The organism is Rhizobium rosettiformans W3 (genome assembly GCF_004912135.1).
Taxonomy (GTDB): Bacteria; Pseudomonadota; Alphaproteobacteria; order Rhizobiales; family Rhizobiaceae; genus Allorhizobium; species Allorhizobium rosettiformans.
Map to the genome: position 1 here is coordinate 437,547 of NZ_STGU01000002.1, position 55,741 is coordinate 493,287.

The following is a 55,741-nucleotide window of genomic DNA, read 5'->3' on the forward strand; positions in this document are numbered from 1 at the left end:
GTCGCTTTCGGGGAAGTCGTCGGTGGAGATGTTCTGGCGGCCGTGCACGACGCGCAGCACTGTGATCGCCTCATCAGAGATCGTGAAATAGATGCATCGGTTCTTGAAAGGAAAGGCTCTTAGTCCGGGGATGAATGAGCGAGGAGCACCAGTTATGCCCAGCTCGGCTATCCACTCCATCTTTCTGTTGATTTCGTGCAGGAGACGTTTTGCGGCGACGGGGTCGAGTTCGTAAATATAATCATAATGCGCGCGAAGATCGCGGAGTGCCCTTCTGGTTAGCACCAGACGACGTGGTTCCATCCTCCCGTTCCTCCGCCATCCCCATGATGTAGGCTGTCAGTTCCTCTGCGCTATCGAAGCTCATGACGCGCCCTGCCTCAACGTCATCGATCCCCTCCTGAATAAGCTCGCGAAGGGTGGCGTCGTCCTGCTCGCGTAACAGCGCAAGGCCAGCCGTAACGACAGCGTCCGCGCTTTCATAAAGCCCGGAATTGACCTGCTCCGCGACAAATTCGGCATCTTGCTTGCTCAACTGAATGTTCCGCACGATGAACTCCCATTCGGTGAGAAGAATTTGAACTTTCTGGAACAATAGCAGAACAAAGCCGCTGGCGCCAGACCTCAGTCGTCCCCTTCCAGATACATCCGCTCGTAGCGCAGTCCGAGGCCCGTCAGCATCTCGTAGCCGATCGTGCCGGCGGCGCGAGCGACCTCGTCGAGCGGCATGGAGGGGCCAAGGAGCTCGATATAGTCGCCGGCGCGCACAGCATGATCGGGCAGATCTGTGACGTCGAAGATGGTCAGGTCCATCGTGACCCGGCCGACGACCGGCACGCGCTTGCCACCGATGACGCCCTCTGCGCCTGGAAGTCCGGTGTCGCGCAGCGGGATGCCCGCGCCGGAGAGATTGCGCAGATAGCCATCCGCATAACCGACACTCACCACGGCGAGCCTGCTGTCCCGCGTGAGCACCTGGGTCGCGCCATAGCTCACGCTCTCGCCGGCCTTGGCATTGCGAACCTGCAGGATACGCGCCTCGGCCTTGACCACCGGCTGCATCGGGTTCTTCGCCCCGCTGACCGCCTCGCCACCGTAAAGCGCGATGCCGGGCCGGGTGAGGTCGAAGTGGTAATCGGCGCCGAGGAAGATGCCGGCTGAGGCGGAGAGACTGGAATCAACACCTTCGAAAGCGGCGCTAACCCTCTGGAATTTCTCGAGTTGCTGGCGGTTCATCGGTGATGAGGAATCGTCGCCGCAGGCGAGGTGGCTCATGACCAGCACCGGATCGAGGCTTGCCGGCCGCGAGACATCGTCGACCAGCGCGATCGCCTCCTCCATGGGCAGACCGAGCCGATTGAAGCCGGTATCGACATGCAGCGCGCAAGGATAGGGGCCGCGTTCTGTCAACACCGCCATCCAGAAGGCGAGCTGCTCTTCCGAGGCAATGACCGGCACGAGATCGTTCTCGAAGAAGATCTCCTCCTGGCCGGGCCAGATGCCCGAGAGCACGAAGATCCGGGCCTCCGGCGCGTAGGGACGAAGCGTCGCCCCCTCCGCCGGCACGGCGACGAAGAAGTCACGGGCGCCGGCGCGGTAGAGCGTCTGTCCGACGTCTTCGATCCCCAGACCATAGGCATCCGCCTTGACGACCGCGGCGGCCCGGGCCTTGCCGGATCTGCGCGCCATCTCTCGCCAGTTGTCGGCAATCGCCGAGAGATCCACGGTCAGGCGCAGCGGTGCCGACTGAAATTCTTCCGGCGCATCGATGAGGGTAAAACGGTCTGTCATGAAGGCTTCGGGTCTATTGATCGGTCCGGGGACCCTAGCACTTTTCTTCAAGACGAAAATGCGGCGGCCGGATATTATGCTGCTATGCACAGTGTTTCGCAGCAAGAGGCCGCCGAAGCCAATCCGGTGTCGCGGCAGGAGCAGACCCGCTTCTGGCGGGACGGGCGCTTCCGCGACATGGAATGCCTGTCCGCCTCCTTCATCACCCATGAATTCTCGCCGCATTCGCACGACACCTTCTCGATCGGCGCGATCGAAGTCGGCTGCCAGGTCGCAAGCATCCGCGGCATGCGCGAACACACCGGACCCGGCACGCTCTACCTCATCAATCCCGGCGAAATCCACGACGGCCAGCCCGGTACGCCGGGAGGCTATCGCTACCGGATGATCTACCCGGACGTGGCGCTTCTGACCGATATCATCGAGGATGTGACCGGCCGCGCCTTCAACGGCACGCCGAGCTTCGGCCAGCAACTGTTGACGGATCCGGATCTCGCCCGCGCCTTCAATCTCGCCCATCGCCGGATCGAAACCGGGGAGGTGGCGGGACTTGAGGGGGAGGAGAGCATGTATTGCGTGCTCGCCACCATGTTTGCCCGCCACGGCAGCGACATCATCCGCGCTCCCGATCACCGGGAGCCGCTCGCCATGCGCCGCGTGCGTGATTACATCACCACCCATTTCGATGAAGAGATCGGGCTGGAGGTATTGGCAAAGGTGGCGGGCCTCAGCCGCGCCCATATGATCCGCGCCTTCCGCAAGCAGTATTTCATCACGCCCCATGCCTTCCAGACGGACATGCGCATCCGCCATGCCCGTCATCTTCTGAGATCGGGTGCCACGCCCTCCGACACGGCCTTGGCCTGTGGCTTTGCCGATCAGGCCCACATGACCCGGCAGTTCAAGGCCCGGACGGGCCTGACGCCCGCGGTCTTCCGGGCCGGCTGATCACTTTTGTTCAAGACCGCTGACAAAAGCACGCTTATTCCGGCCTGGCAACGCGCAAGGGAATACGCATGCCATCCAATACGACCCTCGAAATCCGACAGGGTTTCAGATCCATTCTTCCGTTGACCGTGGCCGTGGTGCCCATCGGTCTCGTCTTCGGCGCTGTTGCCGCCACGAAAGGTCTCTCAGCGCTGGAGGCCGCGCTGATGAGCGCCCTGGTCTTTGCCGGCGGCTCGCAATTCGTCGCCATGGATCTGTGGAGCCATCCCGCCAGCATCGCAGCGCTCGGTATGGCGGCCCTGCTCGTCAATGTCAGGCATGTGCTGATGGGCGCGTCGATCTCGCGCCACATGGCCGCCTTTTCGGGCCGGCAGAAGATCTTATCGATGTTCTTCCTGGCAGACGAGATCTGGGCCGTTGCCGAGTTTCGCGCCCGCAATCACCGCCTAACGCCGGCCTGGTTCTTCGGTGCCGCCTTGCCCTTCTACGCGGCTTGGGTTCTCTCGGGCCTTGCCGGGGCCTTGCTCGGCAGCCTCGTCGGCGATCCCTCGGTGATCGCCATGGACTTCGTGTTTCCGGCGGTCTTCGTCATCCTCATCGCCGGCTTCTGGCGCGGTGCGCGCACCGGGCTGATCCTCGTTGGCAGCGGGGCGAGCGCGCTGCTTGTACATCACCTGATGCCGGGCGTCTGGTATATTCTCGCCGGAGCCTTGGGTGGTGTCTCGGTCGCCGCCGCACTCTCGATCCAGAAGCAGGAGGCCGGCGCATGACGATCGACCTCAACACCATGCTGGCGATCCTCGCCATGGCAGTCGCAACGATTGCTACCCGCCAGGCCGGTCTGCTGGTCGGTCGTCTGCTCCGACTGTCGCCGCAGGCTGAGGACATTCTGGCAGCCATCCCGCCGTCCGTGCTGATGGCTGTCGTTGCGCCAACGGCTTTTGCCACCGGCTGGGCCGAAACGGCGGGCTGTGCGGTTGTGGCGCTGGCAGCGACACGGCTGCCGCTTCTCCCGGCTGCTGCAGCCGGCGTGCTCGCGGTCGCGCTGCTGAGGGCTTACGGGCTCTGAGCTGCAAAAAGGGAAGGGCGCCACTCGGGCGCCGTTCGATCTCAGGGTTCTTCGTATTGGATGAAGCTCGGCTCGGCCAGATCCGCAAAGCGGGTGAACTCCGACTGGAAGGCGAGCTTGACGGTGCCGGTCGGTCCGTGACGCTGCTTGGCGATGATGACGTCGGCCGTGCCCTTGACCTTCTCCATATGCGCTTCCCATTCCGGATACTTCGGATCGGCGGGATCGCGCGGCTCCAGGTTCTTCACATAGTATTCCTCACGGAACACGAAGAGCACGACGTCGGCGTCCTGCTCGATCGAGCCCGATTCACGAAGGTCGGAAAGCTGCGGGCGCTTGTCGTCGCGGTTTTCCACCTGACGCGAGAGCTGCGACAGCGCCACGATTGGCACATTCAGCTCCTTGCCGAGCGACTTCAGGCCCGTGGTGATCTGGGTAATTTCCTGCACGCGGTTTTCGCCCGACTTGCCGGAGCCGGTCATCAGCTGAATATAGTCGATGACCAGGAAGTCGAGGCCGCGCTGGCGCTTGAGACGGCGGGCGCGGGCCGCGAGCTGCGCAATCGAGATGCCACCGGTCTGGTCGATGAACAGCGGCACCTTCTGCATGGTTTGGCTGAAACCGACGAGCTTCTCGAATTCGTGCTCGGTGATGTCACCGCGGCGGATCTTCGAGGACGAGACTTCCGTCTGCTCGGACATGATACGGGTGGCGAGCTGTTCGGCCGACATTTCGAGCGAGTAGAAGCCGACGACGCCGCCGTTCTTTGCCTTGAAGGAGCCGTCCGGCAGAACTTCAGGCTCGTAGGCTGCTGCAATGTTCCAGGCAATGTTGGTGGCAAGCGAGGTCTTACCCATACCCGGACGACCGGCCAGCACGATCAAGTCGGAGCGCTGCAGACCGCCCATCTTTGCATCGAGCGACATGATGCCGGTCGAGATACCCGAAAGATTGCCGTCGCGTTCGAAGGCCGCACCCGCCATGTCGACGGCCTGGGCGACCGCGTCCGAGAAGGACTGAAAGCCGCCGTCATAGCGGCCGTTCTCGGCCAGCGCGAAGAGGCGGCGCTCGGTGTCTTCGATCTGCGCCTGGGGCGGCATGTCGAGCGGCGCGTCGTAGGCGATGTTGACGACGTCCTCGCCGATCTGGATCAGCGAGCGGCGCAGCGCGAGGTCATAGATAGCGCGACCATAGTCCTCAGCATTGATGATGGTGACGGCTTCGGAAGCCAAACGCGCGAGATACTGCGCGACCGTCAGATCGCCGACCTTCTGGTCCGCCGGGAGGAAGGTCTTGATCGTGACGGGGTTTGCCGTCTTGCCCATGCGGATGATCTCGGAGGCGACCTCAAAGATCTTCCGGTGCAGCGGCTCATAGAGATGCTCGGGCTTCAGAAAGTCCGACACGCGATAGAAGGCATCGTTGTTGACCAGGATCGCGCCGAGCAGCGCCTGTTCGGCTTCGATGTTGTTCGGAGCTTCCCGGTAAAGGGGCTCGGCCGGCTGGACCGGGCTCAATTTGCGCGCAGCATCATTCATTCGTTCGAATCCGTTCAGTGTGTCGGCGGTGGCTGCACCATAGCGAGAACGTGGGGCAGCGAAATGGCTCGCTCGCCAACCCACATTGATTCACAGGCGCCTCTTTGCGACTTCAGAAAAAGCCGAGGATTCCGATCTTTTCGGTTGACTGTGACATTCAACGAATCGGCCTCAGGAGCCTCAACTCTAGCAGAGGCGAGGCGCGGATGGCGTCGAAAAAGCGAAGCAGCATCCATGAGTGAAAACACCCCGCCCATGCCGAACGCGCATGGCTGCCATCGCAGGATCACGCTTGATTTGTGCGGTCCAGCAATTAATTAGGAGCAATATAGATAGCAACCTAATTAATAGGAGGCGCGTCAGTGTCCCGCCAAACGCAGAACGAGCAGCTCTTCGACGAGATGTCGGCTTTCAACCGGAAGCTTCGCGCCTTCTTCGACGCCGCAGTGCGTGAGGAGGGGCTGACGCTGGCACGTGCCCGGGCCCTCTTCGCGATCTCGCGCCGCGGACCGCTCACCCAGAAGGAACTGGCCGAAGAACTGGAAATCGAGACGCCGACACTTGTGCGCGTCCTGGACGGCATGGCGCGCCAGAACCTGATCGTCAGGACCGAGGACGAGAATGATCGCCGTGCCAAACGCATCGCCATGACGGAAGCGGGCAGGGCCGCCTATGACAGGATGCATGTGCTCGCCACTGACCTGCGCGCACAGATCGCGGCGGAAATCTCGTCCGATGATATCGAGATCGCGCTGTCGGTCGTCCGGCGCCTCACCCGCAACCTCCAGAGCCTCGACCAGCCAAAGGTGCGGTCATGAGCGCCGTCAGCGAAACAGCAGCAACGGCTGTGTCAGATCCTGCCAAGGTGACGACGCCAGCACAGGATGCGCCGCCCGCCGCACCTGTTGCGCCGCCGGCAAAGCCCCTCTGGCTGGCTGCGATCTATGTCGTGTCGGGCCTGATGCTGTTCATCACCCAGGGCCTGGGCATGAACATCGTCAATGCCAACCTCTACCAGCTACAGGGTGAGTTTTCTGCGACGGTGGTCGAGGCAGCCTGGCTTTCGGCCGCCTATATGGCCCCCTATGCGACGCTCTCGATCGCGCTCTTCAAGATCCGCACGCAATACGGCCTGCGCCCCTTTGCCCAGTGGAGCATTTTGATCTTCGTGCTCGCGTCCTCGCTGAACCTCCTGGTCGACGATCTGCACTCCGCGCTCGTCGTCCGCTTCATCAGCGGCTGTGCAGCGGCCCCCATTTCGTCGCTGGGCTTTCTCTATGTGCTCGAGGCCTTCCCGCTGCAGCGCAAGCTGAACCAAGGGCTGAACGTCGCGCTGCTCGGGACGCTGCTGGCGGCCCCCATCGCCCGCATGATCTCGCCGTCCCTCCTGCAGATCGACGGCTGGCACGCGCTCTACACGCTGGAAGTCGGCCTGGCCCTCATCTCGATGGTCGTCATCTTTGCGCTTCCCGTGACACCGCCGCCGCGCGCCAAGGTGATCGAGCGGCTGGATATCCTGTCCTATCTGCTGATGGCGATCGGCATCGGCTGCCTCGCCGTGTTCCTCACGCTCGGACGTCTCTACTGGTGGTTCGAGACCTGGTGGCTCGGTGCGCTGCTGGCTGCGGCAATCGCCTTCATCGCCATGACCGCGCTGATCGAATCCCATCGGCAAAATCCGATGCTCGACTTCCGCTGGATCTTTTCCCGCAGCAATCTGCACATGGCGGCCGTCCTCCTGGTCTTCCGTGCGGTCTCCTCCGAACAGTCTTCGACCGCCGTCAGCTTCTTCCAGCAGATCGGTCTCCTGAACGACCAGCAATTCACCCTCTGGGCGCTGGTTCTCGTCGCCTCCGTCGGTGGCGCCCTCTTGTGCATGGCCCTGATGTCCTCGCGCTATGTCGAGACGGCGCATGTGATCGCGCTCGCGCTGATTGCTGTGGGCGCCTATCTCGACAGCCAGGCAAGCAACCTGACGCGCCCCGAACAGATGTATCTGAGCCAGGGCATGATCGCCTTCGGTGCCGCCATGTTCCTGCCGCCGGTGATGGCGAAGGGGTTCGCAGGCGCCCTGCAGAAGGGACCGGCCTATATCGTCAACTTCATCGTGATCTTCCTCTTCACGCAGATCACAGGTGCCCTTTTGACGACGGCCTTCCTCGGAAGCTTCGTCACCATCCGGGAGAAGTTTCATTCGAGCATTCTGGTCGAAAACATTCTCTTGACGCGTCCTGAAGTCGCTCAGCGTGTCGGCCAGCTCTCTGCCGCCTATCGCAAGGTCATCACCGATCCGAGCATTCTCAACGCGGAAGGCCTGACGCTGCTGGCACAGCAGGTCACGCGTGAGGCCTATGTGCTCGCCTACAACGACACCTTCCTGCTGATCTCCGCCGTCGCGACCATCGCGCTCGGTACACTCCTCCTGCATCTCGCCTGGAACTGGCTCCGGACCCTTCGAGCCGCACCGGTCGATGAAGCCACCCAATCCTGATGTTTTGAAAAGAGTCCGCCGCCATGTTGAAGAAACTGTTCACCCCCGTCACCATCCTGATCATCCTCGGTGCCCTGATCGGCACGTCGCTGGTCCTCTACGCCTGGCGCCTGCCGCCCTTCACCAGCTCGGTCGAGATGACCGACAATGCCTATGTCCGGGGCTATGTCACCACGCTCAGCCCCCAGGTCAGCGGCTATGTGGTCGAGGTCCCGGTTCAGGATTACCAATCGGTAGACAAGGGTGAGCTCCTCGCCCGCATCGACGATCGCATCTATCGCCAGAAGCTCGCCCAGGCCGAGGCAGCGCTTGCCACGCAGAAGGCGGCACTCGACAATTCGCACCAGCAGGAGGTGGCCGCCCAGGCGCGGATCGCATCCAGCGAAGCCGCCGTCGATTCGGCAGCAGCCGATCTGCAGCAGGCCGAGAGCCAGTCGGAGCGGCAGAACAGCCTGACGCGCAGCGGTGTCGTCGCCACGAGCGCGCAGGAGCAGGCCCAGGCAGCGCTCGACCGTGCGCGTGCCGGCATGGCCCAGGCCAAGGCGGCCGTCGAAGTATCCCGCCAGGACCTGCAGACCATCATCGTCAACCGGGGATCGCTCGAGGCCGCTGTCGCCAATGCCGAGGCCCAGGTGGAGCTCGCCAAGATCGATTTGTCCAACACCGAGATCCGCGCCCCGCGCGACGGCAAGCTCGGCGAAGTGGGTGCCCGTGTCGGCCAGTATGTGGCCGCAGGCACGCAGCTGATGGCCGTGGTGCCGGACGATGTCTGGATCATCGCCAACTTCAAGGAAACGCAGCTTGCCGGCATGGAAGTCGGTCAGCCGGTCGAAATCACGGTCGACGCTCTGAACCGGAGCGTTCTGAAAGGAAAAGTCGAGCGCTTCTCGCCCGCGACCGGCTCGGAATTCTCGGTGATCAGGGCCGACAATGCGAGCGGCAACTTCGTCAAGATCGCCCAGCGTATGGGTGTGCGGATTGCACTCGACCAGACGCAAGGTGCAGCCTCGCTATTGACGCCCGGCATGTCGGTCGTGGTCCGCATCGACAAGAGCGCCGATCCGTCCTGACCGGCGCTACCATCGGACATGAAAAAGCCCGACCTTGCGTATGCAGGGCCGGGCTTTTTTGTAACGCTACACCCGAAGGTGCGAGCGATTAGCGGTCTTCGTCACCGTCCATGTCGGCGTCCGGATCGAAGAAGTCTTCAGGACGAAGCGCGTCTTCGTCAACGCCGTAGATGGCGTCGGCCGAGGTGAGGCTTTCGCCCTTGGCCTGACGCTCGGCTTCTTCAGCCGAACGGGCAACGTTGAGCTCAACGGTCAGTTCGACTTCCGAATGCAGGTGCAGGGTGACCTGGTGGATGCCGATAGCCTTGATCGGGGTATTCAGCTCGACCTGGTTACGGCCGATGTTGAAGCCTTCGGCAGCCAGGATTTCAACGACGTCACGAGCAGCGACAGAACCGTAGAGCTGGCCGGTTTCGCCAGCCGAGCGGACGACGATGAAGGACTTGCCACCGAGAGCGTCGGCAACCTTCTGGGCTTCGGACTTGCGCTCGAGGTTACGAGCTTCGAGCGTGGCGCGCTCGGCTTCGAAACGCTTCTTGTTGGCTTCGTTGGCGCGCAGCGCCTTGCCCTGCGGCAGCAGGAAGTTACGGGCGAAGCCGTCGCGAACCTTTACGGTTTCGCCCATCTGGCCGAGCTTGGCGATGCGTTCGAGGAGAATGACCTGCATTGTCGTGTTCCTTTCAGTGTCAATCAGTTTCGGGTGTGTCGGTGTCGGCCTTGCGGGCCGGGGTCAGGGCAACGGTCCGTCTGGTATCCGACAGGCCGATGATCAGAGGGATCATGAGCGGGAGCAGCATGATCGTGGAGAGATAGGCAAGAACGAGCGCCGGAAGGCGCCAGTCCCGGCCACGGGTCTTGAGATGCAGCCAGGCAAAGCCCGACATCAGGAAGCCGGCGCCGAAGGTGCCGCAGACGGTGGCGCCGATCATGGCCGGCACGCCGCCGATGAAGCATGCGATGATGCCCGCAAGGAAGATGAAGACCGTGTTGCGGTTCATCCGAAGCGCCGACGGGAAGTCTTCACGCGGACGCTTGTTGCGGCCAGACGCGGTGACGATCCGCATGGCGATGTAATACATCATGGTCAGGAGCAGCACCCAGGTGCCGCCCTGGATGATCGGCAGAAGCACGACCATGCTGCTCTTTAGCTGTTCGAGCGCGAGCGCATCGGGCGCCATGGCCGGATCCTGCGCATTCATCGCCTGGACCATGGCGTCCACCAGCTGGCCGGTGAATTCCGGGCCAAAGCCGATGATGACGCCGAGCACGACGACGGCAATCGTGACGAAGCTGCAGAGCTGAAGAAGAATGTCGGACAGCGGGTACCAGGCCATCAGATGGTCGGGACCACCAATCTCGGAAGCGGGACGCGCAAGGCTCGACAGATGCGCCAGCCAGCCCGCCGGTGCGAGCGTGAAGATCGCCATGCCGAAGGCAAACATCGGCGATACGCTGACGGTGCCGAGGAGAGCTGCGGTCACAATCGCCGTGATCGCGGCGGCATTGCCCCAGCCGAGACCGACGATGAGAACGGGAAGCGCAGAAGCTGCGTAGAGAATGGAGGCAAGCGTCGGCTGCGCCGCAGCACCCAGCACCAGCAGGGCGGCGGTAATGCCGGCAACAAAGCCGGTCGTCAGCGATTTCGCATCCAGGTTCTTCACTGTCGCTGTCCTGCTGTCTAGCAGTTAGGGGAGGGGCCAGAGCGATCTCGCAAGAGGCATCCCCAACATGGGATTTCCAAATGTCGCGGCAGCGCGCCATCGGGTGGTGGTTCCGATCCGCGCCCAACGCGGAAGGGATGAAGCCCGCCGATCGATGATCGGCAGGCTTCGGATCAGATTACGCTACGACGTAGGGCAGCAGGCCGAGGAAACGGGCGCGCTTGATGGCCTGGGCCAGTTCGCGCTGCTTCTTCTGGGAAACTGCGGTGATACGCGAAGGAACGATCTTGCCGCGCTCGGAAATGTAGCGCTGCAGGAGGCGAACGTCCTTGTAGTCGATGCGCGGAGCGTTTGCGCCCGAGAAGGGGCAGGTCTTGCGACGACGATGGAACGGGCGGCGTGCCGGAGCAGAGGATGCATCAGCCATTGTGTTTTGTCCTTGTGCTCGAAATTACGCGCGGTCTTCGCGCGGACGACGCTCGAAACCGCCTTCGCGGGGAGCGCGCGGACCACGGTCGCCGAAGTCGCGGCGCGGGCCACGGTCGTCGCCGTCACGACGCGGACGATCGTCACGGTCGCGCTTCTGCATCATGGCAGACGGGCCTTCTTCGTGGGCTTCCACAGCGATGGTCATGTAACGAAGAACGTCTTCGTTGATGCGCATCTGGCGCTCCATTTCATGGACGGCAGCTGCCGGGGCATCGATGTCCATGAGGGCGTAGTGAGCCTTGCGGTTCTTCTTGATGCGGTAGGTGAGGGACTTGAGGCCCAAGTTTTCTACGCGCCCGACCTTGCCGCCGTGAGCTTCGAGGACACCCTTGTACTGTTCGACGAGGGCATCAACCTGCTGAGCGGACATATCCTGCCGGGCAAGGAATACGTGTTCGTAAAGAGCCATGTAAGCTTTGCCTTTTCTTGCGGTTGTCGTCACCCGGATCCGGCGCTAAGCCTCACAGACTGCTCCTGAGCGGCAAATGCCGCGGCAAGAAAAGTAGTGTGTTCGAGACGGTCGAGAGCGGAGACACGGGAGGCCGGAAACCCTTAATGGTTCCTGCTGCAAGCTTGATCGCCTGCCAGCCCTCCGTTCAGCCACCAGCCAGAGGACCGGGTGTTGTGAACGGCGCGCTTATACGCGGATTGGCCACAAAAGCAAGGGCCGCACGGCATTTTCTGCCGGCGGCCCCAAGTCAGGTGTTCAGGCAGGCCGATCGATCAGACCTGCACGAGAGCCAGGGTGTAGCCGACATAGGCGACGAGCATTGCGCCCGCCGTCAGACGGCGAACGCCGAGATGGCTTAGGAGCAGGAAGGCAAAGCCGATCGTCACACCCAGCATCACCGGCACGTCGAATTCACCAAAGCGAGGAGCGACGGCGATGGGCTGGATCACTGAGGTCACGCCCAGGATGAACAGGATGTTGAAAATGTTCGATCCGACGATATTGCCGATCATGATGTCGGAATGCTTGCGCAGCGCCGACATGACGCCGGTGGCAAGTTCCGGCAGAGATGTGCCGACGGCAACGACAGTGAGCCCGATCACGGCTTCGGAAACACCGAAGTCTCGGGCGAGGTTGGTCGCGCCCCGAACGAGCAGTTCTGCGCCGACGAACAGCGTGGCAAGGCCGCCCGCGATGAGCAGCGCCATGAAACCCGTCCCGAGCGTCTCGTGCTTGACCTCTTCATCGGCGAGATCTGCCATCGATTCCTTGCCCTGGACATAGGCGTAGACGATGTAGGCGATCAGGCCGACGACCATGAGGAGGCCCGCGATTCGCCCAATGGCCTCGAACTGGACGAGGCCCAGCAGCAGAACGGCTGCGGCGATCATCACATAGGTGTCACGCTTCACGCCCTTGTCCCAATGGGTGATCGGGAAGATCATCGCACAGGCGCCGATGATCAGCAGTATGTTGGCCGTATTTGAGCCGACCACATTGCCGAGCGCAATGTCGGAGGAGCCGGTGAGGGCTGCACGGACAGAGACCAAGAGTTCCGGCATTGAGGTACCGAAGCCGACGATGACGAGTGACACGATGAGCGTCGGAATGGCGAGTTTCTGGGCAACGGCGATCGCGCCGCGCAAAAGCCATTCAGCTCCGAAGTAAAGTCCGACAAGGCCGGCGGCCACGAACAGATAATCCAAGTCAATCCCCCATGGATGAAGGCCCGAAAGCCCGTGTTTGATCGTCGCCGGAAGTGGTGATGCACTGCAGCGATGTGTAGGTCACGGCCGTTCACGTTTTTGTTGGGTGAGCGGCCGCAGTTGATGTCGGGCGTCAGATCGGCATCGGATATTGACGATGGATCTTAGCGATCTCCTGCAGCACCTCGTCGGAAAGCTTGAGATCGGCCGCGCCGATATTCACTTTCAACTGGTCCATGGTGGTGGCGCCAATGATGACCGAGGCCATGAAGGGTCGCGTCAGGCAGAAGGCGAGCGCCATTGCCGAGGGGTCGATGCCGTTGGCCTTTGCGAGTTCGACATAGGCGCGGGTGGCAGCCTCCTGCTGGGGCACCAAGCGGCCGCCGATGTCGCCATTGATCGAGCCGCGCGAACCGGCCGGCTTCTTCCCGTCGAGATACTTGCCCGAGAGAATGCCGCCCGCGAGCGGTGAATAGGCGAGCAGTCCGACATCCTCGTGATGCGAGAGTTCGGCGAGGTCGAGGTCGTAGTGCCGGTAGAGAAGATTGTATTCGTTCTGGATCGTCGCGACGCGCGGCAGCCCCTTGGCCTCGGCGAGCGTCAGATACTTCTGCGTACCCCAAGTGGTTTCGTTGGAAAGACCGATCGCTTTCAGCTTGCCGGCCTTCACGCAATCGCCGAGCGCCTCCAGGATCTCCGCGATGTCGGCAGATGCTTTCGACCGATCCTGCTTGAAAGGATTGTAGCTCCAGGCGCCGCGGAAGTGGAAATGGCCACGGTTCGGCCAGTGGATCTGGTAGAGGTCGATGTAGTCGGTCTTCAGCCGCTTGAGGCTCGCATCGACGGCCTCCTTGACCACGGCACCCGTGATCGGCTTGCCTTCTCGGATGTAGGGACGGCCCGGGCCCGCAACCTTCGTTGCCAGAACCACCTTGTCGCGCTTGCCGGTCTTTTCGAACCAGTCGCCGATCAGGCGTTCGGTATCCGCATAGGTCTCTGCGGAAAGCGGCGTCGTCGGATAGAGTTCGGCCGTGTCGAAGAAGTTCACGCCATGGTCGAGCGCGTAATCCATCTGCTGGTACGCTTCCTCGCGCGTGTTCTGCGAACCCCAGGTCATGGTGCCAAGGCAGATTTCGGAAACAAGGATATCGGTTCGGCCGAGCCGGTTCATCTTCATGGGGAAGCCTCATTTATGGAGAAGTTTGCCTTGGGAGGCGGAGGGCGGTCCGCGACAATTTAGGCAGAAATTGATGTACCGCAAGATGCCGATAGCTGTGGAACAGCCCTGTCGAAGTGGTGGTTCGAGGGGGCGGCAGGAGGGTGCAAGGCTTGACTTATAAGGCCCATCTGTGAATTGACAGGAAAAAACCAAGGGAGAAACGCCCATGTCAGTCGCATTCACCTTCCCGGGCCAGGGCAGCCAGGCCGTCGGAATGGGCAAGGACCTTGCCGACAATTTTGCCGAAGCCCGCGCGGTCTTCGAAGAAGTCGACGAAGCGCTCGGCCAGAAGCTGTCCGACATCATGTGGAACGGTCCGGAAGAGACTCTGACCCTGACCGCCAACGCCCAGCCGGCGCTGATGGCCGTGTCGATGGCCGTCATCCGCGTGCTGGAAGCCAAGGGCCTGGATCTGAAGTCGAAGGTCTCCTACGTCGCCGGCCATTCGCTCGGCGAATACTCCGCCCTCTGCGCAGCCGGCACCTTCTCGATCGCCGACACCGCGCGTCTCCTGCGCATTCGCGGCAATGCCATGCAGGCGGCCGTTCCCGTGGGTGAGGGCGCCATGGCCGCCATCATCGGGCTGGAGCATGGCGACGTGCAGGCGATCTGCACGGAAGCCTCCGCCGTCGGTCCCTGCCAGATCGCCAATGACAATGGCGGCGGCCAGCTTGTCATCTCCGGCGCCAAGGGCGCGGTGGAGAAGGCTGCAGCACTCGCCTCCGAAAAGGGCGCCAAGCGTGCCATCATGTTGCCGGTTTCGGCACCTTTCCATTCGGCCCTGATGGGGCCGGCGGCTGACGCGATGCGCGAAGCCCTGGCCAAGGTCGAGAAGACGGATCCCGTCGTGCCGCTGATCGCCAATGTGCGCGCCGCTCCCGTCACGTCGGCAGCCGAGATCGCCGACCTGCTCGTCGAGCAGGTCACCGGCCAGGTCCGCTGGCGCGAGACGGTGGAGTGGTTCGGTGCCAATGGCGTCACCACGCTTTACGAAGTGGGCGCCGGCAAGGTCCTGACGGGTCTTGCCCGCCGCATCGACAAGAACATCAACGGCGTGGCCGTCAATGGCCCGGCCGATATCGACGCAGTGATCGCCGCCCTCAACGGCTAAGATGAACGGCTGATCGCCTCAACGAACAACAAGGAACCCGACCATGTTCGATCTGACCGGCCGCAAGGCCCTCGTGACTGGCGCCACCGGTGGCATCGGCGAAGAAATTGCACGCCAGCTGCATGCCCAGGGCGCGATCGTCGGCCTGCACGGCACGCGCGTGGAAAAGCTGGAAGCGCTGGCCGCCGAACTCGGTGACCGCGTCAAGATCTTCCCGGCCAACCTCTCCGATCGCGACGAGGTCAAGGCGCTGGGCGAAAAGGCCGAAGCCGAACTCGAAGGCGTCGACATCCTCGTCAACAATGCCGGCATCACCAAGGACGGCCTGTTCGTGCGCATGTCGGATGCCGACTGGGATGCGGTTCTCGAGGTCAACCTGACCGCCGTCTTCCGGCTGACCCGCGAGCTGACGCATCCGATGATGCGCCGCCGTTTCGGCCGCATCATCAACATCACTTCCGTCGTCGGCGTCACCGGCAATCCGGGCCAGGCCAACTACTGCGCCTCCAAGGCCGGCATGATCGGCTTCACCAAGTCGCTCGGCCAGGAAATCGCGACCCGCAACGTGACGGTGAACTGCGTTGCTCCGGGCTTCATCGAAAGCGCGATGACCGGCAAGCTGAACGACAAGCAGAAGGAAGCGATCATGGGTGCCATTCCCATGAAGCGCATGGGCACCGGTGCCGAAGTCGCCTCTGCCGTCGTCTACCTCGCTTCCAACGAGGCGGCCTACATGACCGGGCAGACGCTGCACGTGAATGGCGGCATGGCGATGATCTGATCGAATTGCCGGAAATTGCCCCTCTGCAATAGGATGTTGACCGAGGCAAACGGGCGAATTTCTGGCTTTGCGGCGCGCTTAAACCGTGTTAAGCGCTCCATGACTGTGAGCAGTCGCTCCGTCTCATGAGCCGAAGTTTATGCTTTTGTTTGCATAAACCGCTCTGGGTCAGGGCCGAAGGGTTTGCTGGTGGGGACGAAAGCGATCACCGGCTGAATGCAGGGTAGGGACGCCATTATGGCTCCCTCTGAATTTTAGAAGGTCGAGGATACCGACATGAGCGATATCGCAGAACGCGTGAAGAAAATTGTAGTTGATCATCTCGGCGTAGACGCTGACAAGGTCGTCGAAGGCGCGAGCTTCATCGACGATCTGGGCGCTGACTCGCTCGACACCGTCGAACTCGTCATGGCCTTCGAAGAAGAATTCGGCGTCGAGATCCCGGACGACGCAGCTGACTCGATCCTCACGGTCGGTGACGCCGTGAAGTTCATCGAGAAGGCCCAGGCCTGATCGATAAGACTGCTGCGGAAGGCGGGCGCAAGCCCGTCCTGTCCGCTTGGGCCCGCGATGAGCGGGCCTTGTTGTATCTGGACCTTTGTTTACAGTGACTTCGGTCAACGAATTTAGGGTGGGCTTCGCACGATGAGACGTGTCGTCATCACCGGTACCGGCATGGTATCGCCTCTGGGAGTGGGTACGGAACTGACCTGGCAGCGGCTTCTCGCCGGCCAGAGCGGCGCGCGTCTGGTGACGGAGTTCGAGGTCGAAGATCTCCCCGCAAAGATCGCCTGCCGTATTCCGACCGAAGGCGAGGGTGCCTGGAATCCTGATGACTGGATGGAGCCCAAGGAACAGCGCAAGGTCGACCACTTCATCATCTACGCCGTTGCCGCCGCCGACATGGCGTTGAAGGACGCCGGCTGGGAGCCGCAGACCGATGACGACCAATGCGCCACCGGCGTGCTGATTGGCTCCGGTATCGGTGGCATTGAAGGCATCGTCGAGGCAGGCCACATCCTGCGCGACAAGGGCCCGCGTCGTCTGTCGCCCTTCTTCATTCCCGGTCGTCTGATCAACCTCGCTTCCGGCCAGGTCTCGATCCGCCACAAGCTGCGCGGCCCGAACCACTCCGTGGTCACCGCCTGCTCGACCGGCGCGCATGCGATCGGTGACGCTGCCCGTCTCGTGGCGCTTGGCGATGCCGATGTCATGGTGGCCGGCGGTACGGAATCTCCGATCAGCCGCATCTCGCTCGCCGGCTTTGCCGCCTGCAAGGCGCTGTCCACCGCCCGCAACGACGATCCGACCGCCGCCTCGCGCCCCTATGACAAGGATCGTGACGGCTTCGTCATGGGCGAGGGCGCCGGCATCGTGGTTCTCGAAGAGCTGGAACATGCCAAGGCCCGCGGCGCCAAGATCTATGCCGAAGTCGTCGGCTACGGTCTGTCGGGTGACGCTTTCCACATCACGGCGCCTTCGGAAGACGGCGATGGTGCCTTCCGCTGCATGACCATGGCGCTGAAGCGCGCCGGTCTGAAGCCGTCGGACATCGACTACATCAACGCCCACGGCACCTCGACCATGGCCGATACGATCGAGCTCGGTGCCGTTGAACGCCTGCTCGGCGATCATGCGGCCAATGTCTCGATGTCCTCGACCAAGTCGGCCATCGGCCACCTGCTCGGCGCCGCCGGGGCGGTCGAAGCGATCTTCTCGACGCTTGCGATCCGTGACAACGTCGCACCGCCGACGCTGAACCTCGACAGCCCGGATGTCGAGACCAAGATCGACCTCGTGCCGCACACGGCGCGCAAGCGCGAGATCAATGTTGCCCTGTCCAATTCCTTCGGCTTTGGCGGCACGAATGCCTCGCTGGTGCTCAAGCGCTACGAGGGCTGATCGAGCGACGGCCGGCGGATGGCCATCAACCGGTCGTGATAGCTCTGGATGACGGCGGCGCGCTCTTGCCCGCCGCCACTTTCTGCGGATAGAAATCATCCCAACGCCCGGCGCAGCTGTGCCGGACGACGACCCGGATTTTGCCGCATTGCTGGAAGAAACAGCCGCGAGTGCGAAACAAAGAAGGATTGCCGGTGACCGACAACAGCCAGAACGGCGGTAGCCAGAACAACGGTGTCTCCTTCGGCCGCGATGCCGAGCCCCAGCAGGGCAAGGGACCCTTCATTCCGAAGTCGCCGAACGAGGCGCTGCGCCCTGAACGCGTGCCGCAGCCGCCGCGCCGGTCGCGCAAGGCCCGCAGCCAGCTTGTCATCTTCCTGAATTTCCTGATGACCATGGTGGTCTTCGTCAGCGCGGTCGCCGTTGCCGGCTTCTTCTACGTGATGGACGCCTACCAGAAGCCGGGTCCGCTCTCGGCGAACACCAATTTCGTCGTGCGCAGCGGCGCTGGCCTCGCCGAGATCGCCAACAACCTCGAGCGCAATGGCATCGTCTCCGACGCTCGCATCTACCGCTATGTCACGACCACCTATCTCCAGGACGGTCAGACCCTGAAGGCCGGTGAATACGAGATCAAGGCCGGTTCCTCGATGAAGGAGGTCACCGCACTTCTCGAATCCGGCAAGTCGATCCTCTACTCGGTGTCTCTGCCGGAGGGCCTGACGGTCAAGCAGATGTTCCAGCGGCTTGCCGCCGATCCGGTGCTCGAAGGCGATCTGCCGACCGAACTGCCGCCGGAGGGCAGCCTGCGCCCTGATACCTACAAGTTCACCCGCGGCACCAACCGCGCCGAGATCGTCACCCAGATGCGTACCGCTCAGGAGCGCCTGATCGACCAGATCTGGGAGAAGCGCGATCCGGATCTGCCGATCGAGACCAAGGAAGAGTTCGTCACGCTGGCCTCCATCGTCGAGAAGGAAACCGGCAAGGACGACGAGCGCGCGCATGTCGCCTCCGTCTTCATCAACCGCCTGAACAAGGGCATGCGCCTGCAGTCCGACCCGACGATCATCTACGGTCTCTTCGGTGGGGACGGGAAGCCGGCGGATCGTCCGATCTTCCAGTCCGACATCCGCAAGGAAACGCCCTACAACACCTATGTGATCAAGGGACTGCCGCCAGGCCCGATCGCCAACCCCGGCCGCGCTGCTCTCGAAGCAGTCGCGCATCCGTGGAAGACGGAAGACCTCTACTTCGTCGCAGACGGCTCGGGCGGCCATGCCTTTGCCGCGACGCTGGAAGAGCACAATGCGAATGTGCGCCGCTGGCGCAAGATCGAGGCCGAACGCGCGCAGACGCCGCCGGCAACACTGGATGTCGAGCCGGAAGCGGATCCGACGGCGAACAACTGACACCGGGCTTGAGGGGCGGGGACATGACACTGCAATCCATGACGGGCTTCGCCCGGGTCGAAGGCTCGTCCGGTCGCTACCGGTGGGCCTGGGAACTGCGCTCGGTCAACGGCAAGGGGCTGGATCTTCGCACCCGTCTGCCCCAGGGGCACGAAGGTCTGGAAGCCGATATCCGCCGTCTGGCGGGCGAGCGCCTGACGCGCGGCAACATCCAGATCGGCCTGTCCGTCACGGTCAGTGAAAACAAGGTGGAAGCGGTGCTGAACCGTGACGCTCTGGCGGCGGTGTTGGCGCTGCGCGACGAACTGGGCCCGGAGGTTCTCGATCCGGCGCCGCTGAAGCTCGACACGCTCCTGTCCATCCGTGGCCTCGTCGACATGCGGGAAGCCACCGATGATGCCGAAGCGATCGCGGCGCGTGATGCCGATATCCTTGGCGGTCTCGAGCGTGCGATCTCGGCGCTCGCCGACATGCGCACGACGGAAGGTGCGGCTCTGCGCCGGATCCTCGAAGACCACATCCTTCGCATCGAGGACCTCGCCCTGCAGATCGAGGCCGATCCCTCGCGCTCCCCGGAAGAAATCGCGCGCCGGCTGGAGGCGCAGCTCGCGGCCCTTATGGACACGACATCAGGCCTCGACCGCGACCGCCTGCATCAGGAAATCGCGCTGATTGCCACCAAGGCTGATCTGCGTGAGGAAATCGACCGGTTGAAGGCCCACGTGACGGCGGCACGCGAACTCCTCGCAACCGGCGGTCCCGTCGGCCGCAAGCTCGATTTCCTGGCGCAGGAATTTAACAGAGAATCAAATACTATCTGTTCCAAATCAAATGCCGTCGCGGTCACCGCCGCCGGCATCGAATTGAAGGTCGTCATCGACCAGTTCCGCGAACAGGTTCAGAATCTGGAGTAGTCCATGGCCGCTGCCGCCTCAACACCCGTCAAGATCGCAAGGCGCGGCCTGATGCTGGTCATTTCCTCGCCCTCGGGTGCCGGGAAGTCCACCATCGCCAGGACCCTGATGGACCGTGACCAGCAGATCAGCCTGTCGGTGAGCGTGACCACACGCCAACGGCGCCAGAGCGAGATCGAGGGTGTGCACTATCACTTCGTCTCGCAGCGCGAATTTGAACGCCTGCGCGACAGCGACAGCCTTCTGGAATGGGCGCAGGTTCACGGCAACTACTACGGCACGCCGCGCGAGGCCGTCGAGACCGCGATGGGCGAAGGCCGCGACATGCTTTTCGACATCGACTGGCAGGGCGCCCAGCAGCTGCAGGAAAAAATGTCGGCCGACGTCGTGTCGATCTTCATCCTGCCGCCGACCATGGCCGAGCTGCAGTCGCGGCTGCATCGCCGCGCGGAAGACACGGAAGAGGTCATCCAGACCCGTCTCAACAACTCGCGCGCGGAGATCAAGCATTGGCGGGAATATGACTATGTCATCGTCAATGACGACCTGAACTCGGCCTTCGATGCGGTCCAGTCGATCGTCAAGGCCGAGCGCCTGCGCCGCGACCGTCGCCATGGCCTGTTCGACTTTGTCGAAGGCCTGATCGCCTGAGGCATCAGGACTTGGAATTGAAAAGGGCGGCGCGAGTATCTCGGCCGCCCTTTTTCTTTGGCTATTCGCCGCGCGGGAAGCGCTGGCTTTCCTCGAGGATGTTGAGATCCATGTGGTTGCGCATGTAGCGCTCCGACGCTTTTTGCAGAGGCTGGTAATCCCAGGGGAAATAGGCGCCGTTGCGCAAAGCCCGGTAAACGATGTGCCGACGCGCCTGGCTTTCGCGAACCGCCGCATCGAAGCGGGAGAGATCCCAGCGACGGGACGCTTCTTCACTGAGTGCAGCGAAGATGTCGGCCGCGCCGGGGTCGTCTGCGAGATTGGTGAGCTCGTAGGGATCTGCTTCAAGATCGGTCAGAATGGGCGGATCGGCCTCGCAGAGTGTCAGCTTGTAGCGTGCGTTGCGCAGCCCCACCATCGGGCTGACGGTGCCTTCCGCGGCATATTCCATCGGCACGATGCTGCGTCCACCGGTGCCTGTCGCGAGCGGCATCAGATCCTCGCCGTCCGTCCAGTCGGCGATCGTCGAGATGTCGATGCCCGCGAGACCGGCAAGCGTCGGGGTGACGTCCAATGTCGAGACCGGGGTCGTGACCAGCCGTCCCTCTACGCCGGGCACCGTCAACATCATCGGAACGCGTGCAGAGCCCTCTAAGAAGTTCATCTTGAACCAGAGGCCCCGTTCGCCGAGCATGTCGCCATGGTCGGAAACGAAGAGGATCACGGTGTTCTCCGCCATCCGCGTCCGCTCAAGCACATCAAGGATTTCGCCGATCTTGTCGTCCACATAGGAGATGTTGGCGAAATAGCCCTGCCGGGCCCGTGCCACGTTCTCGTCCGTGATGTCGAAGGCCTGATGGTCGCAGGCGTCCATCAGTCGTTTCGAATGCGGATCCTGCTCGTCGTACGGGATCGCCGGAACGCTGGGCTGCAGGGCTTCGCAACCCTCATAGAGATCCCAGTACTTGCGGCGCGCCACATAGGGGTCATGCGGATGTGTGAAGCTGACGGTCAGGCACCAGGGCCGCTCGTCGTGGCCGCGCGAGAGATCATAGAGCCGCCGGGTGGCGTTGTAGGCCACCTCGTCATCATATTCCATCTGGTTGGTGATCTCGGCCACGCCAGCACCCGTGACAGATCCGAGATTGTGATACCACCAGTCGATCCGCTCACCCGGCTTGCGATAATCAGGCGTCCAGCCGAAATCGGCCGGATAGATGTCGGTCGTCAACCGCTCTTCAAAGCCATGCAACTGGTCAGGCCCGACGAAATGCATCTTGCCGGAGAGGCTGGTCTGGTAACCGGCCGCGCGCAGGTGATGGGCGAATGTCGGGATGTCGGAAGCGAACTCCGCGGCATTGTCGTAGACCCGCGTCCGGCTCGGCAACTGCCCCGACATGAAGGAGGCGCGTGCCGGCGCGCAGAGCGGGCTTGCGGTATAGGTGTTGGCGAAGCGCACGGAGCGCTTCGCCAGGGCTTTCAGATGTGGAGCATGCAGGAAGTCTGCGGGACCATCCGGAAAGAAGGTCCCGTTGAACTGATCCACCATCAGGATCAGGATGTTCGGACGTGAATGCACGGATTTCAAACCTCAAAGACCGAGGGCCGACTTGACCGCCGCGTCACCCGGCTGGCCGTCCAGAGTCGTAACACCCTTCAGCCAGGTGTCGAGCACGGCCGGATTGGCCTTCAGCCACTCGGTTGCCGCCCCCTTGGACTCCTTGCCGCCCAGGATCTCGCCCATCAGCACGTTTTCCATGGAGACGTCGAAGGTCATGTGCTTGAAGAGCATCGCGGCATTCGGGCAGCTTTCGCTCCAGCCGGTGCGTCCGAGCGTATAGACTTCCGCACCGCCGTAGTTCGGCCCGAAATAGGCGTCCCCTCCGGAAAGATAGGTGATGTCGAAGCGCTCGTTCATCGGATGCGGCGCCCAGGCGAGGAAGACGACGCCCTTGCCTTCCTTCGTGGCCCGCTCGACCTGCGCCAGCATGGCCTGCTCGCCGGATTCGACCAGTTCCCAGCCCTTGAGGCCGAATTCGCCGGCATCGATCATCTTCTGGATATTGCCGTTGGCCGGCGCGCCCGGCTCGATGCCGTAGATCTTGCTTTCGAACTCGCCGGGGTTTTTGCCGAGATCGGCAAAGTCCTTGATGCCCTTTTCAGCCGTTGCCGTCGGCACCGCCAGGGTGAACTTTGCCCCTTCGAGGTTCTTCGCCAGAACCTCGATCGCCTTGGCGCTGTTGAGGTCATCGATGAAGGCCTGCTGTGCCGGCATCCAGTTGCCGAGGAAAACGTCGATCTCGCCGTTCTTCATCGACTGATAGCCGATCGGAACGGACAGGGTCTTGACGTCGGGGTCATAGCCGAGTGCGTCGAGAACGACCGAAGCAACGCCGTTGGTCGCGGTGATGTCGGTCCAGCCCGGATCCGACAGGCGAACCACCTTGCAGCTCTCCGAATCTGCGGCGGAGGCTGTCGAGGTGAGGAGCATCAGTGCAAGCGCGGCCAAACCGCCAAGCCCCGTGCGATTGTCGAGTGTCATGCGCATAGTGGTTCCCTCTTTTTGTGATATTGTATGGGCTTATTGAACGGGCGAGAGCCGCGCCTGTGAAGCGGGAGATTTTTGATGTTTCACATAAGTGAGATTTATGTCTGATCCGGTAATCGATCTGGCCTGGATGCGGCTTCTCGTCGAGGTCGGACGGAAGGGCTCTCTCTCGGCCGCTGCCGACGCGCTGGGCTTGTCGCAGCCGGCCGTCAGTTACCAGATCCGCTTGCTCGAGCAGCGGTTCGGGCTGCCCATCCTGCAAAGGCTGCACCGCGGGGTCCGCTTCACCGAGGAGGGGCAGCGCCTTCTGGCCATTGCCGAGCGCACCGTAACGGAGGTGGACGCACTCCAGCGGAGCCTGCGTGCGGCCCGGCGCCGCCCGACGGTGCGGCTGGCCACGGACTACGCATTCTCAAGCCTCTGGCTCATCCCGCGCATGCATGCCTTCCGCCAAAGTCACCCGGAGATAGATCTGCAGATCGTCGCAACCCAGCGCCTCGGCCAGCACTGGCGCGAAGATGCCGATCTGGCGGTGGCCTTCGGTGCACGAAGCGAGTTCGGTCCGGGCGCTACATTGTTGATGCCCGAGCGGGTCGTGCCTGTCTGCACACCTGCTTTCTCTCACCGGCTCACGGCCGCCGGTGCATCGCCCATCGAGCAGGGCCCCTTGATCCACCTGGAAGCCGAGAGTGTCTCACCCTGGCTCGATTGGCCGACCTATCTGTCTTCGCGACAACTGCCCGGTAGCCCTCAAGGGAGCCCCGGAGACCTGCGCTTCAACACCTATGCCCTGGTCGTGCAGGCGGCCATGGCTGGACAGGGAATTGCCCTGGGTTGGCTGGGGATTATCGATCACCTGCTGGATGCCAATCTGCTCGTCATGACAGGTGAACTCGTGACGGTTGCCGAGCGCGGCTATTGGCTCGTGCCGGGAAGGGCAAGCGAGGCGGTCCAACTGCTCGCGGGCTGGTTGGTCGAGGAGACTTCGACTCCAAGTCTGGAGCGAACCGCGAGCTGATCGGCGAAAGAAATCGCCGGGTCGTTCAATTTGCCTAATTCTAGTATGACTAATGTTTAACCATTGTATTGCATGCTGCTCCTGACGCTATGGTTGCGAAATCTTTGGTTTCGCTAATGGACTGCTGGGGACAACTATGCGATTGACGGATGTTTCAGTGACTTGGCGACTGGCCGTGGCTCTTGCCATTCCGCTCGTTGCCATGGCCGGACTGGCCTATATGGAAGTGAACACCACCTTCACCGCTTATCAGCACGCGCGCCACCTTGGCGTGGTCAGCACCGACCTCGGAGTGATCGGCGACCTCGTGCACGCGCTGCAGGGCGAACGGGCCGAGGCGGTCGGGCTTCTCGCATCGAAAGGCAAAGGGCACCGCAACGAACTTGATGGCATGCGGGCAAAGGCAGCACCGGCTCTGAGCCAGATGGATCACGTGCTTGAAGACATGAAGGCGGAAGGCGATCCCACGCTGATGCGCCACGAAGAGGAATTGGCTGTCGTTCTAGGCAAGCTTCCGGAGATACGGGCAGCGACTGACCAGCTTTCGATCGCGCCAACCGAGGCGTTCGTCTACTACACGGATCTTGTCCACCGTCTCATGAACGTGTCGCGCGAGTTCTCGCTTGTAGCAGGTGCCAGGGGCGTCGTCGGCAAGATGATGGCTTACAGTCTGCTGATGAACGCCAAAGAAGTGGCGGGCCAGGAGCAAAACCTCGGACATACCTTCATCTCGCAGGGCAAGTTCGACGAAAATCACTATCTGGACTTCATCGGCATGTTCGGCTCGCAGACCTCTCTGATCGGTCAATATCTCGAACTCCTGCCGGATGAAGAGCGGGAGCATTATCGCCAGTCTCTGCACACGCCGGATGCGGACGCCGTCGAGGCCATTCGTGCGCAGATGATGCTGGGTGGGCTTTCCGCCGATCTGAGCGCCATCGACAGCGCCGAATGGCTTGAGCGCTCGGCTCACCGCATCGAGCGTCTGAAAGAGCTGGAGAACGAGACACTCGCGACCATCGTGGTCCAGGCGCAGGCGATGGCTGACGATGAATACCAGCACCTTTTGCGCGTGGCCGGCACCACCGGAACGGTGCTGACCTTTGCCTGCTTCTTCGCGATTTCGCTGTCCATGACCGTGGTGCGCCCGCTTCGTCGTCTGACGCGGACGATGAACGATCTCGCCAAGGGGCAGGTCGAAGGTGACGTCATCCAGTCGGACAGCAAGGACGAGATCGGTCAGATGGGCCGCGCCGTGACCGAATATGTCGAACTCCCCAAGGCGCGCATGCTGCGGGAGCGCGAAGAGCAGGAAGAGGCCGAACGCATCAAGCGGGCAGCCGAGCTGGAAGCGGAGCGTGAACGTGCCGAGCGCGCTGCAGAGATCGCCTTCGCCGTCGAGCAGCTGGCAAGCGGTCTTGATGCCTTGTCCTCAGGCGAGATCGGCTTCCGGCTGTCCGATCCCTTTGCTCCGTCGCTCGATCCGCTGCGGACGAGTTTCAACGGATCGATGGAGCGGTTGTGCGGCGTGATGTCGACCATCCGCCTCAGCACGGGCCAGCTGCATGGCGGTTCGCAGGAACTGCAGCTTGCCGCGGATGATCTTGCACGCCGCACCGAACGCCAGGCTGCCGCGCTCGAAGAAGCATCCGCATCCATCAGCCAGATCACCACAGCGATGGCCAGCTCCACCCAGCAGGCCCAGGAAGCCGGACATCTCGTCCGCGAGGCAACGGTGACAGCCCAGAAGTCCGGCACGGTGGTCGCCGATACGGTCAGGGCCATGCAACACATCGAGCAGTCGTCCGGTCAAATCAGCCAGATCATCAGCGTCATCGACGAGATCGCCTTCCAGACCAACCTTCTGGCCCTGAATGCGGGTGTCGAGGCAGCACGTGCGGGCGAGGCCGGCAAGGGCTTCGCCGTCGTGGCCCAGGAGGTTCGTGAACTTGCCCAGCGCTCTGCCAATGCCGCACGCGAGATCAAGTCTCTGATCAATCGCTCGGCCCAGGAGGTCGAAGCAGGTGTGCGTCTGGTCAACGAGACGGGCGAAACGCTGAAGGGCATCGAAGAGCACGTGATGAAGATCAACGAGCGCGTTGCAGCGATCGTCTCGGCGGCACAGGAGCAGTCCGGCGCGCTGAACGAGATCAGCCAGGCCGTGAGCCAGATGGATCAGGTGACCCAGCAGAATGCCGCAATGGTCGAGGAAGCAAGTGCTGCAACATCGAGTGTGGCGGCAGAAGCGGATCGGCTCAACGCGCAGATCGCCCTTTTCAAGCTGCCCGGCAACCAGAACCGTCAGCGCGGCCGTGAGGCCGCCTGACGCGGGTGAGAGGGATCACAGCAGGTTGGCGATCCGGCAAAACTCCTCGACGCTGAGCGTTTCCGCTCGGCGTTGAGGGTCGATTTCGGCTCGCGCGAGAAGCGCTTCCCCGCCGATCGGCTTCAGGCTCTGTCGCAGCATCTTGCGCCGCTGCCCGAAGGCCGCATGTGTGACTTTCTCCAGCCTGTCCGGTTCGCAGGGCAGGGGCGTTGCGATCGGCTCGAGATGCACGACGGTGGAGGTCACCTTGGGTGGCGGCGTGAAGGCCTGGGGCGGAATGTCAAAGGCCATATGGGCCTGGGTGCGCCAGCCGCAGAGCACGCCGAGGCGCCCATAGTGATTTTCGTCCTCGCGCGCCACGATCCGCTGCCCCACTTCCTTCTGGAACATCAGCGTAAGCGACTGCCAGAACGGCGGCCAGGCGCGTGGCAGCAGCCAGTTGACCAGAAGCTGCGTTCCAACATTGTAAGGCAGGTTCGCGATGATCTTGACGGGCTCGCCTTGGGCAAGGCTCTCGAAGTCTGTCTTCAGCGCGTCACCCTCGATCACCTCCAGGCGACCGGGATAGTGATCGGCGATTTCCCGAAGCGCCGGCAGGCAGCGCGGGTCGCGCTCAATGGCGATTACCTTCTTGGCGCCAAGCGCGAGAATAGCGCGCGTCAGGCCACCCGGTCCGGGGCCGACCTCGATCACGGTAACGCCTTCCAATGAGCCTGCGGTCCGCGCCACCTTCTGGGTGAGGTTCAGATCGAGGAGAAAGTTCTGCCCAAGCGCCTTCTTGGCATCGAGCCCGTGACGCGCAATGACATCGCGCAGCGGCGGCAATCCATCGAGCGCGGCCATCAGCGAGCCGTCTCCGTCGTGGTGCTCATGCGAGCGGCCATCTGCAGGGCTGCCACGAGGCTCGTCTCCTTGGCAAATCCGGAACCGGCCAGACCGAAGGCGGTGCCATGGTCGGGCGACGTGCGAATGAAGGGCAGGCCGAGCGTGACATTGACGCTGTCGTCGAAGCCGAGCGCCTTGGCCGGAATCAGGGCCTGATCGTGATACATGCAGATCGCCACATCATAGCGGGAGCGGGCGTCGTCGTGGAACATGGTGTCCGCCGGAAGCGGGCCAAAGGCATCGATGCCCTCGTCGCGCAAATGCCGGATCGCAGGATGAATGATGTCGTCATCCTCCTGTCCGATAGCGCCGTTCTCGCCCGCATGCGGGTTGAGCCCGGCAACAGCAAGACGAGGGGAGGCGAGCCCGAAGCGGGCGGTGAGATCCCGCGCGACGATGCGGCAGGTGTCGACGATCAAGGCCTCGCTGAGGGCACCGGGCACGTCCTTCAGGGGAATATGGATCGTGACGGGCACGGCCTTCAGCTTGGGGCCGGCCAGCATCATGACCGGCATCACGCTGTTGCCGGTTGCCTTTGCTGCGAGGTCGGCAAGGAATTCCGTGTGGCCGGGGAAACCGAAACCTGCCTCGTAGAGGACCGATTTCGCGATCGGATTGGTGACGACAGCCCTGACATCACCGGCAAGACACATCGAAACCGCAGTCTCGATGGCCCCGATCGTGGCACGCGCATTCGCGACATGTGGTTTGCCGGCGAGCACATCGGTGCCCGTCGGGATCGAGAGCACCGGAAGGGCACGGTCAAATACCTCGGACGCCTGGTTAGCGTCCGTCTCGACGATGGCGACATCCAACTCGAGAAGGCGTGCACGCACTTGCAGTACGGCCGGGTCCCCGAGGTAGAGAAAAGGCGGCAGACCGTATTCGCGGCGTTTGAGCCAGGCCTGCAGGGCGATATCGGGGCCTATGCCGGCCGGATCACCCTGGGTGAGCGCGAGCGGAAGCACGCCATCGGTCATGGATCGGCCTTTCGCCGCTTATTGCATTACGATCTGAGCCTTGGAGCGCAGTTCTTCGAGATACTTCTCAGAATTCGGGTTCTCGCCCTGCTGCTCCTTGCCGATATCTTCGGCGCGGAACACCACCTCAGCCGCAACGTCGTCGGAAACCTGGCGCTGGTTGCAGATCGCGAGGTATTCGACGCCGCGCTCCGTGACGCGCGTCGCCGTGGTGCCGCCCTTGGCCTTTTCGACCAGCGGCTTCCATTCCGGCGGCATTTCCGGTTCAAGAACGCGACCGAGATTGCGGATCGAGACGTCGAGATAGTTCTTGGCGAATTCCATTGCCTGATCGCAGCCGGGGAAGGATGCACGGGACTTTTCGGCCTCCGCCTTCCGCTTGCCGACGATGCCCTTCTTCGACGCCGGGACGACGAAGATGACCTGCTTCAGGAAGTATTCGGTCGTCACCGGCTTCTGCTTGTTTTCCAGAAGACGCGTGACCAGGTCCTGATTGGACAAACGGCCGCGCGAGCCGGCGCCATAGCGCGCGTTGACGAGGCGAGGCCAGCTCATCGATACGGCGATGAAGGCCTTGAAATGGGCCGCGCCCACACCGGCCTGATCAAGCACGGAATTCAGCTGCGCGAGCGTCATCTTGTTGGACGATGCGAAGCGCGCGAAAGAGGCATCAACATCCGCCGTGCTGACCGACATGCCGACGCGCGCGATTTCCTCGCGCTTCAGCGCTTCCTCGACCAGTTCCTCCTTGGCGATCTTCTGAAGATTGCCGCTGCGGCGCTGCAGTCTGAGGAACGCGGCGCGGCGAGCCACATCGCCACTGGTGATCGCAGTCTTGTTGACAACGGCCACCACGGAGGTCGCAGCCTGCACCGGCGCAACCATTGGAGTGGGGCTCACGCTCAGGGACAGCGCGATGACGCCGGCAAGCAGCAGACTGGTGCCCTTTTTCCCATTAGCCATCTGTCATCCTTTCTCCGGAAGATAGGTGATCGTCCAGATCTATCTCTATTTGAGGGATTTTAGAACTGCCGCACGGATTGCACAATCCGTGCGGCGAAACAATGACCTCCGCCGAAGCGGGGCGGAAATCGCTCAGAACGAGTTGTCGCTGAGATTGATCTCGCCAAGGGTGCGGAACACCAGTTTGCCGCCAATCGTCCAGTCGTTCGCCGTCTCATCATTCGGGTCATACTTGTCCGAATAGGCGATCGAGAAGACCGTGCATTCGTCGGCATAGGAAATCCCGACGCTACGGCGATTGAAGGTATTCGCATCGATGTCGTAGTTGACCGAGCCGAACACCGACCAGTTCTGGTTGACCTTCACGGTCGACGAGCTCGTCAACGTCTGATTGTCATTGGTGAACGAGTATTCCGGACGGGCATCGACCTGGGTGAAGGTCAGGCTCGTTTCGAAACGATCCTGCGCATAGGTGGCGTTGAGGTCGGTCCGGCGCACGTCGAGCGTCTTCTCGTCGAGGCGGACGCCAGCGCTCAGCGACAGACCGATCGGCAGCTCAAAGCCGGCAGAGGCAACGAAGTCAGAGACATCGGTTTCGAGACCGGAATCGGTGCCTACCGCCAGCAGGTCATCCGTTGCATAGGAGTTCAGGCCGGCCAGATGATAGGACTGACCCACCACCGCACGCACGCCGATACCGTTGTCGAAGCTGCCGGTATAGCGCATGCCGACATTCGCGCGCGTTCCGCCCTCAACGCGGTCGAAGCCGGAGAACTTGTTGCGCGAGAAGAGGTTGCTCGCGTCGAAGACCAGGCTCTGCGAATCCTCGTTCGGCAGTTGCCCTGCGAAATCTTCGTCGTTGCGCGCGTAGATCTGCGCGATCGGCTCAATGATGTGCGAGCTGTTCGCCGTCGTGATCAGCCAGGGATAGCGCAGTTCGACACCGGCGGTGAACAGAGCGCGGGCCGGTGCGTCATTGGACGTGTAGCCGCCGGTGTAACCCGCCGGATCGTCCATCGCGAGACCGAAGACGTCACCGCGTGCGGCGAGCAGCGGGGTGATCTGGAGACCGCCCGGACCGTCGAAGGTCCGCTCCCACTCGAGCTCGCCCGACAGACGGTTCATATTGCCCTTGAGGCCACGATAGAGGTCGTCGCGCCCATCGCCGTTCGTGTCCGCCGCCTCGCTGGAGAAGCGCGACAGCGAGGTGAAGTTCAGCGTGCCCGACAGCTGGCCGCCAGCGACCAGTTCCGGCGCATAGTAGCTGTAGTCGATGACCGGCAGGACGGTCGCCTGCTTCTTCTCGGCGGTGTCGTCCAGATCTGCGTCCTGAACGTCGAAATAATAGCCGCGCATGTCGAAGAAGTTACGCTCACCGACACCCGTCAGGTAGACCGTGTTGGTGTTCGTCGAACTGTTCAGTCCCTCGACGCCGTAGGTACGGGCGAAGTTGTTGTCGGTCTGGAACATGACATCCCAGCCGAAGGACCAGCGCGGATTGATCTTGAAGTCGCCCTTCGAGGCGACGAGACCACGGAAATCACGTTCGGCGTCGCTCGTGCCGGCCGTAAATTCGTCGGTATTCATCTGGCTGATGCCGGCCAGCCGAAGGTTCGCCTGCCCCTTCTCGAACCGCTGCCGCAGCTCTGCTTCCAGAAGCACGCCCTGAGCGCTGAAGCCTGTTGTCGTGATCGTCGCATCGCGATCCGGCGCGATGGCGATGTAGTAGGGGACCGAGATGCCGAAGCCGACATTTTCGCCCGAGCGGAATTCGGGGAACAGGAAGCCCGTCTTTCGCTTCACGGTGTTGTCCGGCACCACGATGAAGGGCAGGGTGGCAATCGAGTGACCGAAGAGCTCGAACCGGGCCTTCTCCAGGCGCACGGTTTGCTTCTTGCCATCCTGAACGACGCGCTCCGCCTTGACCTGCCAGATCGGCGGGCGACCGGGATTTTCGGCGCAGGGCAAACAGGCGGTGTAGACGCCCTTGTGCAGGATCATCTGGTTGCCGCCGACGCGCTCCGCACTTTCGGCGACCAGGCGCGTGTTGTCCGTGGTCTCGACGCGCAGCGCTCTCAGGAAGCCGTCGGAGAAATTGTCGGTAACGTCGAGCGAGTCCGCATAGATGCGGTTACCGGTCGGCTCGACCAGCTCGATATTGCCGGCCGCAGTGACGCGGCCCGTCTTCTGATCATAGACGACCTGCCGGGCGACCATCTGGTAGCCGGCATAATTGATCTGCACCGCACCGTTGGCGACAACGCGCTCGGCATCACGGTCATAAACCAGTTCATTGGCTGCAAGGAGCAGCTTCGCGTCATCAGGGAGTTCACTCGCCGCCGACGGTGAGTCGGTCAGGCTCTGCGCATGCACGAGAGGCGCGGTGAGCGGCAAAGCGCACACAGCGACACTGGTCAGCAGGGCTACTGAAAGCCTCCTGATATTCCCGCGGTCTTTTACCGCCACTAACCATCCTCCTTGTGAAGCAGAATCGTTGCCCCCAGTGCCATCGCTACGACAACTGGGACCCAGGCCGCAACATATGGCGGCATGACGCCGCTGCTTCCGAATGCTCTGACGAGCACTGTGACAACATAAAGCACGAAGCCTGACAATATTCCACCGAGAATCACCGTGCGCGATTGGTTGATACGGCTGAATTTCAGCGAAACGGTTGCCGCGATCAACGTCATGGCGATCATCAGGAATGGCAGCGAGAGAAGCGAATGAAGTTGCGTTTCCAGCGCATGGGGCGCGATCCCGAAGGAACGGGCAACTTCAATTTTCTGAAAAAGATCATAAAAAGCAACGCTCTCCGGGTTCGCCAGCCTCTGCTGGACAAACTCCTCGTTGAGGTTCGTCGCAACACGCGCCTCCGCAAGACGGGTCTGGATCTCCCCGGGACGTGTCTCCAGCACGTCGGTAAGCATCCAGTAACCATCTTTCAATTTCGCTGTGCGTGCATCCTGACGCAGAATGATGCGGCCGTCGGAATCGAAATGCAGCAGAACGGCATCCACCAGCAGCGTCCCGTCTTCCAGGACCGCGCGCGCGCCAAGCGCCACGTCATTTCCATCGCTTGATTGGCGCAGCCACGGGATCGGCGCGGGTTTCGTCCGTCCGGCCGTCTCCCGCCATTGCGTTTCGATCTCCGTCCCCTGGCGCTGTCCCCACGCGGCGAGAGGATTGATGACAAGGGTGGTGGCGATGCCGAGGAGCGAAGCCCCGATGATGAATGGCGCCATGAACTGCCAGACGGAAATGCCGGCGGCCCGCGCGACCACCAGTTCCGATTTCCGGTTCAGCGTGATCAATGTCGCCATGCCGACGAAGAGCCCAATGAAGGGAACGGTCTGCTGAAGGATGAGCGGTAATCTGAGCGCCGTAAGATAGAGGACCCCCGGTACCGAATAGCCGGGCAGACTGTCGTATCGGCCCGAGGTTTCTGTGAAGTCGATCAGATAGGTAATTGACGCGACGCCGATCAGAAACCAGACGGCGGTCATCATGTAGCGCCGGAAAAAATACAGCCCAAGCGTCCAGATCATGCCGTGCCCCCAGTGCCATCACCAAGGCGTTTCCTCGACATCGCAATCATCGCATCGACGATCGCCGAAAATGCTTTCGGCAGGCGTGCTTGCCGGTTAGTCGCCAGCATAAAGGCTGCAGTTCCGCCCGCCAGTAGGGGGATCGCGTATTGCAGCACGTTGTAGGCGGGTGATGATTCCGCAAGCGACGTGACGTAATTCGAGGCCCAGAAAAGCGTGAGCGCCATGATCAGCGCGGACGCCATCGGATGAAGACGCGCTTCACGGTGGGACCGGGCGTCCCCGCAAACCATGAGACTGATGAAGGTGAATACAAGCGGGAAGAAGGAGGCGCTGACGCGTCGGTGAAACTCCGCGCTGAAGTCGTTTGGTTTGCGCACGTACCGCTCGTCCAGCGGATCCGGGTCCATCAGGTAGAAGTGGTCGCGGTCTTTCGCGCCGAAGCGGGCCTGGCCGCGCTCCTCCGACAGATCGGAAAGGTCAAAGGCATAGCGGTCGAAGCGGATGACCGTCACGTCGCCATTCGGTGCCTTCCGCTGCACTTCACCGTCCTGCATGACCAGCGACTTGCCACTCTCGTCGACCGCGCCTTCGCGAGCGTAGTAGATGAGCTCCGAAGACGGATCACGGGAATCGGCAACCAGCAGGCCCTTCATGGCGCGGCCGGACTGGCGTTCCGAAATCTGCACGAAAAGCCCCGGCTCGATCTGACGGAAGGTCTTCTCCTCGATCACGGAGGACAAGAGATCCGCATAGGCCGTGGCGATCATGGTCCGGACATTGACGCGCATGGCAGGCTCGATGAAGCCCATCATCACGAAGGAGAACAGGCTGAGCCCTGCTGCAAGCAAGATGAGCGGACGCTGAATGATCCCTCTCGGCGCGCCGGCCGCATCGATGACAGCGAGTTCCGAATCGTTGTTCATCGTGGTCAGCGTATGGGTGATGCCGATGACCAGCGCAAACGGCAGAACCGTCGCCACGATGGTGGGCAGGATCATGGTGGCGAGCACCATGAAGGAGCCGACAGATTGTCCGCTGTCCGTGACGAGGTTGATACGCTGCAACACCTGCGTGGTCCAGATGATCGCTAGCACCGGAAGCAGTGCTGTCGTGAACATCAGGACGACCCGCCGCAGAATGTATTGTTCGAGTATCTTCATAGGGTTCCCTTGCAGGCGCGACACGCAGACGTCGCGCCGAGGATGGGCTTTCTCTACGATGCTTGCGGCGATTTGGCGACCGCCCGAAGGTATTTTCCCCGGCTTGATGAGGCTGTTTTTTGTCCCACCGCGATAAATCGGACACGCTCCGAGGTGGCGCTCGCAATCGGGGGATTGAGGCAGGAATATCCGGTCAAACTCTTGCCATCGTTTGCGAAAAGACCATGATCCAGCAAGAACTCCCCGAAATGCCAACAAGGTGCCCTTCATGTCGTTGAAACTCGCTGTCTCCTTCGCTCCGACCCATTCTGCAACGGGAGGTCTCGCTATCCTGTTGACGACGTCGGGCGCAGAGATGCCGGCTGGAGCGTCCGAAGCGGATCCGGCAGGCGTTTATGCACGCGCCGCCAAGGCTGCGAAATTCACCGGAAAGGCGCTTGCCACCCTCGACGTCGTCGCGCCGCATGGTTCGCCGCTCGATCGCATGGTCGTCATCGGTCTCGGCAAGGGCGATGCCTTGACCGGCCATGATTGGCTGAAGGCCGGCGGTGTCGCGACGGCGGCCCTGAAGGGCGCCGAAAAGGTTGCCATCTACATGGACGTCCCTGGCCTGGAGGTCTCGCCCAAGGCTGCCGCCGATTTCACCCTCGGCATGCTGCTGCGCGCCTACAAGTTCGACACCTACAAGACCAAGAAGAAGGCCGAGGACGACGAGGAGAAGGGCGACAAGACGGTCAAGGTGACGATCGTCACCGCCCAGGCCGCAGCCGCCAAGAAGGCCTTCGCCGAGACTGAGGCCATTGCAGATGGCGTGACCCTTGCGCGTGATCTCGTCAATGAACCGGCCAATGTTCTCGGTCCGCTCGAATTCGCCGCCAAGGCCAAGGAACTGGAAAAGCTCGGCGTCGAAGTGGAGATCCTGACCGAGAAGGAAATGAAGAAGCTCGGAATGGGCGCGCTGCTCGGCGTGGCACAGGGATCCGTGCGTCCGCCGCGCCTTGTCGTCATGCAGTGGAAAGGTGGAAAATCGAAGGACAAGCCGATCGCCTTTGTCGGCAAGGGCGTGGTCTTCGATACCGGCGGTATCTCGATCAAGCCGGCTGGTGGCATGGAGGACATGAAGGGTGACATGGGCGGCGCCGCCGCAGTGACCGGGCTCATGCATGTTCTTGCCGCTCGAAAGGCCAAAGTGAACGCCATCGGCATCCTCGGTCTGGTCGAGAACATGCCCGACGGCAACGCCCAGCGTCCCGGCGATATCGTGACCTCCATGTCCGGCCAGACGATCGAAGTGATCAACACCGATGCGGAAGGCCGCCTCGTTCTGTGCGATGCCCTCTGGTATTGCAACGACCGCTTCGAGCCGGCTTTCATGATCAATCTGGCGACGCTGACCGGCGCCATCACGGTCGCGCTTGGCAGCCTGCATGCCGGGCTTTTCTCCAACGACGACGACCTCTCGGAGAAACTGCTCGCAGCCGGCCTGACAACCAATGAGCGCCTGTGGCGCATGCCGCTCGGCAAGGACTATGACAAGCTGATCGACTCGAAATTCGCCGACATGAAGAACACCGGCGGGCGTCAGGCGGGCTCGATCACCGCGGCCCAGTTCCTGAAGCGCTTCGTCAAGGACACCCCTTGGGCGCATCTCGACATCGCCGGCACCGCTATGGGTTCGCCGAATGACGAGATCAACCAGTCCTGGGGCTCTGGCTATGGCGTGCGTCTCTTGGATGAACTGGTGCGGGCAAACTACGAATCGTAAGTCTGGAGACGGCGCGCCCGATGGCCGAAGTCCTGTTCTATCATTTGACGGAATCCAAGCTTGAGGACGCGCTCCCGCCGCTCCTGGAAAAGAGCGTCGAACGAGGCTGGAAGGTCGCGGTCCAGACCCGCGACGCGGAGCGGCGTGACGCGCTCGACGCGCATCTGTGGACCTATCGCGAGGAGAGCTTTCTGCCGCACGGGACAGACGAGGGAGCCTCGCCAGACCGGCAGCCGGTCCTGCTCACCGTCGAGCAGGACAATCAGAACAGCGCCAGCGTGCGTTTCCTCGTCGATGGTGCCGAGCCGCCTGCAGATCTCGCTTACGACCGGATCGTCTTCGTCTTCGATGGCTATGACACCGAGCAGGTCGAGGGCGCACGCGCGCAATGGAAGCGCCTCAAGGGCGAGGGGCATAGCCTGACCTATTGGCAGCAGACGCCCGAAGGCCGTTGGGAAAAGAAAGCCTGATCCACGACGCGCCTCCTGCTGTCCGTCGGATCGAGGTGTCAGGGCGTCATGATCGTCTTGCGCAAGAAGCTGTAGCCCATGGCTGTGCGCCGTGCCATCTCGGCTGAGTTGCCGGCGCCGCCATGTCCGCCCGATCCGTATTCGTGGAACAGGGGTGTATGCCCTGCTTCTTCCAGCCGGAGCGCAAAGCGTCTGGCATGGGAGGGATGAACCCGGTCGTCATTGCTCGAGCTTTCGATGTAGACCGGCGGGTAGGCCTGCTCCGATGCTGGCTTGATCTGGTGGAGTGGCGAGTAGCTGAGGAGATAGTTGCGGTCTGCCTCGTCGTCCGGATTCCCGTATTCGTCCATCCACGCCCGTCCTGCCGGAAACTTATGGAACCGCGTCATGTCGAGCACGGGCACGCGGCACCAGACGGCGCCGAAGTCGTCCGGGTAACGCGTCAGCATGACGCCGGTCAGCAAGCCGCCATTGCTGCCGCCCGTGCAGGCGATCCGCGACGGTTTCGAATAGCCACGTTTCACGAGGTCGCGGGCGATGGCGACGAAGTCCTCGTAGGCCTTGTGACGACCGTGTCGCTTCACCGGTGTATGCCATTGTGGCCCGAGCTCCGAGCCACCGCGGATATAGGCCTGAACATAAGCGCCACCCTGTTCGAGGAAGCGACCCGTGGTGCCGGAATAATGCGGAGCGAGCGATGCGGCAAAACCGCCGTACCCGTAGATCAGCACGGGCAATTCGCCCTCCGTCCAGGTCTTCGGCAGCACGAGATGGTAGGGCACCTTGGTGCCGTCTTCGGATGAGGCTTCCAGCAGAAGGCTCGTCATGCCCTCGGCATCGAAGAAGGCAGGCGAAGTGTCTTCTGCCACGAGAACGGGCGACGCAGACACGGGTCGCCGCGCCTCGTCGGACAGCGAGAGGGTGTAGCGCGCCGGGGGCTTGAGAAAACCGGAGCCGATGACGGAGAGCGTATCGTCGCCCAGATGCAGGTCGGCGTAGAGCGGCGTGAAGTAGAGCGCTTCGATCCCGTCCGGCAGGGAGATCCGCTGCGGTTCAGCGTCGGCTCTGGTCAGATCGAGCACGTAAAGCGATGGCGAAAGGCGGTCGTCCACCGAGTAGACCGCAAAATTCCGCAAAAGCGAGAAATGATGCACGGCTCGCCCCGGTGCCGGCTCCACGAGAATGCGCCGCTCCTTCCCCAGCGGTTGATCGCCGAACGGTGTCAGCGCCTGAAGCACAAGGCTGCCGGACGGGACCTGTTCGTCTGTCTTGGCAAGCCAGAGAATATGACTGTGATTGATGTCGAAGCCGATTTCCCGCGGCAAAGGCAGGCGGCGCGGAATGCCATCCCCATTCTCGATGTTGAGGCTGAGCTTGCCGATCTCGTGGTTCTCCATGAAAACACGGAACTGCTGCGTCTCCGGGCCCTCGTGGCCGCCGAGCGCCGGATCGATGACGAAGCCGTAGCCGGTGACATCGGTCGAGGCTGCTTCGAACAAGATGTCCGCTTTTGCCGGCTCCTCGCCGCGCCGCAGTCGCCGTCCGACTCTCGGCCAACCAGACTGGGTGGCTGAGAAGGTATCGATGGAGCCAAAGTAGAGGATCTCGTCACGGCTGAGCCATGACGCCTGTGCTCGCACCGCCGGCGTATCGAAGCCGCCATCAACCACCTGTTTTGCTTCCAGATCGAATTCGAGAAAGCGGGTGAGGTCGGATCCGCCGTCGGACAGGCGCAGCAGGACCCGCGTCGGCTCGAAGGGGCAGGTGACGGAACCGCCGAAGATCCAGCGTTTTCCGTCTCGCGCACAGAAGGCGTCGAGATCGAAGACCGTCTCCCAGGGAGCATCGGGACGTGGGGTCTGCGTTGCGGGCAGCCGACGCAGAACCCCGAGCGGGTTGTCGCGCGAACGGTTGAAGTCGAACAGCCAGTTCCCGCGACGTGTTGGCACGATCAGCCTGTCCTGGCGCTCCATCATGGCCTGCAGCGCTTCGGCATCGGCCTTCATTTCGGGCGTCGCGAGGCTCTCTTCGGAAAGGCGGGTTCGCTCAGCGACAAAGGCCAGGGTGCGCGGATCGTCATCCTTTTCGAGAAAGAGATCCATGCTGCTACTCCTGTTGTGTCTTACAATTGCGATCAGGCGAGGTCGGTGCGGCTGAAATCTGTGCCCACATAGAGAAGGGGCGCCCCGGATGCCTTGGCTCCTGCATAGGAAAAACAGTCGCCGAAATTGAGGCGAGCGGGGTGACGACCCTTGCCATAACGCGAGAAGGCATCGAGCGCAGCGAATGCGGTGTCGCGGTTGGCCGGGATGACCTCGGCGTTGAGTTCGGTGAGGAACTCCACGATGAGGCTCGTCGCCTCATCCACAGCAATCTGGCGCCTGCCAGCCAATACGGTGGTCGCTTCAAAGATCACAGTCGGCGAAACGAAGAATTGTGTACCCGAATTGGACAGGCAGGCAGCGATCCGTTCGTATTCCGGTCCTTCGAGAAAATATTCGATGATAGCCGAGGCATCGAGGAACATCAGGTATCGCCCCACATCTCGTCGAGAAACGCCTCTTGATCGAAGTCGGGATCGTCGCTCCCCATGGCTTGGTAGCGCTGTTTGATCTTCTCCAGGCGCTCGGCGAGCGGGGGGCGCTGCTCGTCCGCTTCCACGACGCGCTCGAGCGCCTGGCGGATCGCATCCGTCTTGGTCGGGGCTTTCAAGATCTTCTGCGCCTGTTCGGCGAGTTGGTTCACTCGTTCATCACGCACATAGAGCGGCATGGCGTCACCTCGTGAATATACGCTTTCAAGATAGTGTATATTCAGAGGTTCAACAAGAAAGGCGGCCTTCAGCCGGCCATGCCCTCTTCATATTCGGCGGAAAGCTCCAGCCACTGCTCTTCCGCGGCGGAAAGCTTGGCCGCCGCTTCGCCGCGCTGTTTGGCCTTTTCGGCCGCCTTGGCCGGCGCCTTCTCGTAGAGCGCAGGGTCGGCGAGCTCCTTGTCCAGAGCCTGAATCAAAGTCTCCAGCTTCTTCGTCAAGGCTTCGACTTCGTTGATCTTTTTCTTGAGTGGCGCGAGGCTCGCCCGCTTGTCGGCCGCCGCCTTGCGCTGCTCTGCCTTGTTGACGGTATCGGCGCCGCTGTCGCCCTTGTCCTTCTCCGCCGGCTTCTTGCCTGAGGCAATGATGAGCGAGCGGTACTCTTCCATGTCGCCGTCAAAGCTGGTGACGGTGCCGTTGTTGACGAGCCAGAGCCGGTCGACAGTCGCCTCGATCAGGTGGCGATCGTGGGAAATCAAGATGACGGCGCCCTCGTAGTCGTTCAGCGCCTCGATCAGCGCCTTGCGGCTGTCGATGTCGAGATGGTTGGTCGGCTCGTCGAGAATCAGAAGGTTCGGCGCATGGAAGGCGGCAAGGCCCATCAGCAGGCGCGCCTTTTCGCCGCCCGAGAGATCCTTGGCGGCCGTTTCCATCTTCTCCGTCGCAAGCCCCATCTGCGCGACCCGGGCGCGCACCTTGGCTTCCGGCTCCAGCGGCATCAGCCGGCGCACATGGGCGACAGGGCTCTCGTTGGGGACCAGGTCGTCGAGCTGGTGCTGGGCGAAGAAGCCGATCTTCAGGCTCGGCGCGGTCTTCAGTTGTCCGCCCTGCGCCTCCAGACGGCCCGAAATGAACTTGGCGAAGGTGGACTTGCCATTGCCGTTCGAACCGAGCAGCGCGACCCGATCGTCGTTGTCGATGCGCAGGTTGAGGTTCTTCAGGATCGGCTTTCCCGGCTCATAGCCGACAATGCCGCCGGAAATCGCAACGATGGGGGAGGCGGGCTGCTTCTCCGGCTTGGGGAAGGTGATCGGGTGGACGTGGTCCTCGATGACGGCGGCCACCGTTCCCATGCGCTCCAGCGCCTTGATGCGGCTTTGCGCCTGCTTGGCCTTGGTCGCCTTGGCGCGGAAGCGGTCGATGAAGCTCTGCAGATGCTTGCGGGCGGCGTCGTTTTTCGCCTTCGCCTTCATCTGCAATTCGTCGTTTTCGGCCTTCTGGCGCTCGAAACTGTCATAGCCGCCGCGATAGAAGGTCAGCTTCTTCTGGTCGAGGTGAATGATCGAATTGACCGCGGTGTTCAGAAGGTCGCGGTCATGGCTGATGATGATGACCGTGTGCGGATAGCGGCGCACATAGTCTTCCAGCCACAGCGTGCCTTCGAGATCGAGATAGTTGGTCGGCTCGTCGAGCAGCAGCAGGTCCGGCTCGGCAAACAGCACCGAAGCCAGCGCCACGCGCATGCGCCAGCCGCCGGAAAAGGACGAGGCAGGGCGCAGCTGCGCCTCGTGGTCGAAACCGAGACCAGACAGGATCGTCGCCGCGCGCGCTTCCGCCGAATGCGCTCCGATGTCGGCAAGCCGCGTCTGGATTTCAGCGATGCGATGGGGATCGGTCGCCGTCTCTGCTTCCGCAAGCAGGGCTGCCCGCTCCTTGTCGGCGGCAAGCACGATCGAGATCAGCGAGTCTTCCGTTCCCGGCGCCTCCTGTGCGACCTGGCCGATGCGCGCATTCTTCGGGATCGAGACCGAGCCGCTTTCGGATCCGAGATCGCCGGTGATGATGCGAAACAGGGTGGACTTGCCCGCCCCGTTCTTGCCGACGAGGCCGGCCTTGGTGCCGGCCGGCAGCGAGACGCTGGCATGGTCGATGAGCAGGCGTCCGGCGACGCGGGCGGAGATGTCGGTGATCGTGATCATGGCACTGGCTTTTGGCCGATGTCACGACCAAAGGCAAGCGGCCGGCCGGAGGGGAAGCGCTTAGGCGACCTGTCGCGGTCCGGGCTTGTAGCCGATGATCGGCTGGCGCGGATTCTGTCGGGCGAGGATGGTTGCCGTCTTGGCGATCGCGAGCCATGCGGTGGGATCTGCCGCCTCATGCGCCATGGCATGACCGATGGCGAGCGGCAGGCCGCCGACCTCATGGGATGTCTCTGAAGCAAAGACGAGATTGTTTTCTGCCGTCGTGAACAGCCGTTCGGCGATGATATGCGCTTCGTCGGCATTGATGCCTTCGAAGACGAAGGCGAAGGTATCCGCCTCGATCCGGGCAATCACATCATTCTTCTTGATTGCCTTGCGGAAGATCCCGGCGAGCCCTTTCACGAGCTTGCTGACGGCTTCGTCACCATACTGGTGCTGCAGACCGGGCAGATCGATAATCTCGATGAGGACGAGGGCTGCTGGATGCGCGGGCGACGCTTCGGCATGCAGGTCTTCGAGCGTCTGGAAGAGACTGATGCGGTTGGGGAGCCCGGTCAGCCGATCCTTGGTCATCATCGCCTGGGCGGCACGAAGGGCGCGGTCCGCACGTTCGAGATCCTCCAGGCCCTCCTTCACGGTCGTGGTGAGTTCGGTCTCCGAGCGCACCATGGCGCTCCCGACCGAGGCGAGCATTTCGAGCTCACCCAGCAACTGGTCGACGCCGATGGTCATGTCGTCGCGAATGGAGCGGATGACGGCTTCGACGGAATTGGTGAAAGCACGCTTCTGGCTGAGCCCGAGGGAAAGCTGGTCGCTGACCCTCGACAGCGTCTTGACGGTCTCCGCCTGGAGATGCGTCGCCGTCATCCCGCAATGACCGGGGAGGCGATACTTGAGTCCGAGCTGGTCGAGCGCGGACTGCGTGGGGCGCGCGCCAAGTCCAGAAAGGTCCCGGGCGAGATCGGGACTGCCGCCGGTCATGGCCTCGTGCACCAGCTCGAAGTTTCGCGGCAGACCCGCGATCTGATGCTTCAGCATGAAGACCGAGATCTTCTGAAGGTCGTCACCCGCTCCCGTCTGATGTGTGTTTTGCATGCCCGATCCCGTCCCCATGGCGTTTGGCCGGCAGTCTTGCCGAGACGGTTGCAAATTTCGTTAAACTCGCCCCGCACTCCGGACGCGTGGTTAGCCGGTGGTGAACGGGCAGAGCGTTTCCGTCATAGCCATTGCTTCCCGTCGCTGCGCACGAAGTAGATCAGATCCAGGCTGAGGCTCGGTTTGCCCATGCCGGTCAGCCCCGCATGAATTTGTCCGCGGTGATGGGTCTGGTGGTTGAAGAAATGGGTGAGGGCAGGCCAGAGCTTGTGGGAAACGAGCTCCGGTGACGTCACCGGCGTGTAGCTGAAGCTCGCCTCGAGCTGATCGGGCGTGAGGCTGTCGATATAGTCGATGATCCGCTTATCTTCCTGAACGCGCGCGACCTTTAGCTCCGGCAACGTCGCGTAGGGCTTCTCGTCGAGCGTCTTCGGCTTGGGTCCTTCGCCGGTGAAGCGGTTCAGCCAGACGCGGTCGGCAACCAGGATATGGCTGAGGGTGGCGAAGACCGAGCCGAAGAAGGCGCCGGTATCGCGGTGCAACTCGTCTTCGGAGAGCTCGGTCACGGCGGCATAAAGCAGTCTGTTGGCCCAAGCATTATAGGCGGCGAGCATCTGGTAGTTCTGCATGGCGAAGCTCCTGATGGTGGTTCGCCGCCACTCTAGCGGCCTTTGACCCCAGTGTGGGTTATCGGTTCCATGAAAAATGCTGATTTGCATCTCGCGCGAGGATCGGTTTGTCTGTCGCGAACCAGGAGAAACCGATGACGATTACGCTTTATTCGCTGTGCGGCGCCGATGCGGCCCGTCCCTTTTCACCGCACTGCTGGAAAGTGGTGATGGCGCTGCATCACAAGGGCCTTGCTTTTGAAGAGCGTCCGCTGGCCTTCACAGCCATCCCCACCACCGAGAACGGCTTCTCGAAGACGGTGCCCTTCATTCGGGACGGACAAGAACTCATCTCGGACAGCTTCCGCATCGCGCAGTATCTGGAAGAGCACTATCCGGACGAACCGAGCCTGTTTGGCGGGCAGGGCGGCGTTGCCGCCGCGCGTTTCGTCGAAGGCTATTCGCAGCAGGTCGTCCACGGCGTGGTGTCGCGGATCGCGCTCTCCGATATCCATGCCATGCTCGCCCCGACCGACCAGGACTATTTCCGCAAGAGCCGCGAAGAACGGCTCGGGCGCACGCTGGAGGAAGTCGCTGCCGGCCGCGATGCAGCCATCGCCGCTCTGCCTGCCGCCCTCCAGCCATTGCGCCACATGCTGGGCCACCAGCCCTTCGTCGGCGGAGCAACACCGCTCTTTGCCGACTACATCGTCTTCGGCGCGCTGCAGTGGCTGAAGATCACCACGGGCTCGATCCATCTTCCGGCGGATGACCCGGTAAGCCGCTGGTTCGACCGCTGCCTCGATCTCTATGAGGGCGTGGGGCGCGCGGTCGCCTGAGCCTTCAATTTGGTCGATTGTGACGTCGTCGTGAAATTGTCGAACCCCTCTTGTCTTCGTGATTCGGGGCGGGTAGATACCGCCCACTTTCCCTGACAGACAAAAGGATGAGACTGATGGCGATTGAACGCACCTTCTCGATGATCAAGCCCGATGCCACCAAGCGCAACCTGACCGGCGCCATCACCAAGGTCTTCGAAGACAACGGCCTGCGTGTCGTCGCTTCCAAGCGCGTATGGATGTCGAAGCGCGAAGCCGAAGGCTTCTACGCCGTTCACAAGGAACGCCCCTTCTTCGGCGAACTGGTTGAAGGCATGACCTCGGGCCCGACCGTCGTTCAGGTTCTCGAAGGCGAAAACGCCATCCTGAAGAACCGCGAGATCATGGGCGCCACCAACCCGGCAAATGCCGATGAAGGCACCATCCGCAAGATGTTCGCTCTCTCGATCGGCGAAAACTCGGTTCACGGTTCGGACGCTCCGGAAACCGCTGCCCAGGAGATCAAGTACTGGTTCGCTGACACCGAGATCGTCGGCTGAATCAAGTCCTGAGGCTTCTGCCTCAAGACGTTGAATGACTTGAAGAACCGGAGCTGAAAGGCTCCGGTTTTTTGTTGCGATCTGCGCCGTTTTCCCGTCCGGATCAGACGCCGGGGCAGGTCTTGTCCTTCGCGTAATCCACCGCGCCATCGGTACGATACACCTCCGGGTTCGGGGTATAGACCGGGCCGACGACAAGCGCCTTGCCGGGCATGATCGTCTGGTCGAGGCTCGAGGTCAGCGTCGTTTCGATGGTCTGCAGGACCTTGTCGCGGCCATCGAGGATCCGGATCGAGATCGCATAAGGCCGGTCCTTCACCACACAATGCACCGGCGGGCTTTCGAGCGAGACCTTGTCCCAGAAGGAAAAGATCTTGCTTCGGGTCACCAACGGCGACCCACCGGCAGGGTTTTCGAATGTCGTCTCGACGAAGCTCGGTTCGGGCAGCGGTCCATTGCGGGCAAGCGTCACGACATAGGTCGCCTCCGCCACGCGGTAGTTGAAGATGAAGACCTTGCCCGAAAGCTTGAGCGGCTCGTCGAGATTCTCCCTTTGGCAGCCGGTCATGCCAAAAAGCCCGATGACAAGGGCAGCACCGATCGAGATCGCCTTCATGGCGAGGCCTCCTTCTTCCTGCGATGATAGTGACGGTTCGCCTTGACCCGGTTGCCGCAGACGGCCATGTCGCACCACGTACGACTGCGGTTCTTGCTGCGATCCATGAAGAGCCAGCCGCAATTGCCGCAGATCTTCATGCGCTCGGGCTGCGGTTCGCAAATCAGGCCAAGGGCGGACTTGGCCGTGGCAGCCTCCAGGCTGTCGTCGTCGGGGGCGGCTCGGAGTGCCGTGGCGGCCGCGTCCAGAAGGTCCGCCAACTGTGTGCGGCTTTCCTGGCCAAGCACCCGATCTCGGAAATAGCCATCGATCGCCTCCCGCAGATGCAGGAAGAGCATCTCATTGCCGGGGCCAACCGGCCTCAGTGCGCCAAACCGTGTCCGCTCCGCTGACAATCGGCTTGCCGCTTCGGGAAAGGCGGCGAGTTGCTCCGGCACGGCGAACCGGTCGCGCCGCCCGTCCGGCGAGTGCCGCAGGATGACGCTGTTGGCCACATCAAGGGCCAGGGCGCCACCGGCGAAGCGATGAGGGGTCCAGGTGAAGGTCATGGCTCAATATAACTGGTAAAAAGCTTTTTGACAGTTATAAATGCAGTCGGAGGACGCGATGGCCTACCTGCTGCAACAGCTTCTGAACGCGCTGCCCATGGCGAGCCTCTATGCCTGCCTTGCCTTCGGCTATTCGCTGGCTTTCGGGGTGACGAAGCGCCCGGATATCACCTTCGGGGCACTAGTCGCCTTCGCCGGTCAAATCAGCCTGCTGTTCACCGATTTCGGCTGGAACGGTCTTTACCTCGTCCTGCCGGCGGCTGTCGGCCTCGGCCTCGCGACAGGCTTCGCCTATGCCTTGCTGGCGGGGTACTGGAATGCGCGAACCGTCATGCTGCCCTTGCACAAGAGATCACCGAATGCGGTGATCGTCGCGTCGCTCGGCGTCGTGCTGCTGCTTTCAGAGGGCGCGCGTCTCGCGCTCGACACGCGGAGCCTGTGGTTGCCGCCCCTGGGGCAGCACTTCGTGACGATCTTGAGGATCGAAGACACAGCACTCGGCCTCACACGGCTTCAGATGCTGCATAGCGCGCTCATGCTTGCCGTTGTCGTGCTCGGCTCCCTGCTTCTGACGTTTAGCCGGGCAGGGCGTTTGTGGCAGGCGGTCTGCCAGGATCCACTTGCCGCCCGTCTCGTCGGGATCGATGCCGACAAGGTCTTCGTGCTCTCCCTGACCGCCGCCGCCTCAGTGGCGGCCGCTGGCGGACTGTCGGCCACGGTGCTCTACGGCACCATGGATTTCGGCGCGGGTCTGATATTCGGATTGAAAGTGGTTCTGATCGCAGCGGTCGGCGGTTACTCGCGCCCGCTCCAGTCTGCTCTTGGCGCCGCCGCCATCGCTTTTGCCGAACAGCTCTGGGGAGCCTATGGCCCGATGATCTGGCGTGACGCTGTGATCATCTCGGCGCTGGTCTGGCTCCTGGTCGTGAGCCGTCGCGAACGCATCATTCCCTGAGCCAGCGATCCCGCGCGCTGTCGTCGGCGTCCTTGGCCGCGACCCAGTCTCCCGTTTCTCCATCTCGCCCATGCTCCTTCTTCCAGAACGGGGCTGATGTTTTCAGGAAGTCCATGACGAAATTGGCGCCGTCGAAGGCGGCCTGGCGGTGCGGGGCTGCGGCAATCACGAGCACGATCTGTTCGGCGGCCTCGATGCGGCCGAAGCGGTGGATGGCAGTCAGCCCGAGCAGGGAGAAACGGTTGATCGCGAGATCGCAGATCCGCTGCATCTCGGTCTCGGCCATGCCGGGATAGTGCTCGAGCTCGAGTGCCGAAAGAGTTCCTGCTTCGTCGCGGCAAAGCCCGACGAAGGAAACAAGCGCGCCGATATCCTTGCGCCCTTCGGTCAGGCGACGCGCTTCTGAGGCCGCATCGAAATCCTCGCGCTGGACGCGGATGATGGCAGATGGCGTTTCCGTCACGGTTTCAACTCCGGCTGGAGGCACTCAGCCTCCGGTCATCGGCGGAAAGATGCCGATCTCGCGGGCACCTGCGATCGATTCGTGGTGCTCGACATGCTCCTGATTGACGGCAACGCGGATCGCCTTGGGAAAGCGCAGGGCCTCCTCATAGCCGTCTCCAAGCGTCGCGAGCCAGGTCACCAGTTCGCCGGCTGTCTGGACGCCAGCTGGGATATCGAGCTCTTCTTCACCCTTGCCGATGCGCTCGCGCACCCAGGCAAAATAGACCAGTTTCACCATCTCAATCCACCATGTGCTTGGCGCCGGCGCGGAAATAATCATAGCCGGTATAGATGGTCAGGATTGCCGCGATCCAGAGCAGGGTGATGCCGGCTTCGGTCGTGTAGGGCAGAACCTTGTCGCCGGCAGGGCCGGCCAGCAGGAAGGCCAGCGCAAACATCTGCGCCGTCGTCTTCCACTTGGCGATCCGCGTAACCGGCACCGAAACCTTCAGCGCCGCGAGATATTCGCGCAGGCCGGAGACGAGGATCTCGCGGCAGAGAATGGTAATCGCCGCCCAGAGCGACCAGCCGGCAATCGTGCCGTCCGCCGCCATCAGAAGCAGCACCGAGGCGATCAGGAGCTTGTCGGCGATCGGGTCGAGCATTTTCCCGATATTGGAGGTCTGGTTCCAGATCCTTGCCAGATAGCCGTCGAGATAGTCGGTGATCGAGGCGGCGATGAACAGCGCCAGAGCTGACCAGCGCGCGAAATCGGAACTCTGCAGACGACCCTCGAGGAAGAAGCACAGGACGATGAGCGGCACGGCGAGAATGCGGGCGTAGGTCAGGAGATTGGGGATATTGTATGCGCGCGAAGCCATGATGCCCTGTCTTTGAATTCTGCTAGGTGATGTGATGTGATGGTTTTCGGTCGGGGCCGTCAACACAAGAATTCTGAATGGTCCTTGTCGTCCTCTTGTCCCCGGATGCGTCGTTTCCGTGTCAATCACCGCTGTTTTCGTGAAAATGGTTGTAGATCAGCCGCGCGACGGCCTCCGAAATGCCCTCGACCGCCATCAGATCGCTGACGGCAGCGCGTGACACGGCTTTGGCCGTGCCGAAATGCTGCAACAGCGCCCGCTTGCGCGTCGGACCGATTCCGGAGATCTCGTCCAGCGGGTTTTTGACCATTTCCTTCTTGCGCCGGGCCCGATGTGAGCCGATGGCAAAGCGGTGCGCTTCATCGCGCATTCGCTGGATGAAGTAGAGGACCGGATCGCGCGGCGGCAGCGTGAAGTCCGGCTTGCCCTGGACGAAGAAGCGTTCGCGGCCGGCGTCGCGGTCGACCCCCTTGGCAACCCCGATCGCGATTACGCTGTCGGTGATGTCGAGTTCGTCGAGGATCTTGCGCACTGCCGTCATCTGGCCCTGACCGCCATCGATCAGGATGACATCGGGCCAGGCGGGGAAAGCCGCATCGCCGCTGTCATCGGGTGCGGCACTGCGATCCGGCTTGCCTTCTTCCTTGAGCAGCCGCGAGAAGCGCCGGGTCATCACCTCGCGCATCATGCCAAAGTCGTCGCCGGGCGTGATCTCGGTCGATTTGATGTTGAACTTGCGGTACTGGCCCTTCACGAAGCCTTCCGGCCCCGCAACCACCATGCCGCCCACGGCATTGGTCCCCATGATATGCGAGTTGTCGTAGATCTCGATGCGCCGCGGCACGTAGGGCAGCTGGAAGGTCTCAGCGAGACCGGCCAAAAGCCGCGACTGCGACGCAGTTTCGGCAAGCTTGCGGCCGTGGGCCTCGCGGGCATTGGCGCTCACATGGCCGACAAGATCCTTCTTCTCACCCCGCTGCGGCACGCTGATCGAAACCTTGTGGCCCGCCTTTTCGGAAAGTGCTGTCGCCAGGAGGTCCTGCTCCTCGACCTCTTCGGAGAGGAGGATCAGCCGCGGTACAGGCTTGTCGTCATAGAACTGCGCGAGGAAGGAATTGAGGACCTCGGCTGCGCTGAGCTGAGGATCCGCCTTCGGGAAATAAGCCTGATTGCCCCAGTTCTGGCTGGCGCGGAAGAAGAAGACCTGGATGCAGGACAGTCCGCCTTCGTGATGGATGGCAAAAACGTCAGCCTCTTCCACACCGGCCGGGTTGATGCCCTGATGGCTCTGGACATGGGAAAGGCCGGCCAGTCGGTCGCGGAACACGGCAGCGCGCTCGAAGTCGAGGTCTTCCGCTGCCTCGTTCATGGCGCGCGCCATGGCTTCCTTGACGTTCTGGCTCTTGCCCGAGAGGAAGTCCTTCGCTTCGCGCACGAGACCGGCATAATCCGGATCGCTGATCTCGTGAGTGCAAGGACCCGAACAGCGCTTGATTTGATAGAGCAGGCAGGGCCGGGTGCGGCTTTCGAAGACGCTGTCGGTGCAGGTGCGCAGCAGGAACGCCCGCTGCAGGGAGTTGATCGTTCGGCCGACAGCGCTCGCCGAGGCGAAGGGACCGAAATAGTCACCCTTGCGGGCCCGCGCGCCACGATGCTTGTAGATCGCGGGCGAACGGCTGTCGCCGGTGATCAGGATATAGGGAAAGCTCTTGTCGTCGCGCAGCAGGACATTATAGCGCGGCCGCAGGCGCTTGATCAGGTTGGCTTCAAGGAGCAGCGCCTCGACCTCGGTGCGGGTCGTGACGAATTCCATGTGTACGGTTTCGCGCACCATGCGCGACAAGCGGTTCGAATGGACCCGGCCCTGGGCGTAATTGCTGACGCGCTTCTTCAGGCTCTTCGCCTTGCCGACATACATGACGTCGCCGTCCTTGTTCAGCATGCGGTAGACGCCGGGCGCATTGGGAAGCCGCTTGACGAATTCGCCGATCAGATCGGCACCCGTCAGGCCGGTCTCGTCCAACCCGTCGACATGCCAGTCGATCTCGATGCCGGCGCGCGTCGTCTCGGGCTCGACCACGACGTCATCGTCATCTTCTTCCGTACCATCATAGAGAACGCCGCCATCGGGCAGCTTTCCTCCATTCATTCATTGATCTCCGTGCCGTGCCAAATCAGATGCTGGCCCCCATCCAAGGCGATCATTTGGCCGGTGATCGACGGCGTGTCAAAAAGAAAGCGGATTGTTTGCCCGAATTCCGTGAGCGACGGGCCGCGCTTGAGCGGCAGACTGTCGACCTGCGCCTGGAAATCCTCGGGCCGCTGCCGCTCTGAAATCAGGGTGGGTCCCGGGCCGATCGCATTCACCCGCACCCGGGGGGCGAAGGCCTGTGCCATGGTGCGGGTCGCCGTCCACAGGGTGGATTTGGAAAGCGTATAGGAGAAGAAGGTCGGCTTTAGCGCTAGCACCCGCTGGTCGATGATGTTGACGACCAGGCCTGAGCAATCCTCCGGCAGCGCCTTGACCATGGCACCACTCAAGATCGACGGCGCGCGGACATGCAGATTGAAATGCCGGTCGAACGTCTCCGGATCGAAATCGGCAGCGGTATCGTCTTCGAAGATCGAGGCATTGTTGACGAGAAGGCCGACCGGCCCGAATTCGGCCTGCGTGCGCGCAATGAGGGACGAGGTCTCGGAAATGTTACCGAGATCGGCTTGAAGCGCAATGGCTTGTTTGCCGGCCTCTCTCAGCGCCGCGGCTACTGCCTCGGCTTCCGCCAGCGAGCCGTTTGCATGCAAAGCCACGGCAAACCCGTTCTGTGCCAAGTCTTCCGCAATGGCCCGGCCAAGTCTTTTGGCCGAGCCTGTGACCAATGCCACCTTCGGGATGCCGTTTTGCATCGCTTTTACCTTGTTCTGGATCTTTGGTTGCGCTGCATATATGGCGCCAACGCGATATTTAAACAGCCGCAAACCAATTTCATTCGGCAATTGATCTTCCGGCGTCATCAGTACAATTTCAGTATATATTTATGTAAATCGCCGACCTCGGCGTAAACTATTTGTTATGGTTAACGAATCGTTTGTGTCTTTTAAGCAACGTCCCGATTTGGTCACTGCTGTGCCACAATGAATTCACATTTCGGCTCTTTCAATTCCTCAATTGCCATCCATTTCTACAGTCGGAACGGGCAGGGAATACCCATTAACGTTCAGGCCGCCGTTGGTTCTTAGTGAAGTGCGGCCCGGAACTGAAAGGAGACTAACATGCGTACCCTCAAGATCATGCTTCTGGCTTCGGCCACCACCGTCGTCGCTTTCGCCGCCCAGGCAGCTGACGCCATCTACCAGGCTCCGGAAGCTCCGGCCGCAACCGAATCCTACTCCGAGCCGGCCGGCAACTGGTCGGGCGCTTATGTCGGTGGTGGCATCACCTATGACATGGGCAAGTTCACCGGCTCGAACGACGGTCGTGATGCCGACGGCATCGGCGGCACCGTCTACGGCGGTTACAACATGCAGAGCGGTTCGATCGTCTACGGCGCAGAAGCTGACCTCAGCTACGCTGGTGAAGATGGTTCGGCTGGCACCGACGCAACTGCAGGCAGCCTCAAGGGCACCCAGGGCGTCAACGGCTCGGTCCGTGGCCGCGTCGGTTACGACCTGAACCCCTTCCTCATCTATGGTACGGCCGGTGTGGCTGTCGCCAACCACGAGTTGGAAGGCAATGGCACGAACGACGAGAAGCTGGCAGCCGGCTACACGGTTGGCGCCGGTGTTGAAACCTTCGTCACCGACAACATCACCGCTCGCGTCGAATATCGCTACAGCGACTACCAGAAGCGCGATTTCGATCTCGGCACTGGTGCAATCTCCAAGGGCTTTGACGACCACTCGGTCAAGGTCGGCATGGGCGTGAAGTTCTGATCCACGCGATCCGCGAAGACAGAAAAAGCCGGGCATCGTCCCGGCTTTTTTGTTGCGCAATCGGATGTCGGCAGCTCAGGCTTTTGGGCGAAGCGCGGGGTAGGGCTCGAAATGCTTGGCGAATTTCGCCGGCCATTCCGTCAGCGCCGCACGGCCATTCTCCCATTCGCCGGGAAAGCGCAGCATGAGATAGCCAAGCGTCGCCGCCAGCGCGAAGTGGCCGCCATGCAGCTTCTTGGCCGTCTTCGGCAGATGCTTGTCCAGATAATCCAGGCTGCGATTGATCTTGGCCCACTGCCGGTCGATCGCGTCCTGGCTGACCAGTTCGGGTGACCGGTAGCGCTTCTCGTAGACGATGGCGAGCAGGCAGTCGCTGATGCCGTCGGCCAGCGCTTCCAGCACCTCGGCCTCGGTCCGCTTCTCGTCCTTCTTCGGATAGAGCCGCTTGTCGCCGATCCGGTGTAGGTAATGCATGATGGCGCGGCTGTCGAAAATCGCCGTGCCGTCGTCGGTGATCAGCGTCGGGATCTTTCCGAGCGGATTGGTGTCGACGAGTTCAGGCGGGTTTTCCGCCGTGTTCACGCGCTCTTCCTCGAGCTCGATGCCGAGATGGCGGGCGGCCATGCGGACCTTGGAGGAGTAGGGCGAGGCGGGCGCGAAGAGCAGCTTCATGACGGGTTCCTGTGGCTCTCGTGGCGGGGTTCAGCGCAGGGGTAGAATGGTGATGTCGGGTCGGCGGCAGGATCGGCTGTCGACCTCCGGGCATGCACGGAAGCCGAGCGACCGGTCGAGGCAGATCCTGACTTCGTCGACTCTCTCCCTATCACAGGTGACGGCCACTGCCGAGCGGCCAAGCCCCGGATTGCTGCGGATGAAGGCAGCTTCGATCGCCTCGGGCGAGGTGCGGCTCTGGCGGTCGACCGCGGCAAGTTCGTCGGGAATACGAATTTTATCATGGGCTTGGCGCACGAGCTTGAAGTAGTCGCTCATTTCAAGCCCAGAGCAGGAGCCATGCTTGCGCCACTGGTGCCCGATCAGACCCATGCTCGGCATGATGTCCATCACCCTCCGGCCGATGCGGTCCGGAACACGGCTTCCCTCCGGTGTCGGGCAGTTCTCCGGCCAGCCTTGCTCGTTCTGCGGCCAGAGGCCGTGGACAACCCAGCCGAAATTCTTGTCTGCGCCGCATTGCTCACGATTGCGGCCTGCCGCCTCGCTGTCGCAGAAGGTGGGTGACCACGAAAGCGCGAGAACGTAGAAATCGAAGCCACTGCCTTCAGGAATGTCGCGGGCTGCAACGGTCGGTGGCGGGGAGGCTGCTCGCTCGGAATTTGCCGTCGGGACGGGCCGGTCGATGGGCGCATCCGCTGGCAGGAAGCTGTAGGCGACAGAGGCTGCGAGCAGCAGGCCGATGGCGTAAAGACCCGTGTAGCGTCCCATGCCGCCTCCCGCTCAGTCTTCGCCGCGCAGCCAGAAGCAGCGATGCGAGGCATAGCGATCCTGTGCCATCAACCGCTTCAGCTCGGGAAGTGCCAGATGCATCTCGTCCTTCAGCGTATAAGGCGGATTGACGATGATGAGGCCGGTGCCGGAGAGACCCGTCTGGTCGCGATCGCTCTTCACATGCAGTTCGGCGCAAAGCATCTTCGGAATTTCCAGCGCCTGAAGCGCCTCGTGGAATTCCTTGATCGGTGCGCCCTTCTTGATCGGATACCAGAGACAGTAGACGCCGTTGGCGAAGCGGCGATGGGCTTTGGCAAGGCCATCCACCAGCCGCTCGTATTCGCCTTCCTTCTCGAAGGGCGGATCGACCAGCACGATGCCGCGCTTTTCCTTCGGCGGCAGATGCGCATTCAGCGTCAACCAGCCGTCGAGTTCGGTCACCCGCACCTGGAAATCGCCCTCGAACAGACGCGACAGGGCGCGAGAATCCTCAGGATGCAGTTCCATCGCCGAGAGGCGATCCTGCGGGCGGAAGAGATCGCGCGCGAGCTTCGGCGATCCCGGATATTTGGTCAGCGGTCCTCCGGCCTCGCGGCCTGGGTTGAGCGCCTTCACCGCATCGAGATAGGGCGCCATGATCTCGGCCACCTTCTCCGGCAGCTCGGCATCGATCACCTTGCCGATGCCTTCGAGCCATTCGCCCGTCTTCTGCGCTTCCTCGGACGAGAGGTCGTAGAGGCCGATCCCGGCATGGGTATCCAGCACGCGGAACGCCTTGTCCTTCTGCTGCAGGTAGACGATCAGCCGCGACAGAACGAGGTGCTTCAGGACATCGGCAATATTGCCCGCGTGATAGATGTGGCGATAATTCATTGATGGTTCCGATGGCACTGATGATTTGTTCGAATGGGGCTTTTGAGCGTATGGGCCTTGGCCTATAACCGGCCCATGAACATCCAGAGCCCCATTCGAAACCGGTCGGTCGGTCATACGGCCTGTCCGCATGACTGTCCATCCACATGCGCCCTCGACGTCGATCTGACCGAGGACGGCCGCATCGGCCGTGTGCGTGGGGCAACCGAAAACAGCTACACGGCTGGCGTCATCTGCGCCAAGGTCGCCCGCTACGCCGAGCGGCTCTATCATCCCGATCGCCTGATGAAGCCGGTGCGTCGGGCAGGACCTAAGGGAGCGGGCCAGTGGCAGGATGTCACCTGGGAGGCGGCCCTCGACGAGATTGCCGATGCCTTCGTGAAGGCCGAGCAACGCCATGGTTCGGAAGCGGTCTGGCCTTATTTCTACGCCGGCACCATGGGCCTCGTGCAGCGCGATTCCATTGAGCGTCTGCGCCACGCGAAGAAATATTCCGGCTTCTTCGGCACGATCTGCACCAACATGGCCTGGACGGGTTATGTCATGGGCACCGGCACGTTGCGCGGCCCGGACCCGCGTGAGATGGCCGTCTCCGATTGCGTCGTGATCTGGGGCACCAATGCGGTCGCCACTCAGGTCAACGTGATGACCCATGCGGTCAAGGCCCGCAAGGATCGGGGCGCCAAGATCGTTGTCATCGACATCTACGACAATCCGACGATGAAGCAGGCCGACATGGCCCTGATCCTGAAGCCCGGAACGGATGCGGCGCTCGCTTGCGCCGCCATGCACATCGCCTTCCGCGACGGTCATGCCGATCGCGCCTACATGGCAAAATTCGCCGATGACCCGGCAGGTCTCGAAGCGCATCTGAAAGACAAGACGCCGGAATGGGCCTCGGCCATAACGGGTCTCTCCGTCGAAGAGATCGAGGCCTTCGCGCGTCTCGTCGGCCAGACGAAGAAGAGCTACTTCCGCCTCGGTTACGGCTTCACCCGCAGCCGCAACGGCGCGGTCTCCATGCATGCGGCGCTCTCGCTCGCAACCGTGCTGGGTTCCTGGCAATACGAGGGCGGTGGCGCCTTCCATTCGAACAGCGACATCTTCCAGCTCAACAAGGCGGAGTTGATGGGCACGGCCATGGTCGACCCCGAGATCCGCATGCTCGACCAGTCGCAGATCGGGCGCGTGCTGACCGGTGACGCCGAGGCGCTGCGCCATCGCGGGCCGGTCGATGCTCTGTTCATCCAGAACACGAACCCGGTGAATGTCGCGCCCGAACAGCGGTTGGTGAAACAGGGCTTCCTGCGCAGCGACCTCTTCGTTGCCGTGCACGAGCAGTTCATGACGGAAACGGCAGAACTCGCCGATATCGTTCTGCCGGCCACCATGTTCGTCGAGCATGACGACATCTATCGCGGCGGCGGCCAGAGCCATATGCTGCTTGGCCCGAAGCTGGTCGACGCGCCGCCTTTGGTGCGCACCAATCTCTTCGTCATCGAGGAACTGGCCAAACGCCTCGGGGTTGCCGATCGTCCCGGCTTCGGCAAGACCGAGCGCGAGCATATCGACCACATGCTCGCCGTCAGCGGCAAGCCGGATTTCGACACGCTGCTTGAGGACAAGTGGCTCGACTGCCAGCCGGCTTTCGAGGACGCCCATTACCTCAAGGGCTTTGCCCATCCCGACGGCAAGTTCCGCTTCAAGCCGGATTGGGAGAATACGCCCGCCCCGAACAAGCCGCCGGCAAGGCTCGGCTCGCTCGGCCCCGTGAAGCAATTGCCCGTCTACCCCGATCAGGTCGACCTGATCGAAGTGGCCGATGCCGAACATCCCTTCCGGCTGGCGACGTCTCCGGCGCGCAACTT

General features: G+C 62.1%; 56 protein-coding genes (2 of these 56 only partly in view). 22 read left to right on the forward strand and 34 right to left on the reverse strand.

What is annotated here, in order from left to right:
* From FAA86_RS05490 to alr, 3 genes are all read right to left on the reverse strand, one after another.
* On the reverse strand, positions 1-303 hold the 5' portion of the coding sequence (locus FAA86_RS05490) for a type II toxin-antitoxin system RelE/ParE family toxin (protein WP_210309805.1). The gene continues 6 nt to the left of window position 1, outside the view; 303 of the gene's 309 nt are visible here — the first part of the coding sequence; its start codon is at positions 301-303; the stop codon falls past the left edge of the window.
* Entirely contained in the window at positions 242-535 is a 294-nt protein-coding gene (locus FAA86_RS05495) for a type II toxin-antitoxin system ParD family antitoxin (protein ID WP_246035008.1), read from the reverse strand. The genes FAA86_RS05490 and FAA86_RS05495 overlap by 62 nt, the downstream gene beginning before the upstream one ends.
* Positions 536-624: 89 nt before the next feature.
* A complete protein-coding gene (gene alr, locus FAA86_RS05500; protein WP_136538775.1) occupies positions 625-1,791 on the reverse strand; it encodes an alanine racemase in 1,167 nt (388 codons plus the stop codon).
* An 84-nt stretch (positions 1,792-1,875) separates the two neighbouring features.
* Between alr and FAA86_RS05505 the strand changes: the two genes are divergently transcribed.
* The 3 genes from FAA86_RS05505 (at position 1,876) to FAA86_RS05515 (ending at position 3,808) form a co-directional block, all read left to right on the forward strand.
* Positions 1,876-2,739, forward strand: coding sequence for an AraC family transcriptional regulator (locus FAA86_RS05505; RefSeq protein ID WP_136538777.1), 864 nt, complete (start codon positions 1,876-1,878; stop codon positions 2,737-2,739).
* A gap of 68 nt (positions 2,740-2,807) precedes the next feature.
* Positions 2,808-3,509 (forward strand): AzlC family ABC transporter permease, encoded by a 702-nt coding sequence (locus FAA86_RS05510; protein WP_136538779.1) that lies wholly within the window; start codon positions 2,808-2,810, stop codon positions 3,507-3,509.
* Entirely contained in the window at positions 3,506-3,808 is a 303-nt protein-coding gene (locus FAA86_RS05515; RefSeq protein ID WP_136538781.1) for an AzlD domain-containing protein, read from the forward strand. Before FAA86_RS05510 ends, FAA86_RS05515 begins: the two co-directional genes overlap by 4 nt.
* A 41-nt stretch (positions 3,809-3,849) precedes the next feature.
* Here the strand turns inward: FAA86_RS05515 and FAA86_RS05520 are convergent, their stop codons facing one another.
* Positions 3,850-5,346 (reverse strand): replicative DNA helicase, encoded by a 1,497-nt coding sequence (locus FAA86_RS05520; protein WP_113459263.1) that lies wholly within the window; start codon positions 5,344-5,346, stop codon positions 3,850-3,852.
* Between the two features lie 362 nt (positions 5,347-5,708).
* Between FAA86_RS05520 and FAA86_RS05525 the strand changes: the two genes are divergently transcribed.
* The 3 genes from FAA86_RS05525 to FAA86_RS05535 are packed head-to-tail and all read left to right on the forward strand — an operon-like array spanning position 5,709 to position 8,907.
* Positions 5,709-6,164 (forward strand): MarR family winged helix-turn-helix transcriptional regulator, encoded by a 456-nt coding sequence (locus tag FAA86_RS05525; protein WP_113459264.1) that lies wholly within the window; start codon positions 5,709-5,711, stop codon positions 6,162-6,164.
* Complete coding sequence (locus tag FAA86_RS05530) at positions 6,161-7,837, forward strand: MFS transporter (protein WP_136538783.1); 1,677 nt, start codon at positions 6,161-6,163, stop codon at positions 7,835-7,837. Before FAA86_RS05525 ends, FAA86_RS05530 begins: the two co-directional genes overlap by 4 nt.
* Before the next feature lie 23 nt (positions 7,838-7,860).
* Entirely contained in the window at positions 7,861-8,907 is a 1,047-nt protein-coding gene (locus FAA86_RS05535; RefSeq protein WP_136538785.1) for an HlyD family secretion protein, read from the forward strand.
* Between the two features lie 88 nt (positions 8,908-8,995).
* On the opposite strand, the gene rplI is transcribed toward FAA86_RS05535, so the two are convergent.
* The 6 genes from rplI to FAA86_RS05565 form a co-directional block, all read right to left on the reverse strand.
* Entirely contained in the window at positions 8,996-9,574 is a 579-nt protein-coding gene (rplI, locus tag FAA86_RS05540; RefSeq protein WP_113459267.1) for a 50S ribosomal protein L9, read from the reverse strand.
* 19 nt (positions 9,575-9,593) lie between these two features.
* The gene (locus tag FAA86_RS05545) at positions 9,594-10,568 is read right to left on the reverse strand and encodes a DUF2232 domain-containing protein (protein WP_136538787.1); all 975 of its coding nucleotides are present in this window, start codon (positions 10,566-10,568) and stop codon (positions 9,594-9,596) included.
* A gap of 178 nt (positions 10,569-10,746) precedes the next feature.
* Positions 10,747-10,995, reverse strand: coding sequence for a 30S ribosomal protein S18 (gene rpsR, locus FAA86_RS05550; RefSeq protein ID WP_113459269.1), 249 nt, complete (start codon positions 10,993-10,995; stop codon positions 10,747-10,749).
* A 24-nt stretch (positions 10,996-11,019) separates the two neighbouring features.
* The gene (rpsF, locus tag FAA86_RS05555; RefSeq protein WP_136538789.1) at positions 11,020-11,466 is read right to left on the reverse strand and encodes a 30S ribosomal protein S6; all 447 of its coding nucleotides are present in this window, start codon (positions 11,464-11,466) and stop codon (positions 11,020-11,022) included.
* Positions 11,467-11,780: 314 nt separating this feature from the next.
* Positions 11,781-12,713 (reverse strand): calcium/sodium antiporter, encoded by a 933-nt coding sequence (locus FAA86_RS05560; RefSeq protein WP_136538791.1) that lies wholly within the window; start codon positions 12,711-12,713, stop codon positions 11,781-11,783.
* A gap of 133 nt (positions 12,714-12,846) precedes the next feature.
* Positions 12,847-13,890, reverse strand: a complete 1,044-nt coding sequence (locus FAA86_RS05565; protein WP_136538793.1) for an aldo/keto reductase — start codon at positions 13,888-13,890, stop codon at positions 12,847-12,849.
* 208 nt (positions 13,891-14,098) lie between these two features.
* Here FAA86_RS05565 and fabD point away from each other — a divergent pair, with 208 nt between their 5' ends.
* The 7 genes from fabD to gmk all read left to right on the forward strand — a co-directional run bounded on the left by fabD (position 14,099) and on the right by gmk (position 20,703).
* Complete coding sequence (fabD, locus tag FAA86_RS05570) at positions 14,099-15,043, forward strand: ACP S-malonyltransferase (RefSeq protein ID WP_136538795.1); 945 nt, start codon at positions 14,099-14,101, stop codon at positions 15,041-15,043.
* Between the two features lie 43 nt (positions 15,044-15,086).
* A complete protein-coding gene (fabG, locus tag FAA86_RS05575) occupies positions 15,087-15,824 on the forward strand; it encodes a 3-oxoacyl-[acyl-carrier-protein] reductase (protein WP_113459274.1) in 738 nt (245 codons plus the stop codon).
* Positions 15,825-16,100: 276 nt separating this feature from the next.
* Complete coding sequence (locus FAA86_RS05580) at positions 16,101-16,337, forward strand: acyl carrier protein (RefSeq protein WP_027675866.1); 237 nt, start codon at positions 16,101-16,103, stop codon at positions 16,335-16,337.
* A 132-nt stretch (positions 16,338-16,469) separates the two neighbouring features.
* A complete protein-coding gene (gene fabF, locus FAA86_RS05585) occupies positions 16,470-17,726 on the forward strand; it encodes a beta-ketoacyl-ACP synthase II (protein ID WP_136538797.1) in 1,257 nt (418 codons plus the stop codon).
* A 194-nt stretch (positions 17,727-17,920) separates the two neighbouring features.
* Positions 17,921-19,138, forward strand: coding sequence for an endolytic transglycosylase MltG (gene mltG, locus FAA86_RS05590; protein ID WP_136538799.1), 1,218 nt, complete (start codon positions 17,921-17,923; stop codon positions 19,136-19,138).
* A gap of 23 nt (positions 19,139-19,161) precedes the next feature.
* The gene (locus FAA86_RS05595) at positions 19,162-20,052 is read left to right on the forward strand and encodes a YicC/YloC family endoribonuclease (protein WP_136538801.1); all 891 of its coding nucleotides are present in this window, start codon (positions 19,162-19,164) and stop codon (positions 20,050-20,052) included.
* 3 nt (positions 20,053-20,055) lie between these two features.
* Positions 20,056-20,703: a guanylate kinase gene (gene gmk, locus FAA86_RS05600; protein ID WP_113459277.1), complete on the forward strand. Its 648-nt coding sequence runs from the start codon at positions 20,056-20,058 to the stop codon at positions 20,701-20,703.
* Between the two features lie 61 nt (positions 20,704-20,764).
* Here gmk and betC read toward each other — a convergent pair whose 3' ends face one another.
* The gene (gene betC / locus FAA86_RS05605) at positions 20,765-22,282 is read right to left on the reverse strand and encodes a choline-sulfatase (protein WP_136538803.1); all 1,518 of its coding nucleotides are present in this window, start codon (positions 22,280-22,282) and stop codon (positions 20,765-20,767) included.
* Between the two features lie 12 nt (positions 22,283-22,294).
* A complete protein-coding gene (choX, locus tag FAA86_RS05610; protein ID WP_246035012.1) occupies positions 22,295-23,194 on the reverse strand; it encodes a choline ABC transporter substrate-binding protein in 900 nt (299 codons plus the stop codon).
* A gap of 157 nt (positions 23,195-23,351) precedes the next feature.
* Here choX and FAA86_RS05615 point away from each other — a divergent pair, with 157 nt between their 5' ends.
* Together FAA86_RS05615 and FAA86_RS05620 are read left to right on the forward strand one after the other, a co-directional pair.
* The gene (locus FAA86_RS05615; protein WP_136538807.1) at positions 23,352-24,269 is read left to right on the forward strand and encodes a LysR family transcriptional regulator; all 918 of its coding nucleotides are present in this window, start codon (positions 23,352-23,354) and stop codon (positions 24,267-24,269) included.
* A 157-nt stretch (positions 24,270-24,426) separates the two neighbouring features.
* Entirely contained in the window at positions 24,427-26,595 is a 2,169-nt protein-coding gene (locus FAA86_RS05620; protein ID WP_167494902.1) for a methyl-accepting chemotaxis protein, read from the forward strand.
* Positions 26,596-26,610: 15 nt separating this feature from the next.
* Here FAA86_RS05620 and rsmA read toward each other — a convergent pair whose 3' ends face one another.
* The 6 genes from rsmA to FAA86_RS05650 all read right to left on the reverse strand — a co-directional run bounded on the left by rsmA (position 26,611) and on the right by FAA86_RS05650 (position 34,134).
* Positions 26,611-27,438 carry a 16S rRNA (adenine(1518)-N(6)/adenine(1519)-N(6))-dimethyltransferase RsmA gene (rsmA, locus tag FAA86_RS05625; protein WP_136538811.1) on the reverse strand — a complete coding sequence of 276 codons (828 nt, stop codon included), beginning with the start codon at positions 27,436-27,438 and terminating at the stop codon, positions 26,611-26,613.
* The gene (gene pdxA / locus FAA86_RS05630) at positions 27,438-28,460 is read right to left on the reverse strand and encodes a 4-hydroxythreonine-4-phosphate dehydrogenase PdxA (RefSeq protein ID WP_136538813.1); all 1,023 of its coding nucleotides are present in this window, start codon (positions 28,458-28,460) and stop codon (positions 27,438-27,440) included. Before pdxA ends, rsmA begins: the two co-directional genes overlap by 1 nt.
* An 18-nt stretch (positions 28,461-28,478) precedes the next feature.
* The gene (locus FAA86_RS05635) at positions 28,479-29,423 is read right to left on the reverse strand and encodes a SurA N-terminal domain-containing protein (protein WP_113459284.1); all 945 of its coding nucleotides are present in this window, start codon (positions 29,421-29,423) and stop codon (positions 28,479-28,481) included.
* A gap of 132 nt (positions 29,424-29,555) precedes the next feature.
* A complete protein-coding gene (locus tag FAA86_RS05640; protein ID WP_136538815.1) occupies positions 29,556-31,889 on the reverse strand; it encodes an LPS-assembly protein LptD in 2,334 nt (777 codons plus the stop codon).
* Positions 31,889-32,971 (reverse strand): LPS export ABC transporter permease LptG, encoded by a 1,083-nt coding sequence (gene lptG, locus FAA86_RS05645; RefSeq protein WP_113459286.1) that lies wholly within the window; start codon positions 32,969-32,971, stop codon positions 31,889-31,891. The genes FAA86_RS05640 and lptG overlap by 1 nt, the downstream gene beginning before the upstream one ends.
* Positions 32,968-34,134, reverse strand: a complete 1,167-nt coding sequence (locus tag FAA86_RS05650) for an LptF/LptG family permease (protein ID WP_136539037.1) — start codon at positions 34,132-34,134, stop codon at positions 32,968-32,970. Before FAA86_RS05650 ends, lptG begins: the two co-directional genes overlap by 4 nt.
* 268 nt (positions 34,135-34,402) lie before the next feature.
* Here FAA86_RS05650 and FAA86_RS05655 point away from each other — a divergent pair, with 268 nt between their 5' ends.
* Both FAA86_RS05655 and FAA86_RS05660 read left to right on the forward strand, forming a co-directional pair.
* A complete protein-coding gene (locus FAA86_RS05655; protein WP_136538817.1) occupies positions 34,403-35,899 on the forward strand; it encodes a leucyl aminopeptidase in 1,497 nt (498 codons plus the stop codon).
* Between the two features lie 20 nt (positions 35,900-35,919).
* Positions 35,920-36,369, forward strand: coding sequence for a DNA polymerase III subunit chi (locus tag FAA86_RS05660; RefSeq protein ID WP_136538819.1), 450 nt, complete (start codon positions 35,920-35,922; stop codon positions 36,367-36,369).
* A 38-nt stretch (positions 36,370-36,407) separates the two neighbouring features.
* Here the strand turns inward: FAA86_RS05660 and FAA86_RS05665 are convergent, their stop codons facing one another.
* The 6 genes from FAA86_RS05665 to FAA86_RS05690 form a co-directional block, all read right to left on the reverse strand.
* Positions 36,408-38,471 carry a prolyl oligopeptidase family serine peptidase gene (locus tag FAA86_RS05665; protein WP_136538821.1) on the reverse strand — a complete coding sequence of 688 codons (2,064 nt, stop codon included), beginning with the start codon at positions 38,469-38,471 and terminating at the stop codon, positions 36,408-36,410.
* A 32-nt stretch (positions 38,472-38,503) separates the two neighbouring features.
* A complete protein-coding gene (locus FAA86_RS05670) occupies positions 38,504-38,896 on the reverse strand; it encodes a type II toxin-antitoxin system VapC family toxin (RefSeq protein WP_136538823.1) in 393 nt (130 codons plus the stop codon).
* Positions 38,896-39,141, reverse strand: coding sequence for a type II toxin-antitoxin system VapB family antitoxin (locus FAA86_RS05675; RefSeq protein ID WP_136538825.1), 246 nt, complete (start codon positions 39,139-39,141; stop codon positions 38,896-38,898). The genes FAA86_RS05670 and FAA86_RS05675 overlap by 1 nt, the downstream gene beginning before the upstream one ends.
* 68 nt (positions 39,142-39,209) lie before the next feature.
* Entirely contained in the window at positions 39,210-41,099 is a 1,890-nt protein-coding gene (locus FAA86_RS05680; protein ID WP_136538827.1) for an ABC-F family ATP-binding cassette domain-containing protein, read from the reverse strand.
* A gap of 60 nt (positions 41,100-41,159) precedes the next feature.
* Positions 41,160-42,197, reverse strand: a complete 1,038-nt coding sequence (locus tag FAA86_RS05685; RefSeq protein ID WP_246035009.1) for a GGDEF domain-containing protein — start codon at positions 42,195-42,197, stop codon at positions 41,160-41,162.
* Positions 42,198-42,319: 122 nt separating this feature from the next.
* Positions 42,320-42,826, reverse strand: a complete 507-nt coding sequence (locus FAA86_RS05690) for a DinB family protein (RefSeq protein WP_136538831.1) — start codon at positions 42,824-42,826, stop codon at positions 42,320-42,322.
* A 134-nt stretch (positions 42,827-42,960) separates the two neighbouring features.
* Here FAA86_RS05690 and FAA86_RS05695 point away from each other — a divergent pair, with 134 nt between their 5' ends.
* Both FAA86_RS05695 and ndk read left to right on the forward strand, forming a co-directional pair.
* Positions 42,961-43,644, forward strand: coding sequence for a glutathione S-transferase family protein (locus tag FAA86_RS05695; protein WP_136538833.1), 684 nt, complete (start codon positions 42,961-42,963; stop codon positions 43,642-43,644).
* A 116-nt stretch (positions 43,645-43,760) separates the two neighbouring features.
* Positions 43,761-44,183 carry a nucleoside-diphosphate kinase gene (gene ndk / locus FAA86_RS05700; protein ID WP_113459297.1) on the forward strand — a complete coding sequence of 141 codons (423 nt, stop codon included), beginning with the start codon at positions 43,761-43,763 and terminating at the stop codon, positions 44,181-44,183.
* 103 nt (positions 44,184-44,286) lie between these two features.
* On the opposite strand, the gene FAA86_RS05705 is transcribed toward ndk, so the two are convergent.
* Together FAA86_RS05705 and FAA86_RS05710 are read right to left on the reverse strand one after the other, a co-directional pair.
* Entirely contained in the window at positions 44,287-44,799 is a 513-nt protein-coding gene (locus FAA86_RS05705) for a hypothetical protein (protein WP_136538835.1), read from the reverse strand.
* Positions 44,796-45,347 (reverse strand): CGNR zinc finger domain-containing protein, encoded by a 552-nt coding sequence (locus FAA86_RS05710; protein ID WP_136538837.1) that lies wholly within the window; start codon positions 45,345-45,347, stop codon positions 44,796-44,798. Before FAA86_RS05710 ends, FAA86_RS05705 begins: the two co-directional genes overlap by 4 nt.
* 58 nt (positions 45,348-45,405) lie before the next feature.
* Here FAA86_RS05710 and FAA86_RS05715 point away from each other — a divergent pair, with 58 nt between their 5' ends.
* Entirely contained in the window at positions 45,406-46,302 is an 897-nt protein-coding gene (locus FAA86_RS05715) for a branched-chain amino acid ABC transporter permease (protein ID WP_136538839.1), read from the forward strand.
* Here FAA86_RS05715 and FAA86_RS05720 read toward each other — a convergent pair.
* From FAA86_RS05720 to FAA86_RS05740, 5 genes are all read right to left on the reverse strand, one after another.
* Positions 46,292-46,765 (reverse strand): molybdenum cofactor biosynthesis protein MoaE, encoded by a 474-nt coding sequence (locus FAA86_RS05720; RefSeq protein WP_136538841.1) that lies wholly within the window; start codon positions 46,763-46,765, stop codon positions 46,292-46,294. The genes FAA86_RS05715 and FAA86_RS05720 overlap by 11 nt on opposite strands.
* Positions 46,766-46,789: 24 nt before the next feature.
* Positions 46,790-47,044: a molybdopterin converting factor subunit 1 gene (moaD, locus tag FAA86_RS05725; protein ID WP_136538843.1), complete on the reverse strand. Its 255-nt coding sequence runs from the start codon at positions 47,042-47,044 to the stop codon at positions 46,790-46,792.
* 1 nt (position 47,045) lies between these two features.
* A complete protein-coding gene (gene pgsA / locus FAA86_RS05730) occupies positions 47,046-47,627 on the reverse strand; it encodes a CDP-diacylglycerol--glycerol-3-phosphate 3-phosphatidyltransferase (protein ID WP_113459303.1) in 582 nt (193 codons plus the stop codon).
* A gap of 121 nt (positions 47,628-47,748) precedes the next feature.
* The gene (gene uvrC / locus FAA86_RS05735; RefSeq protein ID WP_136538845.1) at positions 47,749-49,776 is read right to left on the reverse strand and encodes an excinuclease ABC subunit UvrC; all 2,028 of its coding nucleotides are present in this window, start codon (positions 49,774-49,776) and stop codon (positions 47,749-47,751) included.
* On the reverse strand, positions 49,773-50,531 hold the full coding sequence (locus FAA86_RS05740; protein WP_136539038.1) for an SDR family oxidoreductase: 759 nt from the start codon (positions 50,529-50,531) through the stop codon (positions 49,773-49,775). Before FAA86_RS05740 ends, uvrC begins: the two co-directional genes overlap by 4 nt.
* A gap of 366 nt (positions 50,532-50,897) precedes the next feature.
* On the opposite strand from FAA86_RS05740, the gene FAA86_RS05745 reads away from it, so the two are divergent.
* Positions 50,898-51,557 carry an outer membrane protein gene (locus FAA86_RS05745; protein ID WP_136538847.1) on the forward strand — a complete coding sequence of 220 codons (660 nt, stop codon included), beginning with the start codon at positions 50,898-50,900 and terminating at the stop codon, positions 51,555-51,557.
* A 75-nt stretch (positions 51,558-51,632) separates the two neighbouring features.
* Here FAA86_RS05745 and FAA86_RS05750 read toward each other — a convergent pair whose 3' ends face one another.
* From FAA86_RS05750 to FAA86_RS05760, 3 genes are read right to left on the reverse strand one after another with little or no spacing between them, the layout of a single operon-like run.
* Complete coding sequence (locus tag FAA86_RS05750) at positions 51,633-52,229, reverse strand: glutathione S-transferase family protein (RefSeq protein WP_136538849.1); 597 nt, start codon at positions 52,227-52,229, stop codon at positions 51,633-51,635.
* Between the two features lie 30 nt (positions 52,230-52,259).
* Positions 52,260-52,997: a ribonuclease T2 family protein gene (locus FAA86_RS05755; RefSeq protein ID WP_136538851.1), complete on the reverse strand. Its 738-nt coding sequence runs from the start codon at positions 52,995-52,997 to the stop codon at positions 52,260-52,262.
* Between the two features lie 12 nt (positions 52,998-53,009).
* Positions 53,010-53,873: a 23S rRNA (adenine(2030)-N(6))-methyltransferase RlmJ gene (locus tag FAA86_RS05760; protein WP_136538853.1), complete on the reverse strand. Its 864-nt coding sequence runs from the start codon at positions 53,871-53,873 to the stop codon at positions 53,010-53,012.
* A gap of 75 nt (positions 53,874-53,948) precedes the next feature.
* Here FAA86_RS05760 and FAA86_RS05765 point away from each other — a divergent pair, with 75 nt between their 5' ends.
* On the forward strand, positions 53,949-55,741 hold the 5' portion of the coding sequence (locus tag FAA86_RS05765) for a molybdopterin-containing oxidoreductase family protein (RefSeq protein WP_246035010.1). The gene runs 322 nt beyond the window's last position; the window shows 1,793 of its 2,115 coding nt (coding positions 1-1,793); its start codon is at positions 53,949-53,951; its stop codon lies off the right edge, out of view.

Coding starts and splice junctions, on each gene's coding strand:
- alr (WP_136538775.1), bottom strand. CDS start 1,791: ATGACAGACCGTTTTACCCTCATCGATGCGCCGGAAGAATTTCAGTCG.
- FAA86_RS05505 (WP_136538777.1), top strand. CDS start 1,876: ATGCACAGTGTTTCGCAGCAAGAGGCCGCCGAAGCCAATCCGGTGTCG.
- FAA86_RS05510 (WP_136538779.1), top strand. CDS start 2,808: ATGCCATCCAATACGACCCTCGAAATCCGACAGGGTTTCAGATCCATT.
- FAA86_RS05515 (WP_136538781.1), top strand. CDS start 3,506: ATGACGATCGACCTCAACACCATGCTGGCGATCCTCGCCATGGCAGTC.
- FAA86_RS05520 (WP_113459263.1), bottom strand. CDS start 5,346: ATGAATGATGCTGCGCGCAAATTGAGCCCGGTCCAGCCGGCCGAGCCC.
- FAA86_RS05530 (WP_136538783.1), top strand. CDS start 6,161: ATGAGCGCCGTCAGCGAAACAGCAGCAACGGCTGTGTCAGATCCTGCC.
- FAA86_RS05535 (WP_136538785.1), top strand. CDS start 7,861: ATGTTGAAGAAACTGTTCACCCCCGTCACCATCCTGATCATCCTCGGT.
- rplI (WP_113459267.1), bottom strand. CDS start 9,574: ATGCAGGTCATTCTCCTCGAACGCATCGCCAAGCTCGGCCAGATGGGC.
- rpsR (WP_113459269.1), bottom strand. CDS start 10,995: ATGGCTGATGCATCCTCTGCTCCGGCACGCCGCCCGTTCCATCGTCGT.
- rpsF (WP_136538789.1), bottom strand. CDS start 11,466: ATGGCTCTTTACGAACACGTATTCCTTGCCCGGCAGGATATGTCCGCT.
- FAA86_RS05565 (WP_136538793.1), bottom strand. CDS start 13,890: ATGAAGATGAACCGGCTCGGCCGAACCGATATCCTTGTTTCCGAAATC.
- fabD (WP_136538795.1), top strand. CDS start 14,099: ATGTCAGTCGCATTCACCTTCCCGGGCCAGGGCAGCCAGGCCGTCGGA.
- fabG (WP_113459274.1), top strand. CDS start 15,087: ATGTTCGATCTGACCGGCCGCAAGGCCCTCGTGACTGGCGCCACCGGT.
- FAA86_RS05580 (WP_027675866.1), top strand. CDS start 16,101: ATGAGCGATATCGCAGAACGCGTGAAGAAAATTGTAGTTGATCATCTC.
- fabF (WP_136538797.1), top strand. CDS start 16,470: ATGAGACGTGTCGTCATCACCGGTACCGGCATGGTATCGCCTCTGGGA.
- FAA86_RS05595 (WP_136538801.1), top strand. CDS start 19,162: ATGACACTGCAATCCATGACGGGCTTCGCCCGGGTCGAAGGCTCGTCC.
- gmk (WP_113459277.1), top strand. CDS start 20,056: ATGGCCGCTGCCGCCTCAACACCCGTCAAGATCGCAAGGCGCGGCCTG.
- choX (WP_246035012.1), bottom strand. CDS start 23,194: ATGCTCCTCACCTCGACAGCCTCCGCCGCAGATTCGGAGAGCTGCAAG.
- FAA86_RS05615 (WP_136538807.1), top strand. CDS start 23,352: ATGTCTGATCCGGTAATCGATCTGGCCTGGATGCGGCTTCTCGTCGAG.
- rsmA (WP_136538811.1), bottom strand. CDS start 27,438: ATGGCCGCGCTCGATGGATTGCCGCCGCTGCGCGATGTCATTGCGCGT.
- pdxA (WP_136538813.1), bottom strand. CDS start 28,460: ATGACCGATGGCGTGCTTCCGCTCGCGCTCACCCAGGGTGATCCGGCC.
- FAA86_RS05635 (WP_113459284.1), bottom strand. CDS start 29,423: ATGGCTAATGGGAAAAAGGGCACCAGTCTGCTGCTTGCCGGCGTCATC.
- lptG (WP_113459286.1), bottom strand. CDS start 32,971: ATGATCTGGACGCTTGGGCTGTATTTTTTCCGGCGCTACATGATGACC.
- FAA86_RS05650 (WP_136539037.1), bottom strand. CDS start 34,134: ATGAAGATACTCGAACAATACATTCTGCGGCGGGTCGTCCTGATGTTC.
- FAA86_RS05655 (WP_136538817.1), top strand. CDS start 34,403: ATGTCGTTGAAACTCGCTGTCTCCTTCGCTCCGACCCATTCTGCAACG.
- FAA86_RS05660 (WP_136538819.1), top strand. CDS start 35,920: ATGGCCGAAGTCCTGTTCTATCATTTGACGGAATCCAAGCTTGAGGAC.
- FAA86_RS05665 (WP_136538821.1), bottom strand. CDS start 38,471: ATGGATCTCTTTCTCGAAAAGGATGACGATCCGCGCACCCTGGCCTTT.
- FAA86_RS05670 (WP_136538823.1), bottom strand. CDS start 38,896: ATGTTCCTCGATGCCTCGGCTATCATCGAATATTTTCTCGAAGGACCG.
- FAA86_RS05675 (WP_136538825.1), bottom strand. CDS start 39,141: ATGCCGCTCTATGTGCGTGATGAACGAGTGAACCAACTCGCCGAACAG.
- FAA86_RS05680 (WP_136538827.1), bottom strand. CDS start 41,099: ATGATCACGATCACCGACATCTCCGCCCGCGTCGCCGGACGCCTGCTC.
- FAA86_RS05685 (WP_246035009.1), bottom strand. CDS start 42,197: ATGCAAAACACACATCAGACGGGAGCGGGTGACGACCTTCAGAAGATC.
- FAA86_RS05690 (WP_136538831.1), bottom strand. CDS start 42,826: ATGCAGAACTACCAGATGCTCGCCGCCTATAATGCTTGGGCCAACAGA.
- FAA86_RS05695 (WP_136538833.1), top strand. CDS start 42,961: ATGACGATTACGCTTTATTCGCTGTGCGGCGCCGATGCGGCCCGTCCC.
- ndk (WP_113459297.1), top strand. CDS start 43,761: ATGGCGATTGAACGCACCTTCTCGATGATCAAGCCCGATGCCACCAAG.
- FAA86_RS05705 (WP_136538835.1), bottom strand. CDS start 44,799: ATGAAGGCGATCTCGATCGGTGCTGCCCTTGTCATCGGGCTTTTTGGC.
- FAA86_RS05710 (WP_136538837.1), bottom strand. CDS start 45,347: ATGACCTTCACCTGGACCCCTCATCGCTTCGCCGGTGGCGCCCTGGCC.
- FAA86_RS05715 (WP_136538839.1), top strand. CDS start 45,406: ATGGCCTACCTGCTGCAACAGCTTCTGAACGCGCTGCCCATGGCGAGC.
- moaD (WP_136538843.1), bottom strand. CDS start 47,044: ATGGTGAAACTGGTCTATTTTGCCTGGGTGCGCGAGCGCATCGGCAAG.
- pgsA (WP_113459303.1), bottom strand. CDS start 47,627: ATGGCTTCGCGCGCATACAATATCCCCAATCTCCTGACCTACGCCCGC.
- uvrC (WP_136538845.1), bottom strand. CDS start 49,776: ATGAATGGAGGAAAGCTGCCCGATGGCGGCGTTCTCTATGATGGTACG.
- FAA86_RS05740 (WP_136539038.1), bottom strand. CDS start 50,531: ATGCAAAACGGCATCCCGAAGGTGGCATTGGTCACAGGCTCGGCCAAA.
- FAA86_RS05745 (WP_136538847.1), top strand. CDS start 50,898: ATGCGTACCCTCAAGATCATGCTTCTGGCTTCGGCCACCACCGTCGTC.
- FAA86_RS05750 (WP_136538849.1), bottom strand. CDS start 52,229: ATGAAGCTGCTCTTCGCGCCCGCCTCGCCCTACTCCTCCAAGGTCCGC.
- FAA86_RS05755 (WP_136538851.1), bottom strand. CDS start 52,997: ATGGGACGCTACACGGGTCTTTACGCCATCGGCCTGCTGCTCGCAGCC.
- FAA86_RS05760 (WP_136538853.1), bottom strand. CDS start 53,873: ATGAATTATCGCCACATCTATCACGCGGGCAATATTGCCGATGTCCTG.